47 protein-coding genes, 1 tRNA gene and 1 pseudogene (1 of these 49 only partly in view) are annotated in these 57,483 nt (G+C 70.2%); 26 read left to right on the plus strand and 23 right to left on the minus strand.

What is annotated here, in order from left to right:
• Positions 1–156: 156 nt before the first annotated feature.
• The 6 genes from ABZT04_RS01865 to ABZT04_RS01890 all read left to right on the plus strand — a co-directional run bounded on the left by ABZT04_RS01865 (position 157) and on the right by ABZT04_RS01890 (position 10,121).
• Positions 157–2,154 (plus strand): nitrate- and nitrite sensing domain-containing protein, encoded by a 1,998-nt coding sequence (locus ABZT04_RS01865; RefSeq protein ID WP_356051711.1) that lies wholly within the window; start codon positions 157–159, stop codon positions 2,152–2,154.
• Positions 2,155–2,364: 210 nt separating this feature from the next.
• On the plus strand, positions 2,365–3,411 hold the full coding sequence (locus ABZT04_RS01870) for a peptidoglycan recognition family protein (protein ID WP_356052122.1): 1,047 nt from the start codon (positions 2,365–2,367) through the stop codon (positions 3,409–3,411).
• A 306-nt stretch (positions 3,412–3,717) separates the two neighbouring features.
• Positions 3,718–5,520, plus strand: coding sequence for an ABC-F family ATP-binding cassette domain-containing protein (locus tag ABZT04_RS01875; protein ID WP_356051714.1), 1,803 nt, complete (start codon positions 3,718–3,720; stop codon positions 5,518–5,520).
• Positions 5,521–5,746: 226 nt separating this feature from the next.
• Positions 5,747–7,429 (plus strand): PQQ-binding-like beta-propeller repeat protein, encoded by a 1,683-nt coding sequence (locus ABZT04_RS01880; RefSeq protein ID WP_356051716.1) that lies wholly within the window; start codon positions 5,747–5,749, stop codon positions 7,427–7,429.
• Between the two features lie 45 nt (positions 7,430–7,474).
• The gene (locus ABZT04_RS01885) at positions 7,475–9,226 is read left to right on the plus strand and encodes a PQQ-binding-like beta-propeller repeat protein (RefSeq protein WP_356051718.1); all 1,752 of its coding nucleotides are present in this window, start codon (positions 7,475–7,477) and stop codon (positions 9,224–9,226) included.
• 202 nt (positions 9,227–9,428) lie between these two features.
• A complete protein-coding gene (locus ABZT04_RS01890) occupies positions 9,429–10,121 on the plus strand; it encodes a response regulator transcription factor (protein WP_356051720.1) in 693 nt (230 codons plus the stop codon).
• Positions 10,122–10,133: 12 nt separating this feature from the next.
• Here ABZT04_RS01890 and ABZT04_RS01895 read toward each other — a convergent pair whose 3' ends face one another.
• Genes ABZT04_RS01895 through ABZT04_RS01905 form a run of 3 tightly spaced genes read right to left on the minus strand, consistent with a single transcriptional unit; the run spans position 10,134 to position 11,946 of the window.
• Positions 10,134–10,796 carry a class I SAM-dependent methyltransferase gene (locus ABZT04_RS01895; RefSeq protein ID WP_356051722.1) on the minus strand — a complete coding sequence of 221 codons (663 nt, stop codon included), beginning with the start codon at positions 10,794–10,796 and terminating at the stop codon, positions 10,134–10,136.
• A gap of 17 nt (positions 10,797–10,813) precedes the next feature.
• Positions 10,814–11,086 (minus strand): DUF397 domain-containing protein, encoded by a 273-nt coding sequence (locus ABZT04_RS01900; RefSeq protein ID WP_356051724.1) that lies wholly within the window; start codon positions 11,084–11,086, stop codon positions 10,814–10,816.
• An 8-nt stretch (positions 11,087–11,094) separates the two neighbouring features.
• Complete coding sequence (locus ABZT04_RS01905; RefSeq protein ID WP_356051727.1) at positions 11,095–11,946, minus strand: helix-turn-helix transcriptional regulator; 852 nt, start codon at positions 11,944–11,946, stop codon at positions 11,095–11,097.
• 227 nt (positions 11,947–12,173) lie between these two features.
• Here ABZT04_RS01905 and ABZT04_RS01910 point away from each other — a divergent pair, with 227 nt between their 5' ends.
• Together ABZT04_RS01910 and ABZT04_RS01915 are read left to right on the plus strand one after the other, a co-directional pair.
• Positions 12,174–12,590 carry an ATP-binding protein gene (locus ABZT04_RS01910; RefSeq protein WP_356051729.1) on the plus strand — a complete coding sequence of 139 codons (417 nt, stop codon included), beginning with the start codon at positions 12,174–12,176 and terminating at the stop codon, positions 12,588–12,590.
• Between the two features lie 33 nt (positions 12,591–12,623).
• Complete coding sequence (locus ABZT04_RS01915) at positions 12,624–13,529, plus strand: hypothetical protein (RefSeq protein ID WP_356051731.1); 906 nt, start codon at positions 12,624–12,626, stop codon at positions 13,527–13,529.
• Between the two features lie 54 nt (positions 13,530–13,583).
• Here the strand turns inward: ABZT04_RS01915 and ABZT04_RS01920 are convergent, their stop codons facing one another.
• On the minus strand, positions 13,584–13,931 hold the full coding sequence (locus ABZT04_RS01920) for a hypothetical protein (RefSeq protein WP_356051733.1): 348 nt from the start codon (positions 13,929–13,931) through the stop codon (positions 13,584–13,586).
• A 21-nt stretch (positions 13,932–13,952) separates the two neighbouring features.
• On the minus strand, positions 13,953–15,641 hold the full coding sequence (locus ABZT04_RS01925; protein ID WP_356051736.1) for a sodium:solute symporter family protein: 1,689 nt from the start codon (positions 15,639–15,641) through the stop codon (positions 13,953–13,955).
• 140 nt (positions 15,642–15,781) lie between these two features.
• Here ABZT04_RS01925 and galT point away from each other — a divergent pair, with 140 nt between their 5' ends.
• From galT to galK, 3 genes are read left to right on the plus strand one after another with little or no spacing between them, the layout of a single operon-like run.
• Positions 15,782–16,840, plus strand: a complete 1,059-nt coding sequence (galT, locus tag ABZT04_RS01930; RefSeq protein ID WP_356051738.1) for a galactose-1-phosphate uridylyltransferase — start codon at positions 15,782–15,784, stop codon at positions 16,838–16,840.
• Positions 16,840–17,805: a UDP-glucose 4-epimerase GalE gene (gene galE, locus ABZT04_RS01935; RefSeq protein ID WP_355908257.1), complete on the plus strand. Its 966-nt coding sequence runs from the start codon at positions 16,840–16,842 to the stop codon at positions 17,803–17,805. Before galT ends, galE begins: the two co-directional genes overlap by 1 nt.
• 9 nt (positions 17,806–17,814) lie before the next feature.
• Entirely contained in the window at positions 17,815–18,957 is a 1,143-nt protein-coding gene (gene galK / locus ABZT04_RS01940) for a galactokinase (protein ID WP_356051741.1), read from the plus strand.
• Positions 18,958–19,083: 126 nt separating this feature from the next.
• Here galK and ABZT04_RS01945 read toward each other — a convergent pair whose 3' ends face one another.
• Positions 19,084–19,992, minus strand: coding sequence for a sulfotransferase (locus ABZT04_RS01945; protein ID WP_356051744.1), 909 nt, complete (start codon positions 19,990–19,992; stop codon positions 19,084–19,086).
• Positions 19,993–20,064: 72 nt separating this feature from the next.
• Positions 20,065–20,520, minus strand: coding sequence for a GNAT family N-acetyltransferase (locus ABZT04_RS01950; protein WP_356051746.1), 456 nt, complete (start codon positions 20,518–20,520; stop codon positions 20,065–20,067).
• Between the two features lie 261 nt (positions 20,521–20,781).
• Between ABZT04_RS01950 and ABZT04_RS01955 the strand changes: the two genes are divergently transcribed.
• Positions 20,782–21,549 (plus strand): response regulator transcription factor, encoded by a 768-nt coding sequence (locus tag ABZT04_RS01955; protein WP_043684893.1) that lies wholly within the window; start codon positions 20,782–20,784, stop codon positions 21,547–21,549.
• Here ABZT04_RS01955 and ABZT04_RS01960 read toward each other — a convergent pair.
• On the minus strand, positions 21,508–22,005 hold the full coding sequence (locus ABZT04_RS01960; protein WP_356051748.1) for a MarR family transcriptional regulator: 498 nt from the start codon (positions 22,003–22,005) through the stop codon (positions 21,508–21,510). The two genes, ABZT04_RS01955 and ABZT04_RS01960, sit on opposite strands and share 42 nt — an antisense overlap.
• A gap of 104 nt (positions 22,006–22,109) precedes the next feature.
• On the opposite strand from ABZT04_RS01960, the gene ABZT04_RS01965 reads away from it, so the two are divergent.
• The 3 genes from ABZT04_RS01965 (at position 22,110) to ABZT04_RS01975 (ending at position 23,549) form a co-directional block, all read left to right on the plus strand.
• Positions 22,110–22,925, plus strand: a complete 816-nt coding sequence (locus tag ABZT04_RS01965; RefSeq protein ID WP_356051751.1) for a trans-aconitate 2-methyltransferase — start codon at positions 22,110–22,112, stop codon at positions 22,923–22,925.
• A gap of 3 nt (positions 22,926–22,928) precedes the next feature.
• Positions 22,929–23,291 (plus strand): VOC family protein, encoded by a 363-nt coding sequence (locus tag ABZT04_RS01970; RefSeq protein WP_356051754.1) that lies wholly within the window; start codon positions 22,929–22,931, stop codon positions 23,289–23,291.
• An 84-nt stretch (positions 23,292–23,375) separates the two neighbouring features.
• A complete protein-coding gene (locus ABZT04_RS01975) occupies positions 23,376–23,549 on the plus strand; it encodes a CsbD family protein (RefSeq protein WP_355908280.1) in 174 nt (57 codons plus the stop codon).
• 78 nt (positions 23,550–23,627) lie between these two features.
• Here the strand turns inward: ABZT04_RS01975 and ABZT04_RS01980 are convergent, their stop codons facing one another.
• Positions 23,628–24,305 carry a TetR/AcrR family transcriptional regulator gene (locus ABZT04_RS01980; RefSeq protein WP_356051756.1) on the minus strand — a complete coding sequence of 226 codons (678 nt, stop codon included), beginning with the start codon at positions 24,303–24,305 and terminating at the stop codon, positions 23,628–23,630.
• Positions 24,302–25,318: a fatty acid desaturase gene (locus ABZT04_RS01985; protein WP_356051759.1), complete on the minus strand. Its 1,017-nt coding sequence runs from the start codon at positions 25,316–25,318 to the stop codon at positions 24,302–24,304. The genes ABZT04_RS01980 and ABZT04_RS01985 overlap by 4 nt, the downstream gene beginning before the upstream one ends.
• Positions 25,319–25,621: 303 nt before the next feature.
• Between ABZT04_RS01985 and ppc the strand changes: the two genes are divergently transcribed.
• Entirely contained in the window at positions 25,622–28,354 is a 2,733-nt protein-coding gene (gene ppc / locus ABZT04_RS01990; RefSeq protein ID WP_356051761.1) for a phosphoenolpyruvate carboxylase, read from the plus strand.
• 64 nt (positions 28,355–28,418) lie between these two features.
• Here ppc and ABZT04_RS01995 read toward each other — a convergent pair whose 3' ends face one another.
• The 6 genes from ABZT04_RS01995 to ABZT04_RS02020 form a co-directional block, all read right to left on the minus strand.
• Positions 28,419–28,865 carry a hypothetical protein gene (locus tag ABZT04_RS01995; RefSeq protein ID WP_356051764.1) on the minus strand — a complete coding sequence of 149 codons (447 nt, stop codon included), beginning with the start codon at positions 28,863–28,865 and terminating at the stop codon, positions 28,419–28,421.
• 63 nt (positions 28,866–28,928) lie between these two features.
• On the minus strand, positions 28,929–29,531 hold the full coding sequence (pth, locus tag ABZT04_RS02000; RefSeq protein WP_356051771.1) for an aminoacyl-tRNA hydrolase: 603 nt from the start codon (positions 29,529–29,531) through the stop codon (positions 28,929–28,931).
• 70 nt (positions 29,532–29,601) lie between these two features.
• On the minus strand, positions 29,602–30,186 hold the full coding sequence (locus tag ABZT04_RS02005) for a 50S ribosomal protein L25/general stress protein Ctc (protein ID WP_355908296.1): 585 nt from the start codon (positions 30,184–30,186) through the stop codon (positions 29,602–29,604).
• 181 nt (positions 30,187–30,367) lie between these two features.
• Positions 30,368–31,348 carry a ribose-phosphate diphosphokinase gene (locus tag ABZT04_RS02010; protein WP_356051773.1) on the minus strand — a complete coding sequence of 327 codons (981 nt, stop codon included), beginning with the start codon at positions 31,346–31,348 and terminating at the stop codon, positions 30,368–30,370.
• 77 nt (positions 31,349–31,425) lie between these two features.
• A complete protein-coding gene (gene glmU / locus ABZT04_RS02015; protein WP_356051775.1) occupies positions 31,426–32,874 on the minus strand; it encodes a bifunctional UDP-N-acetylglucosamine diphosphorylase/glucosamine-1-phosphate N-acetyltransferase GlmU in 1,449 nt (482 codons plus the stop codon).
• Positions 32,875–33,041: 167 nt separating this feature from the next.
• Positions 33,042–33,113 (minus strand) — tRNA-Gln (locus tag ABZT04_RS02020).
• A gap of 151 nt (positions 33,114–33,264) precedes the next feature.
• Between ABZT04_RS02020 and ABZT04_RS02025 the strand changes: the two genes are divergently transcribed.
• Entirely contained in the window at positions 33,265–34,581 is a 1,317-nt protein-coding gene (locus ABZT04_RS02025) for a histidine kinase (RefSeq protein WP_356051777.1), read from the plus strand.
• A gap of 165 nt (positions 34,582–34,746) precedes the next feature.
• Here ABZT04_RS02025 and ABZT04_RS02030 read toward each other — a convergent pair whose 3' ends face one another.
• Together ABZT04_RS02030 and ABZT04_RS02035 are read right to left on the minus strand one after the other, a co-directional pair.
• A complete protein-coding gene (locus tag ABZT04_RS02030; protein WP_356052124.1) occupies positions 34,747–35,241 on the minus strand; it encodes an SUKH-3 domain-containing protein in 495 nt (164 codons plus the stop codon).
• A 55-nt stretch (positions 35,242–35,296) separates the two neighbouring features.
• A complete protein-coding gene (locus ABZT04_RS02035) occupies positions 35,297–35,833 on the minus strand; it encodes a YwqJ-related putative deaminase (protein WP_356051779.1) in 537 nt (178 codons plus the stop codon).
• Positions 35,834–36,129: 296 nt separating this feature from the next.
• Here ABZT04_RS02035 and ABZT04_RS02040 point away from each other — a divergent pair, with 296 nt between their 5' ends.
• From ABZT04_RS02040 to ABZT04_RS02050, 3 genes are all read left to right on the plus strand, one after another.
• Complete coding sequence (locus ABZT04_RS02040) at positions 36,130–37,137, plus strand: SMI1/KNR4 family protein (protein ID WP_356051782.1); 1,008 nt, start codon at positions 36,130–36,132, stop codon at positions 37,135–37,137.
• 8 nt (positions 37,138–37,145) lie between these two features.
• Positions 37,146–40,256 (plus strand): SUKH-4 family immunity protein, encoded by a 3,111-nt coding sequence (locus ABZT04_RS02045; protein ID WP_356051784.1) that lies wholly within the window; start codon positions 37,146–37,148, stop codon positions 40,254–40,256.
• Positions 40,257–40,451: 195 nt separating this feature from the next.
• Positions 40,452–41,339 (plus strand): cellulose-binding protein, encoded by an 888-nt coding sequence (locus ABZT04_RS02050; RefSeq protein WP_356051786.1) that lies wholly within the window; start codon positions 40,452–40,454, stop codon positions 41,337–41,339.
• A 19-nt stretch (positions 41,340–41,358) separates the two neighbouring features.
• Here the strand turns inward: ABZT04_RS02050 and ABZT04_RS02055 are convergent, their stop codons facing one another.
• From ABZT04_RS02055 to ABZT04_RS02070, 4 genes and pseudogenes are all read right to left on the minus strand, one after another.
• Complete coding sequence (locus ABZT04_RS02055; RefSeq protein WP_356051788.1) at positions 41,359–41,946, minus strand: hypothetical protein; 588 nt, start codon at positions 41,944–41,946, stop codon at positions 41,359–41,361.
• A complete protein-coding gene (locus tag ABZT04_RS02060; RefSeq protein WP_356051790.1) occupies positions 41,943–43,652 on the minus strand; it encodes a PHP domain-containing protein in 1,710 nt (569 codons plus the stop codon). Before ABZT04_RS02060 ends, ABZT04_RS02055 begins: the two co-directional genes overlap by 4 nt.
• Before the next feature lie 149 nt (positions 43,653–43,801).
• Complete coding sequence (locus tag ABZT04_RS02065) at positions 43,802–45,406, minus strand: cation acetate symporter (RefSeq protein ID WP_356052126.1); 1,605 nt, start codon at positions 45,404–45,406, stop codon at positions 43,802–43,804.
• A gap of 17 nt (positions 45,407–45,423) precedes the next feature.
• A pseudogene (locus ABZT04_RS02070) lies at positions 45,424–45,859 on the minus strand (DUF485 domain-containing protein).
• 228 nt (positions 45,860–46,087) lie between these two features.
• Between ABZT04_RS02070 and ABZT04_RS02075 the strand changes: the two are divergent.
• The 3 genes from ABZT04_RS02075 to ABZT04_RS02085 are packed head-to-tail and all read left to right on the plus strand — an operon-like array spanning position 46,088 to position 48,598.
• Positions 46,088–46,366: a polyprenyl synthetase gene (locus tag ABZT04_RS02075; RefSeq protein ID WP_356051792.1), complete on the plus strand. Its 279-nt coding sequence runs from the start codon at positions 46,088–46,090 to the stop codon at positions 46,364–46,366.
• Positions 46,356–47,411 (plus strand): polyprenyl synthetase family protein, encoded by a 1,056-nt coding sequence (locus tag ABZT04_RS02080; RefSeq protein WP_356051794.1) that lies wholly within the window; start codon positions 46,356–46,358, stop codon positions 47,409–47,411. Before ABZT04_RS02075 ends, ABZT04_RS02080 begins: the two co-directional genes overlap by 11 nt.
• Positions 47,412–47,437: 26 nt before the next feature.
• Positions 47,438–48,598 carry an oxygenase MpaB family protein gene (locus ABZT04_RS02085; protein ID WP_356051796.1) on the plus strand — a complete coding sequence of 387 codons (1,161 nt, stop codon included), beginning with the start codon at positions 47,438–47,440 and terminating at the stop codon, positions 48,596–48,598.
• Positions 48,599–48,609: 11 nt separating this feature from the next.
• Here the strand turns inward: ABZT04_RS02085 and ABZT04_RS02090 are convergent, their stop codons facing one another.
• A complete protein-coding gene (locus ABZT04_RS02090) occupies positions 48,610–50,127 on the minus strand; it encodes an MFS transporter (RefSeq protein ID WP_356051800.1) in 1,518 nt (505 codons plus the stop codon).
• 315 nt (positions 50,128–50,442) lie between these two features.
• Here ABZT04_RS02090 and ABZT04_RS02095 point away from each other — a divergent pair, with 315 nt between their 5' ends.
• The 3 genes from ABZT04_RS02095 to mfd all read left to right on the plus strand — a co-directional run.
• Complete coding sequence (locus tag ABZT04_RS02095; RefSeq protein WP_043684955.1) at positions 50,443–51,231, plus strand: ABC transporter ATP-binding protein; 789 nt, start codon at positions 50,443–50,445, stop codon at positions 51,229–51,231.
• Positions 51,228–53,801 carry an FtsX-like permease family protein gene (locus tag ABZT04_RS02100; protein WP_356051803.1) on the plus strand — a complete coding sequence of 858 codons (2,574 nt, stop codon included), beginning with the start codon at positions 51,228–51,230 and terminating at the stop codon, positions 53,799–53,801. Before ABZT04_RS02095 ends, ABZT04_RS02100 begins: the two co-directional genes overlap by 4 nt.
• A gap of 250 nt (positions 53,802–54,051) precedes the next feature.
• Positions 54,052–57,483: the 5' portion of a transcription-repair coupling factor gene (gene mfd, locus ABZT04_RS02105; RefSeq protein ID WP_356051811.1), read on the plus strand. The gene runs 99 nt beyond the window's last position; only the first 3,432 of its 3,531 coding nucleotides appear in the window; its start codon is at positions 54,052–54,054; its stop codon lies beyond the right edge, outside the window.

The raw sequence follows: 57,483 nt of genomic DNA on the forward strand, positions 1-57,483 counted from the left end.
CCCGACTCTCCGGGCCGCAGGCCCCGAATCGCTGCGCGAGGTCGAACTCGCCACGGTCTGAGCCCACTTCGGCTCTCCTCACGGCCCCGGCCCGTCAACTCCCCCGGCGGCCACAGCCGTACGAACCACCCCGCACTTCCCTGAACGAGGTCTCCCATGCGTGTTCTCCGCACGTCGGCCCGACTGCGCCCCAGATCGGTCCGCGCGAAGATCGTCGCCCTGTTGATGCTGCCCATCGTGTCCCTGATGGCCCTTTGGGGCTTCGCCGCGGTGACGACCGCGTCGAGCATCGCCGACACCGAGACCGCCAAGGACGTCAACTCCGAACTCCTCACCCCCGTAGCCGAGTTCGTCACCGCGGTGCAGGGCGAGCGGACCGCCGCGCTGCGGTACGCGGACGCTCCGGGCGCCTTCAGGACCGCCACGAAGGCCACCGACAAGGCCGCCGCCGCGCTGCGCGCGGGCGTCGACGACTCCAGCTCGGACGCGGCGCTCATCGACTCCGCGCTGCCGGGCCGTATCGACAAGCTGGAGGCCGACGTCAGCTCTCTGGCGGCGCTGCGCTCGGGCGCCACCGCCAAGGGCGCCAAGTCGACGGACACGTACGGCGGTTACTCGGCGATCGTCGAGCACGGCTTCCTGGTCACCGGCGCGCTCACCGGTGACAAGACCGCCGCCGACGCCTCCGACGCCCGCGTGGTGCTCGAACTGTCCCGGGCCCGCGAGGCCCTCGCCCAGGAGCAGGCGCTGCTCGGTGCCGCCCGCACCGGGGGCGAGTTGACCAAGGAGCAGTACGCGCTGTTCGTCGGCGCCGTCGCCACCCGGCGCGAGCTGCTCGAACCCGCCGTCGCCGACCTCAAGGCCGAGCACCGGCGGGCGTACCGCACGGTCCTCGACGGCAGCGGCTACACCCGGCTCCAGGCGATCGAGAACCGGGTCCGCAGCGCGGGCCCTGGCACCTCGGCCGTCTCCACCGGCTTCCTCGGCGGCTGGGACTCCGCCGCGAGCGCCGTACTCACCGGGCTCGACGCGGCCGAGACCGAGGCCGGTACGGGAGCGACGGCCGCGGCCGACCCGTTCGGCTGGGACACCCTCGGCGCCTCCGGGATCGCCGTCGTGCTCGGCCTGGTCGGCGTGCTGCTGTCGCTGCTCGTCTCCGTGCTCGTCGGCCGCGGCCTCATCGTCGAACTCCTCGACCTGCGCAACTCCGCCCTCGAAGTGGCCGGCCGCCGCCTCCCGCAGGCGATGCGCAGGCTGCACGCGGGCCAGGGCGTCGACATCGACGCCGAGGCCCCGCTGCGCCGCCTCGCCGGTGACGAACTGGCCCAGGTCGGCACCGCGTTGACCGCCGTCCAGCGCGCCGCCCTCAAGGCCGCCTCCGAACGCGCCGAACTCCTCAGCGGGATCTCCGGGGTCTACGTCAGCCTCGCCCGCCGGAGCCAGGTCCTGCTCCACCGCCAACTCGACCTCCTCGACGCGATGGTGCGCAGGCAGCGGGACCCGGCCGAGCTCCAGGAGCTGTACCGCGTCGACTACCTGGCCACCCGGATGCGCCGGCACTCCGAGAGCCTGCTGATCCTGTCCGGGATCGCGCCCGGCCGCGGTTGGCGGGACCCGATCCCGCTGACCGACGTGCTGCGCGCGGCCGTCGCCGAGATCGAGAACTCGGCGCGGGTGCGGCTCTGGGCCGTACCGAAGGTGTCGCTGACCGGCGGTTCGGTCGCCGACGTGATCCATCTGCTCGCCGAACTCGTCGAGAACGCCACGGCGTTCTCACCGCCCAGCACCCAGGTGCAGTTGCGTGCCGCGCGGATGCGCGAGGGCGTTCTCATCGAGGTCGAGGACAGCGGTTTCGGCATGAACGAGGACGCGCTGGCCGACGCCAACCGCAAGATCCAGTCGGAGAAGGTCGACCTCCTGGACGCCAAGCAGATCGGTCTGTTCGTGGTCAACCGGCTGCGCGAACGGCAGGGCCTGCGCGTGGAGATCCGGCACTCGCCGAGCGGCGGGGTCACGGCCGCGGTGCTCATCCCCGAGGGCCTGATGCGCGACGACATGCCGGTGGGCGAACAGCAACAGACCTCGGGCGGGCGGGGGTTGGCGCCGGCGTCCGCCCTGATCCAGCGGCCGGGGCTGGGCGGGGCGGGTGCCTGAGGCACCCTTCGCGCCATCTCCACACAGATGTACCGCAATCGTGGTACGGGTGGGGCGGGTGGGACGGATAGGGTCGTTTGATCTTCAAGCGCGCGCTGGGGCGCGCGCCCCGTCAAACGCACTGCTGGAAGGGTCACTTCCGTGTCCGAATCCCCCACATCGTCCCACCCGTCCCACCGTAGAAAGCGGTCCCTGTCGCGTCGCGGCGCGATAGGCGCCGCCGGAGCCGTAGCCGCCGGGGCCGCGCTGACCCCCGTGGTCTTCGCGGCCACCGACTCCGGCTCCGGTTCCACCACCGATACCGCCGCCCCCTCGGGCACGAAGCCGGAGACCTTCCCGGCCACCCGCACCGCCGCCGCCACCGGCACCGCACCGGCCACCACGGCCTTCGCTGCGTCCTACGTCGGCCTGCGCTGGAGCGGGGACGACACCGGCGCCGGGATCCGTTTCGCGGACGGCGACTGGCAGCAGACCGGCACCGGCTGCGCGACCGTGGACGGTGGCGGTACGGCGTTCGTCGCGGCCGACGAGGCCACCGCCTACGAGGTGAAGGCACCGGCGGGGGCGACGGACGTACGCTCGCTCGCGATCGACTGCACCCGCGGCCCCGACCGCACCTTCCACGTGCCGTCGGAGGCGACCCGGGTGCGCGGCGTCCGCTACCTCTCGCGCCCCGCGTGGGGCGCCGACGAGTCGAAGCGGTACAAGGACGGCAAGGTCAACACGCCTGAGGCGTACTACCCGTTGCAGTCGATCACGGTCCACCACACGGACACCCCGAACGCCGACCCGGACCCGGCCGCGACCGTCCGCGGGATCTACGAGTACCACGCGGTCACCCTCGACTGGGGCGACATCGGCTACCACTTCCTCATCGACGAGGCGGGCGTCATCTACGAGGGCCGCTACTCCGGCGAGGACCCGATCCCGGCCTTCGACCCGGACGGCAACCTCGTCACCGCCTTCCACACCGCCGGCTTCAACTCGGGCAACCTCGGCATCGCCCTGATCGGCAACCTGGTGGCCCAGGCCCCGACCGACGCGGCCAAGTCCTCCCTGATCCGCCTCATCAAGGTCATCGCCCGCTTCAAGGGCCTCGACCCCCAGGCGAAGATCACCTACACCAACCCGGTCAACGGCGTGAAGAAGGACAACGAAACCATCAGCGGCCACCGAGACTGGCTCCAGACGGACTGCCCCGGCCAGACGATGTACGACCTCCTGAGCGAGGTACGGGCAGCGGCGGCGGCTCGCTGACCTGACGAATCGGGGGGCGCGGGGCTGTGTCGGACTTGCGGCTCCGCTGCGGGATGCGACAGGCCCCGGCTCCCGCCGATATGCCGTGGCGGCAGCCCCCCGTCCTGTCGGGTGGCGGAGGCAGCGTCTCAAAGGGTCGCCGGGCTGCATCGGACTCGCGGCTCCGCCGCAGGGCGCGATCCGCCCCGGCGTCGCCGCGGACTCCCGCCGATATATGGCGGCAGCCCCCCGCTGACCTGCGCGGATCGTCACCCTCCCCGCGCCCATTACGCTGGGAGGCTGACCGTCCCCCCTGTCAGGAGAGAAATGGCCGTCAACCTGGTCAATGTCGAGAACGTCAGCAAGGTGTACGGCACCCGTGCCCTGCTCGACGGTGTCTCGCTCGGTGTCTCCGAAGGGGACCGGATCGGGGTCGTGGGCCGTAACGGTGACGGCAAGACCACGCTGATCCGGATGCTCGCCAAGCTGGAGGAGTCCGACACCGGCCGCGTGACCCACTCCGGTGGACTGCGCCTCGGTGTCCTCACCCAGCACGACTCCCTCGACCCGGAGGCGACCGTCCGTCACGAGGTCATCCGGGACATGGCCGACCACGAGTGGGCCGGCAACGCCAAGATCCGGGATGTTCTGACGGGGCTCTTCGGCGGGCTGGACCTGCCGGGCTTTCCGCAGGGGCTCGACACCGTGATCGGTCCGCTCTCCGGTGGCGAGCGGCGCCGTATCGCACTCGCGAAGCTGCTCATCGAGGACCAGGACCTCGTCGTACTCGACGAGCCGACCAACCACCTCGACGTCGAGGGCATCGCCTGGCTCGCCCAGCACCTGCGCGAGCGCCGCTCCGCGCTCGTCTGCGTGACCCACGACCGCTGGTTCCTGGACCAGGTCTGCACCCGCATGTGGGACGTACAGAAGGGCGACGTCTACGAGTACGAGGGCGGCTATTCCGACTACGTCTTCGCCCGCGCCGAGCGCGAGCGCATCGCCGCCACCGAGGAGACCAAGCGGCAGAACCTGGTCCGCAAGGAGCTGGCCTGGCTGCGCCGCGGCGCCCCCGCCCGTACGTCCAAGCCCCGCTTCCGCGTCGAGGCCGCCAACGAACTCATCGCGGACGTGCCGCCCCCGCGCGACACCAGCGAGCTGATGAAGTTCGCCTCCTCCCGCCTCGGCCGGACCGTGTTCGACCTGGAGGACGTGACCGTCCAGGCCGGCCCGAAGGTGCTCCTCAAGCACATCACCTGGCACCTCGGCCCCGGCGACCGCGTCGGCCTGGTCGGCGTCAACGGCGCGGGGAAGACCTCCTTGCTGCGGGCCCTGGCGGACGCCGCCCGCAGCGACGGCGAGACACAGCCCGTGGCCGGCAAGGTCGTCGTGGGAAAGACGGTGAAGCTCGCCTACCTCTCCCAGGAGGTGGCCGAACTCAAGCCCACCCTGCGGGTGTTGGAGGCCGTGCAGCAGGTGCGCGAGCGCGTCGATCTCGGCAAGGGGCGGGAGATGACCGCCGGGCAGCTGTGCGAGACGTTCGGGTTCAACAAGGAGAAGCAGTGGACGCCGGTCGGAGACCTCTCCGGTGGTGAGCGGCGGCGGCTCCAGCTCCTCCGCCTCCTCATGGACGAGCCGAACGTCCTCTTCCTCGACGAACCCACCAACGACCTCGACATCGAGACCCTGACCCAGTTGGAGGACGTCCTCGACGGCTGGCCCGGTTCGATGATCGTGATCTCGCACGACCGGTTCTTCGTCGAGCGCACCACCGACAAGGTGTACGCCCTCCTCGGCGACGCCACGCTGCGGATGCTGCCGCGCGGCATCGACGAGTACCTGGAGCGGCGCCACCGTATGGAGGAGGTGGCCGCCGCCGCGGCCCCCGTCGTGGAGAAGGCCGCGCCCGCCGTGAGCGCCGCCGACCAGCGCGCCGCGAAGAAGGAACTCCAGAAGATCGAGCGGCAGTTGGACAAGGTCTCCGAGAAGGAGGCCAAACTGCACACCCAGATCGCCGACAACGCCACGGACTTCGCGAAGGTGGCCGAACTGGACGCCCAGCTACGCGACTTGGGCGCCGAGCGGGATGAGCTGGAGATGCGGTGGCTGGAACTCGCCGAGGACGCGTGAAGGGTGAGTGCTGTGCTTTTCTGGGGGGGGATACCCCCCCAGACCCCCCACGCATAACGGCGGCATCACGGGCCGGTCCTCCCTTGGGAACAGGGGAGAACCGGCCCGCTGTTCATGGACAGCTCAGTGATAGAAAGAGCCGTCTGAGAACCGTCTGAATACGCCTCCGGGTCCTTCGCGAACCTCGGGGCGTGGCTAAAAATCAGTGAACGAGGGGGAGCCGCTGATGACTCAGCCGCCCGACCAGCCGCCGTCCGGTGGTTACGGAGCGCCGCCGAACCAGCCGCCACAGCCACCATCGGGCGGCTTCGGACCGCCGGTCCCCCCGACGCCGGGTTACGGCTACCCGCAGCAGCAGCCGGGACCGTACGGCCAACAGCCCGGCCCCTACGGCCAGCAGCCGCAGCCTCCCTACGGCGGCTACGGCTACCCGCCGCCCGCGCCCCCGCAGTTCACCCCGGCCCCGCCCTCGGGCAAGGGCCCCTTCAAGGGCAAGCCCTCACTCCTGATCGCGGCCGCGGTCGCGGGTCTGCTGGCCGTGGGCGGCACGGTGTGGGCGGTCACGAGCGGCGGCGACGACAAGAAGCCGGTGGCGGAGCAGAGCGACAGCCCCACCCCCTCCGGCGGCAGCGCCACCGACGACCCCGCCAACCCCGGTGACGGCAGCGGCGACGGCGCCCAGGGCTCCGAGGACCTCAACGAGGGCCGCAAGTCCGGCGAGGCGAAGGTGCTCTGGTACAAGGAGGCGCCGGACGCGCCCGGTTCCGGCGCCGACGCCCCCGGCATGTGGATCACCGACAAGGCGGCGGTGAAGGCCGCGTACAAGGAACTCGTCGCCTACAACGTCGCTGACGGCAAACCGACTTGGGCCACGATCACCTTCCCGCAGAAGATCTGCGCGGTCACCCCGCAGAAGTCGGCCGACGACAGGATCGTCGTGGCGTACGAGAGCGGTGTCAGCGACAACGCCAAGTGCAACCAGCTCCAGCAGATCGACCTGAATACCGGCGCGAAGGGCTGGAGCGGGACCGTCCCGGACGGCGCCCTGTTCGACAGCGTGATCTCCGTGGGGCTGTCCATCACCGGCAAGACGCTGATGGTGGGCCGTTCCGAGTCCGGGATCGCCTACGACCTCGACAGCGGCAAGAAGCTCTACGAGAAGAAGAAGTACGGCTCGGCCTGCTTCCCGTCCGCGTTCGCGGGCGGCACCAAGCTGATCGCGGTCGCCTCCTGCGGGGCGAGCACGTCCAACGAGCACGACGAGGTGCAGGAGTTGGACCCGGCGACCGGCAAGGCCAAGTGGACCAAGTCGATCCCCAAGGGCTGGTCGGTGTCGCACGCGTTCTCCGTCGATCCGGTCGTCCTCTATCTGACCGACGCGGACGACAAGCACTGGAACATCTCCACGCTGAAGGACGACGGCAGCGTGCGCTCGCAGGTCGACAGCAAGGCCGCCTTCGCGCCCGGTTGCGGCCTGAGCATCCTCGACCAGGACCTCCAGGGCTGCGAGAGCGTCGCGGTCGACGCGAGCACCCTGTACCTGCCGACCGAGGCGACGACCGGCGCCAATCAGATCGTCGCGATCGACCTGGCGACCGGCAAGGAGAAGTGGCGCGTCAAGTCCCCCGCGGACGAGTCGATGGTGCCGATCAGGGTCGAGGGCGGCAAGCTCCTCGCCTATGTCGGGGCCGGGTACGACTCGGGCGGCCAGATCGTGACCGTACCGACGGCAGGCTCCTCGCACCCCACGACGAAGCTGCTCCAGATGCCCGCCGGCACCGCGAAGATCGAGTCGAGCTTCTACTCCCGGGACATCGACTACGTCGACGGCCGCTTCTACATCTCGTCGACCCGGCTGAGCGGCAATGACGACACAAAGGAGAAGTTGATGCTCGCCTACGGCAACTGAGACCGACTTCTCCCCGTCCCCACCGCTCCCTTCGAGGTACTCGTCATGAACCAGCCGCCCCCGCCCCCACCGAACCAGCCACCGAACCAACCCCCGCAGCAGCCCGGCTTCGGCCCGCCCCAGGACCAGCCGCCGCAGCAGCCGCCGCCCCCGCCGGGCTACGGCTACCCGCAGGCACCGCCCCCGCCTCCGCCCCAGCAGCCGGGCTACGGCTACCCGGGCCAGCAGCCCAACCCGTACGCCCAACAGCCGCCTGTCTACGGCTATCCGCAGCAGCCCGGCTATGGCTATCCGGGCCAGCCGACCGTGCCCCTGCACCCGCAGCCGGGCCAACCGGGGGGCGGCGGACGCAAGTTCGGGGCGTCCGCGGTGATCATCACCGCCGCAGTGGTGGCGATCGCGCTGATCGTGGGCGGCGGCATCTGGTACTCGACTTCGTCCGGCAAGGACGGCAAGAACGACGACAAGAAGAACACCGCCGACTCCACCCCCACGGACAGCAAGGGCGGGACAGGCGGCACCACCTCCGGCGGCAAGGAGAAGGTGCCCGCCGACACCGCCTCCAAGGTCCTCTTCCAGGTCCCGATGCCCAAGGTCAGCGACACGATGGTGACCTCGGGTTCCTGGCTCACCGACAAGGTGTACGCCAAGAGCGGCAGCGCCGAGATCGACGGCTACGACCGCGACAAGGGCACCAAGCTGTGGACCATCAAGCTCCCCGGCCCGGTGTGCCAGGCCACGAAGAACACCACCACGGACGGCAAGACGGCGATCCTCTACGAGCCCGCCATGCCGACCAAGGAAAAGCCCTCGCACGGTTGCAGCCAGATCGCCGCGATCGACCTGAACGCGGGCACCAAGCTGTGGACGAAGACCGCCAACTCCGGTGACCAGGCGATCAGTTTCGAGAACGTCACGGTCAGCGCGAACACGGTCGCCGTGGGCAGCACCGACGGCGGCGCCGCCTTCGACATCGCCACCGGCAAGGTCCTGTGGAGTCCGAAGACCGGCGACTGCTACGACGCCGGCTACGGCGGCGGCGCCAAGCTGGTCGCGGTGCGCCGCTGCGGGACGTACGACTCGCCCACGCTCCACATCCAGACCATCGACCCGGTCTCCGGGAAGGTGATCTCGGACTACAAGATGGCCCAGGGCATCGAGTACGCGAGCATCGTGTCGACCGACCCGCTGGTCGTCGCGGCGGACGTCGGCGACAGCGCGGGCGACGGCTCCGGCATCTCCGACTTCTTCTCCATCGACAACAAGACGGGCTCGCTGCGCGCCCACATCTCGGCGCCGGGCAAGCAGTACGCGGCCCGCTGCGACGGCATCACCCGCGTCGAGTACTGCACCGAACTCGCCGTAGGGAACGACCGGTTGTACGTCCCGACCGAGGAACACGACGGTTCAGGCGACTCCTACAGCCGGACCAACGAGATCGTCGCCTTCGACCTCGCCACGGGCAAGCAGACCGGCCAGCGGGCCGACGCGGGCGACGGCTACACGATCACTCCCTTGCGCATGGACGGCGACAACCTGATCGCCTACAAGTCCCCGCCCTACGACAAGGGCGGCCAGATCGTCAGCATCGACGGCAACTCCTTCAAGGCGACCACCCTGTTGGAGAACCCGAGCACGGAGACGGTACGGGACGTGGAGACCAGCTTCCTGCCGGACTACGCGGAGATCCTCTACGCGCAGGGCCACCTGTACATGTCGGCGGTCTACGCGGACAAGCCCTCGTCGTCCTCCACCGACGACAAGGACCTGGCGATCGCGTTCGGCACCTCCGGCTGAACCACTCCCAACACCCTCGAAAGCGAGGAATGCGAAAAAGTCCGTCGATCCGGGGCACTTCTCACCGGTAGGGGCAGCGCAACGTCGAACAAGCGTGTAGCTTCCGGGGGCATGAAGGACGGGGGTGCTGGGGGCCCTCTGTTCTCGGGGACCGGTGGGCACCCATAGTGGGCATCCATTGGGGGGACTGGGGGGTTGCTCGATGGGAGTGCGGCTGATGGTGGTCGACGACCACCGCCTGCTGGCCGAGGCCTTGGCCTCGGCGCTGAAGTTGCGGGGACACCGGGTGCTCGCGGCGGCGGCGCCGGCCGCGGGCGCGGCGGAGCTGGTGATCACCCGCGCACCGGAGGTGTGCCTGCTCGGCACGGCGACACCGGCCGAACCGGGCATTTTCGACCCGGTGGTGAAGATCAAGCGCGAGCGCCCGCAGGTGGCGGTCCTGGTCCTGGGCCCGGTCCCCAGCCCCCGAGGCATCGCGGCCGCCTTCGCCGCGGGCGCCTCGGGCTACGTCCGCCACGACGAGCGCATCGAGGGTGTGGAACGAGCGATCATGAAGGCGAGGGCGGGCGAGGCGGCGGTAGCGCCACAGTTGCTCCAAGGAGCCTTCAGCGAGCTCCTGAACCCGGCCGCCCAGCCCGACGACGAGGGCCAACGCCTCTTGCAGATGCTCACCCCGCGCGAGGTCGAGGTCCTGGTCCGGGTGGCCGACGGCGAGGACACCCGGCTGATCGCGGCGGGCATGGGCATAGCCCCGTCCACGGCACGCACCCATGTCCAGCGGGTGCTGATGAAGCTGGGGGTGGGATCGAGGCTGGAGGCGGCGGCGCTGGCGGCGCGGACGGGGCTGCTGGATCGGGCGGGGCCGGTGAACAATTCAGCGGGGTTGGACGCGTAGAAGCGCGGGGCGCTACGGGGCTACGGCGCGCACGATCAGGGTTCCGATGTGACCGGGCTCGGGAGCTTCATGCACGCGGGATACGGCTTCCTGGAAGCCCGCTGAGAGGAGATGCTCGCTCCACATCTCCGGTGTGTAGCTGTAGCGGTAGGTGTACGTCGCCGGTCCGGCGAAGCCGCCCTTGTACATGCCCTGCGGACCGTACGCCCCGGGGATGGCCGGCGGCTGCGAGAAGACGAACACGCCGCCGGGGTTCAGCCGTTGGCGGACCAGGGGGAAGAGCTTCGTGGGGTCACTGAACCAGGCGGCACCGAAGATCGAGTACACGGCGTCGTAACTGTGGGCATCCCGCGCCAGGAAGTCGAGCACTTCCCCGCAGACGAACTCGACCCCGAGCGGCTCCCATCGCGCGGACGCCTTCTCCACCATCACCTGGGACATGTCGAGCCCACGGACCTTGACGCCTGCCTGAGCGAGGGAAGCGAGTGCGCGGCCGGTCCCGCATCCGATCTCCAGAGCGGACTCTGGTTCGCCGAGGAGTTCGGGGCCTGGGCCGTGGTCCTTGTATTGGGTCCAGCGGAGCACGGGCTCTTCGTCGCCGAGGTTTTTCCATGCTGACTCCGCGTAGGTGTCCCATACGGCGCGCTCGATTTCGAAGTTGTGCTCGGCGGTCAACTGGATGTCCCTCAAGGTCAGTTGGGCGAGTGGGCGGCCAGCTTTCCGGAGCGTATGCCTTGGAGGAGGGCGGCGAGGGCTGCGGGGGTGGTGGTGAGGGTGGTGGTGGGGGTTTCGCTTTCGCGGAGGTGGAGGGTGGTGGGGGGAGTTGTGGCTAGTTCGAGGCAGGCGTTGCCGTCGCCGCTGCCGGAGAAGGACGACTTCTGCCAGGTGGAGGCGAGTTCGATGCAGTTGTTCCCGTCGCCGCTGCCGGAGAAGGACGACTTCTGCCAGTTGTCGGGGATGGTCACGGTGCGCCTCACAGTTCCTTCGCCAGCCTCTGGATGACGTCACGCGACTGCTCGGGGTCGAGTGACACAGCCTCCACTTTACGGAAGAGCGTTCGAAACGCGCCGAGTTGGGCGTCGGAGTCGATGAAGGCGGCGCCGTGGGGTGCGTCGCGTACTGCGGTGTCCAGCTTCGGCACTGTGCCGCCCGCGTACATCATGGCGTTGGTGGCGCCGGCGAAGTCGTCCAGGTCGAAGGGGATGACGCGCACGGTGATGTGTTCCGCTTCGGACAGTTCGAGGATGCGGGTGAGCTGGGCTCGCGAGCAGGCGCGGCCCCCGACCTTGATGCGGAGCGCCGCCTCGTGGATCACCGCTTCGTACGGGACGGGAGCGGTGCCTTCGATGATCACTTTGCGATCCATGCGGTGGCGTACGCGCAGTTCGAGGTCGTCGTCGGGGAGTTCGGGGACTCGGTAGGAGAAGACAGCGCGGGCGTAGTCCTCCGTCTGGAACAGCCCGGGAACGTGCAGGAACTCCACGTCGAGCCGGTAGGTGGAGTGGTACTCCAATTCGGCTAGATCCAGGAACGACGTCGGCAGCAAGCCCCGGTACTCCTCCCACCAGCCACGGGTCCGATCGGTCGCCATTGCGACCAGCGCTGTGATCAACTCGTCGTCCGTGCAGTCGTAGTGCGCGGCTAGCCGCCGTACGCGTGCCTCGCTCACGCCGGCGATCCCGAACTCGATCTGGCTCATCTGCACGGAATCCGCCCCGAGCAGGATGGCAGCCTCGCGCCCTTTCAGCCCTGCGGCTTCACGCAGTTTCCGCAGTTCCACGCCTAGACGTATCTGCCGTGCGGTGGGCTGCTTGCGGCGCGGCATGGCTTCCTCCTCGCTCCCCAACTGCTGGGAGACGGCGACACGTTCGGGGGTCAGATTACGGCAACGACTTGCGAAGTCCTAAATTAAGGTCCTACCGTCAGTGATGCGACGCACACCCTGCGGAACACCGGGCCCCCGGAAGCGCACCGCCCCGTCCTGCCATGACGGCCGCGGCACTGCCACCGCGGAAGCCCAACTCCCCACGCTCCCTTGAACGGAGTTCACGCATGCCCGAATCCGAAACCACCCCCTGGGAATACATGCTCTACGTCCCCCAGGACCTCCGCGCCGTCACGGTCTGTCGCCGAACCCTCCGCCTCATCCTGACGATGCACGGCCTCATCGGTGTGGTCGACACCGCTGAACTCCTGGCCACCGAGCTGATCTCCAACGCGTTGCGCCACACCAAGGGACCCACGGCCCTCCGCGTCCACTGGACCGACGGAGTCCTCCGGCTCGGTGCGTGGGACGCGAACCCCGAACCCCCGGACCCGCCACGGCGGTTGGAGCACATCGCCGAAGACCTGGAGGAGGGCCGGGGCCTTGCGCTCGTCAAGGCCTGCGCCGACCTCTGGGGTTGGCAGCCGCTGGCCAGGAATGGCCATCGGGGCAAGTACGTGTGGTGTGACCTGGACGCCGCCTAGCTCGTTGATCATGTCGTACTGGAAGGAGAGCTGATGGTCGGCTCAACGCATGAGGCGCTGCACCGGGTCTTTCAGAAGGATCCGGCGTTGCTGACTCGTGCTCTGCAGGACGTGTTACGCATCCCGTTTCCGGAGCCGCGTGAGTTCGCGGCGATGAATGTGGATCTCACGGAGATCGAGCCGGTCGAGCGGCGGGTGGACACGTTGCTGCGGGCGGAGACGGACGAGGGGGTGTATCTCCTGGTCGTGGAGTCGCAGGGCAAGCCCGACGAGAGGAAGCAGGGCAGTTGGCCGTACTACCTCAGTTATCTGCATGAGAAGTACCGCTGTGAGCCGGTGCTGATCGTCATCACGCAGAGTCAGGCGACGGCTCGTTGGGCGGCGGAGCCCATTCATCTGGGGGTGCGTGGGTGTCCTTCGTTGACGGTGCGGCCGTTTGTGCTGGGGCCGGAGAATGTGCCGGTGATCGCGGATGAGCGGGAGGCTGAGCGGGACGTGCCGCTTGCGGTGCTTTCGGCGATGACGCATGGGCGGGGGCCGCGGGCCGCCGTCATACTGGAATCGCTGGCGGCCGCTCTGCGGACGATCGACCCGGACAGTGCCGCGGTCTTCGTGCAGTTCGTCGATTCATGCCTGGCTGACCCTCAGGCGCAGCAGATGTGGAGGGACCTGATGACGCAGATGCAGTACTTCTGGCGGCACCCGTTGGCGGAGCAGGTGCGGGAGGAGGGCCGGGAGGAAGGCCGGGAGGAGGGGCGTGCCCAGGATCGGGCCGAGATGACCCTCCGCATTCTCGAATGGCGCGGCATCCCGGTCTCTGACGCCGTGCGCGAGCGAGTGCGTGCCTGCACCGACCTGGAGCAGCTCGAAACGTGGGCGAAGCGGGCCGTCCATGCCGGCGATGCCGATGAACTGTTTTCGGGCCCGGAGTCCGAATAGCCGTACGGGGCCGAAGCGAACTCCGGCCCCACACAAGGAAGTTGAGCAAGCGAGTTACTCAGCCGTCGGCTCATCCTCCGGCTCGGCGACCGGCAGCGGCGGTGTCGGCCGCAGCTTCACCCACCCCAGGAAGAAGACCCCCAGGATCAGCATCGCGATCCCGGTCCACAGGTTGATGTTCACGCCCTCGGACTTGTCGAGCGAGGAGTCCGACGGGCTGATGCCGGCGATCGTGACGATGATGCCGTAGACGACGAACAGGCCGCCGATGATCAGGCGGAGGTCGAACAGGCGGGACGCGGTCGTGGACTTTCCCTCCAGTTCGCTGACTTCGCGCTGGACGTCGCGCCCTGAGTGTTCGGGGCGTCCGGGGTGTTCGGGGTGTCCGGGGTTTTCAGACATGGTCTCTCAATCCTCCCGCGATCAGAACGAGAACGGGATGTAGCAGGCGGCCGCCAGGATCACCGCGCCCCAGCCGAGGAGGGCCGGGCGGCGGTACCACGCGTCGTCGCCCTCGGCGGGGGCCTCGGTCATGCCGGGGGAGGTGGTGCCGTAGACCAGGCCCTCGAGTTCCTCGGTCGGCTTGGGCCGGGTGAACAGGGAGACGGCGAACATGACGACCGCTCCGGCGACGAAGCCGGCGATCGCGGAGACGAAGTTGGCGCCCTGGTCGGAGGGGATGTCGATGATGCCCTGCTTGTAGATCCAGAAGTAGTTCACCATCGCGGTGACCGTGCCCGCGAGCAGGCCCCAGAAGCCGGACTTCGGGGTGGCCCTCTTCCAGAACATGCCGACGATGAAGACGACGAACATCGGGACGTTGAAGAAGGAGAACAGCGTCTGGAGGTAGCTCATGATGTTCGAGAAGGAGGAAGCCAGGAAGGCCGTGCCTACCGACGCCGCCACGCCGATGACCGTGATCAGGCGGCCGAAGCGGACGTAGTACTCGTCCTCGCGGCCCCTGACGACGTACGTCCCCCAGATGTCGTTGGTGAACACCGTGTTGAAGGACGAGACGTTGGCCGCCATGCCCGCCATGAAGGCGGCGAGCAGGCCCGTCACCGCGATGCCCAGGACGCCGTTGGGCAGCAGCTCCTGCATCAGGTACGGGATCGCGTCGTTGTACTGCAGGTCCGAGCCGCTGGTGCCGATCTTCGGGACCAGGGCGGCGGCCACCAGGCCCGGGATCATCACCAGGAAGACGATGAAGACCTTCGGGTACGCGGCGATCAGCGGGGTGCGCTGGGCGGCCGAGAGGTTCTTCGCGGAGAGGGCGCGCTGCACCTCGGCGAAGTTCGTCGTCCAGTAGCCGAAGGAGAGGACGAAGCCGAGGCCCAGCACGATGGTCAGCCAGTTCGCGCCGAGCGGGTTGACGCTGCCGATGCCGGTGCCGCCCCACGCGGTGGTGAAGTTGTGGCCGTGGGCCGCGTCCAGCTTGTGGGTCAGGCCGTCCCAGCCGCCGACCTTCTTCAGGCCGAGGTAGGAGATCGGGATGAGGGCCGCCAGGATCACGAAGAACTGGAGCACTTCGTTGTAGATGGCGGAGGAGAGGCCGCCGAGCGTGATGTAGGCGAGCACGAAGGCGCCGGCGACCACGATCGCCACCCACTGCGGCCAGCCCAGCAGCGCCTCGACCACGATCGCGAGGGCGTACAGGTTGACACCGGCGATCAGGATCGCGGCGAAGGCGAACAGGATCGAACTCAGCAGATGTGCCCACTTGTCGAAGCGCAGCAGCAGGAACTCGGGGACCGAGCGCACCTTCGAGCCGTAGTAGAACGGCATCATCACCAGGCCGAGGAAGACCATGGCCGGGATGGCGCCGATCCAGTACCAGTGCACGGTGTAGGCGCCGTACTGCGCGCTGTTGGCGGCCATGCCCAGGATCTCGGTGGCGGCCAGGTTGGCGGAGATGAAGGCGAGGCCGGTGATCCAGGCGGGCAGTGAGCGCCCGGAGAGGAAGAAGTCGAGGCTGGTCTTCACCGATCTGCGGGCGGCGAAGCCGATGCCCAGGACGACGGCGAAGTAGATCGCCAGGATCGTGTAGTCGAGCCCGTTGGTGGGGAGCCGGAGCTCGGCGGCGAGGTAGGTGGGGGTCTGCAGGGTCTGCATCAAGCGCTCACCTTGTTCGGATGTTCTCTGTTTGATGTTGTTTTTTGTTCGTTCTTGATGGTGACGACTGGGGGGAATTGTGGTTTGATGTGTTTGGTTCTGTGTGAAGCGAGGATGTACGTACGGATGGAGAGCCCGGCGTGAAGAAGACCTCGACCCGGTTGGCCGACGGTCGTGAGCTCATCTACTACGACCTGCGGGACGACGCCGTGCGCGACGCGGTGGACCGTCGCCCGCTGGAGCGCACGGTCACCACTTCGGAGGTACGGCGGGACGTGCTGCTCGGCGACTCGGTGGCGATCGCCTCGCACCGCCAGGGCCGCACCTACCACCCGCCGGCCGACCAGTGCCCCCTGTGCCCGACGCAGGGCGACCGGCTGAGCGAGATCCCGGACTCGTCGTACGACGTCGCCGTGTTCGAGAACCGTTTCCCCTCGCTGGCCGGCGACTCCGGACGCTGTGAGGTGGTCTGCTTCACCTCCGACCACGACGCGTCCTTCGCCGCGCTGACCGAGGAGCAGGCGGCCCTCGTCCTCGAAGCGTGGACCGACCGGACGTCGGAACTGTCGCATCTACCCTCCGTCGAGCAGGTCTTCTGTTTCGAGAACCGCGGCGAAGAGATCGGTGTGACCCTCGGTCATCCCCACGGCCAGATCTACGCCTACCCCTTCACCACCCCGCGCACCGCCCTGATGTTGCGTTCTCTCGCAACTCACAAGGAGGCGACCGGTGGTGAGAACCTCTTCGACTCCGTCCTGGAGCGTGAACTCGCCTGCGAGCGGGTCGTCCTTGAGGGTGAACACTGGGTCGCCTTCGTGCCGTACTCCGCGCACTGGCCCTACGAGGTCCACCTGTACCCGAAGCGCCGGGTGCCCGATCTGCTCGGTCTGGACGAAGCCGCCCGCACAGAGTTCCCCAAGGTCTATCTGGAACTCTTGAGGCGCTTCGACCGGATCTTCGGTGAGGGTGAGCCTCCGACGCCGTACATCTCCGCCTGGCACCAGGCGCCGTTCGGCACGCTGGAGGAGTTCGAGGGCGTGAGCCGCGACGACTTCGCGCTCCACCTTGAGCTTTTCACCATCCGCCGCACTTCCGGCAAGCTGAAGTTCCTCGCGGGTTCCGAGTCCGGCATGAGTGTGTTCATCAACGACGTGCCGCCGGAGCGCGCGGCCGAGCGACTGCGAGAGGTAGCGAGTTGATGAGCGGTAAGTACCTGGTGACGGGCGGGGCGGGTTACGTCGGCAGCGTGGTCGCCCAGCATCTGCTGGAGGCGGGCCACGAGGTCGTCGTACTCGACAACCTCTCCACCGGCTTCCGGGAGGGCGTCCCGGCCGGTGCCACCTTCATCGAGGGCGACATCCGCGACGCCGCCAAGTGGCTCGACTCCTCGTACGACGCCGTGCTCCACTTCGCCGCGTTCTCGCAGGTCGGCGAGTCGGTCGTGAAGCCCGAGAAGTACTGGGAGAACAACGTCGGCGGCTCGATGGCCCTGCTTGCCGCGATGCGCGAGGCCGGCGTCCGCAAGCTCGTCTTCTCCTCCACGGCCGCCACGTACGGCGAGCCGGAGGAGGTCCCGATCGTCGAGACCGCGCGCACCTCCCCGACCAACCCCTACGGCGCCTCGAAGCTGTCCGTCGACTTCATGATCACGAGCGAGGCGCAGGCCCACGGACTGGGAGCGGTCTCGCTCCGCTACTTCAACGTCGCGGGCGCGTACGGCAGTTGCGGCGAGCGGCACGACCCCGAGTCGCACCTCATCCCGCTCGTCCTCCAGGTCGCGCAGGGCAGGCGGGACGCGATCTCCGTCTACGGCGACGACTACCCGACGCCGGACGGCACCTGCGTCCGTGACTACATCCACGTCGCGGACCTGGCCGACGCGCACCTGCTGGCGCTGAAGGCGGCCACCCCGGGTGAGCACCTGATCTGCAACCTCGGCAACGGAGAGGGCTTCTCCGTCCGCCAGGTCATCGAGACGGTCCGCCAGGTCACCGGGCACCCGATCCCCGAGGTCGTCGCCCCGCGCCGCGGCGGCGACCCGGCGAGCCTGGTCGCCTCGGCGGACCTGGCCAAGGAGCGCCTCGGCTGGAACCCGTCCCGCGCGGATCTCGCGGGCATCGTCGCGGACGCGTGGGCGTTCGCGCAGAACGTATCGAAGGGCTAGGGATCGCACGTGGGTGTACGTGAGGGCTTCGAGGAGCTGTACGGGACGGCTCCCGAGGGCGTCTGGGCCGCGCCGGGCCGGGTCAACCTGATCGGCGAGTACACCGACTTCAACGAGGGCTTCGTGATGCCGCTCGCCCTGCCGCACACTGCGGTGGCGGCGGTGTCCCGCCGGGACGACGGAATCCTCCGGCTCCACTCGGCGGACATCGAGGGTCCGGTCGTGGAACTGCGGGTGGCTGACCTGGCCCCGCGCACGAACACGAGCTGGGCCGCTTACCCGGCGGGCGTGGTGTGGGTACTGCGCGAGGCGGGCCACGAGGTGACAGGCGCGGACATCCACCTCTCCTCCACGGTCCCGACGGGCGCGGGTCTGTCGTCCTCGGCGGCCCTTGAGGTGGTCACCGCCTTCGCCCTGAACGACCTCTTCCAACTGGGCCTCGCAGCACCGGAGTTGGCGAGGTTCTCGCAGCGCGCGGAGAACGACTTCGTCGGCGTCCCCTGCGGCATCATGGACCAGACGGCCTCGGCCTGCGCCGAGGAGGGCCACGCCCTGCACCTGGACTGCCGCGACCTGTCGATCCGTCAGATCCCGTTCGACCTGGAGTCGGAGGGCCTCTCCCTCCTGGTGGTCGACTCCCGCGTCAAGCACGCGCTGGGCGACGGCGAGTACGCGGAACGCCGAGAGGGCTGCGAGGAGGGCGCGCGCCAACTGGGCGTCCCCTTCCTGCGGGACGTGGCCTACGAGGACCTTGCCGCCTCCCTGTCCCGCCTGTCGGACGAACGCATCCAGCGCTACGTCCGCCACGTCGTCTCCGACGACCACCGCGTCGACCAGGTCATCGCCCTGCTGGACGCGGGCGAGGTCCGCGCGATCGGCCCGATCCTGACCGAGGGCCACACCTCCCTCCGCGACGATCTGCGCATCTCCTGCCCGGAGTTGGACCTCGTGGTCGACACAGCGGTAGCCGCGGGCGCGCTCGGCGCCCGTATGACGGGCGGAGGCTTCGGCGGCTCGGCGATCGTCCTGGTCGAGGCCACGGACACGGACACGGTCACGAAGGCGATCGAGGAGGCCTTCGCGGCGGCTGGCTACACCGCGCCACGGGTGTTTTTGGGGGTGCCTTCGGCGGGGGCGCGGCGGGTGGTCTGAGGGGCTCGGTGGTACGACATCCCGGGTGACCGGGGTGTCGTGGTACCGCTCAAAAAGATTTCGCGGCAGCCCCCCGCTCCCGGCCAGGAAGCCGCGACCGGCGGGCTCCCCGGTGCTGGCGTGCGCTCAGAGGTACCCCCACGCCCGACACATCGGCCGCAGCACCTCCGGGATCTCCTCCAGCGCCGGTGCCGGCCGGTCCGGCTGGACCCGGCCGGAGCGGATCTTGTCGTTCCAGTCGCCGAAGCCGCCGCCCAGGACGGCGCCCTCCAGACTGCTGCCGTAGTCCAGCATTCCGGGTTCGTAGGGCAGGCCCAAGTAGTCGCAGATGCCGCCGAGTTCGGTGGCGGGGTCGGCCGTGAGGTCCTCGTAGCGCAGGATGTGGCCGCCGACCTCGGCACGGGCCTCCTCCATGGACTCCATGTACTTGAGGACCCGCTCCGCCGCCTCCTCGCGGGTGCGGTCCGGTACGGCCTCGTGCCAGGAGCGGGCCACCGCCCCCGGGTGTCTGCGCAGGAACACGAACCGGGCGTCGGGCCAGGTCTCGGCGATGCGCTGCCACTGGAAGGCGTTGCCGGGGGTCTTCTCCACGATGAACTGCTTGCCGGACTTGACCAGTTCACGGTGCAGGGCCCGGTCCCAGAGCAGGCCCTCCAGTTCTTCGTGGCCCAGGCCCAACGCCTGCAGGGATCGTTCCGTGGGGGTGCCCGACCTGAAGTAGACCTCGATACCGGTCAGATGGAGTTCATGCGCGGCGTGCAGCCGGGAGTGCGCCCCCAGCATCATGCGCAGCAGCGTCGACCCGGAACGCACCGAGGTCAGGATGAACACCGGTCGGTCCAGCAGCCGGTCGACGGCCGGGTCCACCGTCGTCGGCTCGGGTACGGCGTCGGGGCGCGCGGGGCGCGAACCGCGCGGGGAGGGCACGGCCCCCAGGGAGCCCACCGTCGTGGCCGTGGGCGGCGTCGGCACCCGGCGTATCTGGTAGCCGGTCGTCTCGGCGAGCTTGGAGTTCAGCTTCCGCAGCATGCTCATGGCGGGCACGGTAAGGGGAGAGTATGAGACTGGGCTGAGCGTATTTTTCACCCCTCCGATGTCGCCGTTCGTTCACCCCAGGTTCTTGGTCAGGGTGTACTCGGTGAGCCCCGGCGGATAGTCCGCGATCACGCACACCACGTCGTAGCCCTGCTTCTTGTAGAACTCCGGCGCCTGGAAGTCCCAGGTCTCCAACCGGGCCGCCACACAGGCGCGCTCCTCGCGGGCGACGCGCTCGGCGGTGGCCAGCAGCCGGCTCCCGAGGCCCGTCCCCCGGTGCCGGCCGTCCACCCAGAGGTATGTCACATGGAGCCAGTCCGCCCAGGTGTGGCAGACCGCTCCGCCCGCGAGCTCGCCGGCGGCGTCCAACGCCCAGACGTGAAGCGGAACTTCACGTTCGCGAGGGGTTCCGCGCAGCGCGCGAAGGACCGGCGACGCGGCCGTGTTGGTTTCCAGCAGCCGCGCGCGGAGCAGATCGCGTCGCTCTTTGTCGACTTCCGTCTCAATACGAAACATGCGGCTCACCATAAACGGGCCGGACAGTCAGTTCTGCAAATTAGCTTCCGCTGCCGCGCCCCGGCCGTACGCTGTGAACAGCACCGGTGGGGGCCGGTGCTGATCAGGGGGCGAGACAAGTCGGGTACGACGCCCGATGTGGGGGTAGCAGTGTCTGCATGGCGGCGGCCGTGCGGCGCAGGCCGCTCCCGGGCGTCGTACCCGCAATCATCGCTTCGTCTCCCGACGATGAGGTATCCCCTGCTCCATCAGGAGCCTGGGGAAGGGGGTTTCGTGGTTCGCATCCGAGTCCTGGTCGTCGACGACCATCGCATCTTCGCCGAGTCGCTCGCCGCGGCACTGGCGGCCGAGCCCGATGTCGACGTCTCCGCCGCCGGCAGTGGTCCCGCCGCGCTGCGCTGCATGGAGCGCGCGTCCGCCGAGGGCCGCAGATTCGACGTCCTGCTCGTGGACGCCGACCTGGGCGGCAATGTGCCGGGCGTCCGGCCCGCCGTGCCGGTGCAGGCGGGCAACGAGGACGGGCTGGTGGACGGGATCTCCCTGGTCGCCGGGGTCCGCTCCGCCCAGCCGAGCGTACGGATGGTCGTACTCGCGGAGAAGGACGATCCGCGCCGGGCCGCGCTGGCCCTCCAGGCCGGAGCGTCCGGCTGGGTCGCCAAGGACTGCTCGCTGTCCAGGCTTTTAACCGTCATCCGAGGGGTGCTGCGAGACGAGACGCATCTGCCACCCGCCCTGTTGACCGGAGTCCTGCGTGAGTTGACGGCCGCCCGCAAGCACCGCACCGAGAGCGAGCGCCTGGTGGAGTCGCTGACTCCGAGGGAGCGGGAAGTGCTGCGCTGCATGGTGGCCGGTCTGGGGCGGAAGGCGGTCGCCGAGCGGCTGTTCCTCTCCCCGCACACGGTCCGGACACATATGCAGAACGTGCTCGGCAAGCTGGGCGTCCACTCCACCCTGGCGGCGGTGGCTCTGGCCCGGCGCGCGGGGGTCGGGCCCGTCGACCTAGCCGGGGATGTTGTCGAACGGGGCGGTCAACTGGCGTAGCAGTCCCGCCAGTTCGCCCCGCTGGGTGCGGGAGAGCTCCGCGAGGATCGCGCGCTCCTGGGCCAGCAGGCCGGCCAGGGCCTGGTCCGCGCGGTCCTGGCCCTCCTCGGTGAGCCGGACCAGCACGCCCCGGCGGTCGCTGGGGTCGGGGAGCCGCTCGACCAGGCCCTTCTTCGCCAGCCGGTCGATACGGTTCGTCATCGTGCCGGAGGTGACCAGGGTCTGCGTCAGCAACTGGCCGGGGGAGAGCTGATAGGGGCTGCCCGCGCGCCTGAGCGCCGTCAGCACGTCGAACTCCCAGGGCTCCAGGCTGTGCTCGGCGAACGCCAGCCGACGGGCCCGGTCCAGATGGCGGGCCAGCCTGCTCACCCGGCTGAGCACCTCAAGTGGCTCCACGTCGAGGTCCGGGCGCTCCCGGCGCCACGCTGCGACAAGCCGATCGACCTCGTCCTCCATGACGATCAGTGTAGTGGTTGTGTCGACATGAAGTCTCTTGATATCAACTAGCTCGATAGCAAGTCTCTTGACATCGAGAGAGTTGGGGCGGGAAGGTGTATGCCATGACTTCCGCCTCGCCCGTGTGGGACCCCGCCCAGTACCTCCGCCACGCCGACCACCGCGCCCGCCCCTTCGCCGACCTGCTGGCCCGGGTCCCCGCGCTGCCCGCGGAGCGCCCCCGCATCGCCGACCTCGGCTGCGGCCCCGGCAACATGACCGCCGTCCTCGCCGACCGCTGGCCCACCGCGCACATCACCGGCTACGACAACTCACCCGAGATGCTCGGCAGGACCGAGCCCTACGCGGGCCCCACGGCCGGTGGCGGCCGGCTCGACTTCGCCGCCGCGGACGCCACGACCTGGACGCCGACCGAGACGTACGACCTGATCGTGTCGAACGCGGTGCTGCAATGGGTGCCGGGACACCTGGAGCGGTTCGGTGACTGGCTCGCCGCGCTGGCCCCCGGCGGCACCTTCGCCTTCCAGGTGCCGGACAACATCGACGCGCCCCTGCACGCCCTGATGCGCGAACTCGCCGCCACCGCCCGCTGGAAGGGCCGACTCGGTGAGGTGCTGCGCCGCGAGGACTCGGTGCACGCGCCCGGCGTCTACCTCGACCGCCTGGCCCGGTTGGGCTGCGACACCGACGTCTGGCAGACGACGTACCAGCACATCCTGCCCGGCCAGGACCCCGTCCTCGACTGGGTCAAGGGCACCGGCCTCCGCCCGGCCCTCACCGCGCTCGCGGACGACCCGGAGGCGCGGGACGCCTTCGTCGCCGAGTACCGCGACCTGCTCCGCGAGGCCTATCCGACGGCGCAGTACGGCACGGTGCTCCCCTTCCGACGGCTGTTCGCGGTGGCCCGCAAGGAGGCGTGAGGGATGCTCGTGGCCGTGGACCATGTGCAGTTGGCGGCTCCGGCGGGGGCGGAGGACGCGCTGCGGAGGTACTACGTCGACACCCTCGGCATGACCGAGATCCCCAAGCCGACGGTGCTCGCGGCGCGGGGCGGGTGCTGGTTCGGGGCGGGGGCGGTCCAGCTCCACCTGGGTGTCGAGGCCGACTTCAGGCCTGCGCGGAAGGCGCACCCGGGGCTGCGGGTCACCGGCATCGAGGCGTACGCGGCCCGGCTGAAGGCCCATGGGGCCGAGGTCGTCTGGGACGGGGACCTGCCGGGCCACCGGCGCTTCTACTCCGAGGACCCGGTCGGCAACCGCCTCGAGTTCCTCGAACCGGAAGCCTGACCCGTGTTTGCCCGCCGCGATCACGGCTACCCGCAGAGTGAAGCCAAGGTCCGATTCCGACCGTTCGACCGGGAGTGATGCGCGGTGGCGAAAGACCAGAAGGCCAAGGCCAAGAAGGAACAGGCCAAGGGCAAGGCCAAGGAGACCCTGGGCCGTGCCGTGGGCAACGAGAGCATGGCGGCCAAGGGCAGGGCCGAGAAGACCAAGGGTGACGCCCGCCAGGCCAAGGAGAAGGCGAAGGACGCCTTCAAGCGCTGACCGACGCCGGGGAGGAAACGGTGGCGGGCCCCTGCTGGAGAGCAGGGGCCCGCCACCGTCTGCTCTGCGACCGGGAGTTCAGCTTTTCCGGTGACCTATCAGGCGGGGCTTCGCCTCCAGCCCGTCCAGGCCGTGCCAGGCCAGGTTCACCAGATGCGCCGCCACCTCCGCCTTCTTCGGGCGGCGGACGTCCAGCCACCACTGGCCGGTCAGCGCGACCATGCCGACCAGGGCCTGGGCGTACAGCGGGGCGAGCTTCGCGTCGAAGCCGCGGCTCTTGAACTCGCGGCCCAGGATGTCCTCGACCTGTGTCGCGATGTCCGAGATCAGGGAAGCGAAGGAACCCGTGGACTGCGGGATGGGGGAGTCGCGGACCAGGATGCGGAAGCCGTCCGTGTACTCCTCGATGTAGTCGAGGAGGGCGAAGGCCGCCTGTTCGCAGAGCTCGCGGGGGTGGCCGGCCGTCAGGGAGCTGGTCACCATGTCCAGGAGGCGGCGCATCTCGCGGTCCACGACCACCGCGTACAGGCCCTCCTTGCCGCCGAAGTGCTCGTACACCACCGGCTTGGACACCCCGGCCTTCGCCGCGATCTCCTCCACCGACGTGGCCTCGAAGCCCTTCGTCGCGAAGAGCGTGCGACCGACCTCGAGCAGTTGGGCCCGGCGTTCGGCTCCCGTCATCCGGGTGCGGCGCGCGCGCCGGGGCTTCTCACTGCTCGGGGTACTGCTGGGATCGGTCGCCACGGCGTCAATCATGCCGCCTCCGCCGACTCCTTCCGGGGCTCGGAGCCGTCCGTACCGGAGATACGGCGCGAATCGATACGCGAGCGTGACGGCCAGCGCACGTCATAGGCCCAGCCGAGCTGCTCGCACCAGCGGATGATCCGCGCCGAGGAGTCGAGCTGGCCGCGCATCACACCGTGCCGCGCGGACGTCGGGTCGGCGTGGTGCAGGTTGTGCCAGGACTCGCCGCAGGACAGGATCGCCAGCCACCACACGTTGCCCGAGCGGTCCCGCGACTTGAAGGGGCGCTTGCCGACCGCGTGGCAGATCGAGTTGATCGACCACGTGACATGGTGCAGCAGCGCCACCCGGACGAGCGAACCCCAGAAGAAGCCGGTGAACGCGCCCCACCACGACATCGTCACCAGCCCGCCGATCAGCGCCGGCAGCGCCAGCGACAGCATCGTCCAGAAGATGAACTGGCGGGAGATCGCCCGGATCGTACGGTCCTTGATCAGATCCGGGGCGTACTTCTCCTGCGGGGTGCGCTCCTCGTCGAACATCCAGGCGATGTGCGCCCACCACAGACCCTTGATCAGCGCCGGCACCGTCTCGCCGTAGCGCCACGGCGAATGCGGGTCGCCCTCGGCGTCGGAGAACTTGTGGTGCTTGCGGTGGTCGGCCACCCAGCGCACCAGCGGCCCCTCGACCGCCATCGACCCGGCGATGGCCACGGCGATCCGCAGCGGCCGCTTCGCCTTGAAGGAGCCGTGGGTGAAGTACCGGTGGTAGCCGATCGTCACGCCGTGGCAGCCGAGGTAGTAGAAGAACACCAGCAGGCCGAGATCCAGCCAGCTCACCCCGCCCCAGCCCCAGGCCAGCGGCACCGCCGCGACCAGCGCCAGGAACGGGACGGTGATGAAGAGGAGGAGGGTGAGCTGTTCCAGCGACCCCTTCTTCTCGCCGCCGAGGGTGGCGGCGGGGAGCGGAGTGCCGTCGCCGTTCGCCCGCGGGGCGTCGTCGATCACTTCGGAGCTCGTGGTCATGGGCGTCCCCTGTGGGGTTCGGAGGTGGAGGCGGAGCGTCGGACTGCGGGAGTCGAGAACGAGTTCACCATGGACTTCCCTACGGTTCCGTAACCTACGGCGACGTAAGTATGGCAGCGCGTCGACCGGTGGACGAAGCCCGTGAGACCGCGCGTCAGAGTGGAGACCTATCCTTGTGCTGGTCGGACAGCGCGGTCCGTTCTGATTTCTTCCCGGATGTCCGTTCGCCAATCGGCAGCCGCCGTGGGACCGCCGTCCGGGTTCCCTCCAGACGAGCTTCAAACACTGCAAGGAGCCGCACCTGTGAGCAGTGCCGACGACCAGACCACCACAACCAGCAGTGAGCTGCGCGCCGACATCCGGCGACTGGGCGACCTCCTCGGCGAGACCCTCGTCCGGCAGGAGGGCCCCGAGCTGCTCGACCTGGTCGAGAAGGTCCGCCGCCTCACCCGGGAGGACGGCGAGGCCGCCGCCGAGCTGCTGCGCGGCACCGAGCTGGAGACCGCCGCCAAGCTGGTCCGCGCCTTCTCCACCTACTTCCACCTGGCCAACGTCACCGAGCAGGTGCACCGCGGCCGCGAGCTGCGCGCCAAGCGCGCCGCCGAGGGCGGGCTCCTCGCCCGTACGGCCGACCGCCTCAAGGACGCCGACCCCGAGCACCTGCGCGAGACGGTGAAGAACCTCAACGTCCGCCCGGTCTTCACCGCGCACCCCACCGAGGCCGCGCGCCGGTCGGTCCTCAACAAGCTCCGGCGCATCGCCACGCTCCTGGAGACCCCGGTCATCGAGTCCGACCGCCGCCGCCACGACACCCGGCTGGCCGAGAACATCGACCTGGTCTGGCAGACGGACGAGCTGAGGGTCGTACGGCCGGAGCCCGCCGACGAGGCCCGTAACGCCATCTACTACCTGGACGAGCTGCACGCGGGCGCCGTCGGAGACGTCCTCGAAGACCTCACCGCCGAGCTGGAGCGCGTCGGCGTCAAGCTGCCCGACGACACCCGCCCGCTCACCTTCGGCACCTGGATCGGCGGCGACCGCGACGGCAACCCGAACGTGACCCCGCAGGTCACCTGGGACGTCCTGATCCTGCAGCACGAGCACGGCATCAACGACGCGCTGGAGACGATCGACGAGCTGCGCGGCTTCCTCTCCAACTCCATCCGCTACACGGGTGCCACGGAGGAGCTGCTGGAGTCCCTCCAGGCCGACCTGGAGCGGCTGCCCGAGATCAGCCCCCGCTACAAGCGGCTCAACGCCGAGGAGCCCTACCGGCTCAAGGCCACCTGCATCCGGCAGAAGCTGGAGAACACCAAGAGCCGCCTGGCCACGGGCACCCCGCACGAGGCCGGCCGCGACTACCTCGGCACCGCCGAGCTGCTGCACGACCTCACCCTGATCCAGACCTCGCTGCGCGCCCACCGCGGCGGCCTCTTCGCCGACGGCCGCATGGACCGTACGATCCGCACGCTCGGCGCGTTCGGCCTCCAGCTCGCCACCATGGACGTACGCGAGCACGCGGACGCCCACCACCACGCGCTCGGCCAGCTCTTCGACCGGCTCGGCGAGGAGTCCTGGCGGTACGCCGACATGCCCCGCGAGTACCGCGCGAAGCTGCTCGCCAAGGAGCTGCGGTCCCGCCGTCCGCTCGCGCCCACCCCGGCGCCCGTCGACGCGGCCGGTGAGAAGACCCTCGGCGTGTTCGAGACGGTCAAGAAGGCCCTCGCCGTGTTCGGGCCCGAGGTCATCGAGTCGTACATCATCTCGATGTGCCAGGGTGCCGACGACGTGTTCGCCGCCGCCGTCCTCGCCCGCGAGGCCGGCCTGATCGACCTGCACGCCGGCTGGGCGAAGGTCGGCATCGTGCCGCTCCTGGAGACCACGGACGAGCTGAAGGCCGCCGACACCATCCTGGAGGACATGCTCTCCGACCCGTCCTACCGGCGCCTCGTCGCGCTGCGGGGCGATGTCCAGGAGGTCATGCTCGGCTACTCGGACTCCTCCAAGTTCGGTGGCATCACGACCTCGCAGTGGGAGATCCACCGCGCCCAGCGGCGCCTGCGCGACGTCGCCCACCGCTACGGCGTACGCCTGCGTCTCTTCCACGGCCGGGGCGGCACGGTCGGCCGCGGTGGTGGTCCCTCGCACGACGCGATCCTCGCCCAGCCCTGGGGCACCCTGGAGGGCGAGATCAAGGTGACCGAGCAGGGCGAGGTCATCTCCGACAAGTACCTGGTGCCGTCGCTGGCGCGGGAGAACCTGGAGCTGACGGTCGCCGCCACCCTCCAGGCCTCCGCCCTGCACACCGCACCCCGTCAGTCCGACGAGGCGCTGGCCCGCTGGGACGCGGCGATGGACGTGGTGTCGGACGCCGCGCACGCCGCGTACCGCAGGCTCGTCGAGGACCCGGACCTGCCGACGTACTTCCTCGCGTCGACGCCGGTGGACCAGCTCGCCGACCTGCACCTCGGCTCACGGCCCTCCCGCCGCCCCGGCTCGGGCGTCTCCCTCGACGGACTGCGCGCCATCCCGTGGGTGTTCGGCTGGACCCAGTCCCGGCAGATCGTGCCCGGCTGGTTCGGCGTGGGCTCGGGTCTGAAGGCGCTGCGCGAGGCGGGCCTCGACACCGTGCTCGACGAGATGCACGAACAGTGGCACTTCTTCCGCAACTTCATCTCCAACGTGGAGATGACCCTCGCGAAGACGGACCTGCGGATCGCCCAGCACTACGTCGACACCCTTGTCCCGGACGAGTTGAAGCACGTGTTCGACACCATCAGGGCCGAGCACGAACTGACCGTCGCCGAGGTGCTCCGCGTCACCGGCGAGGCCGAACTCCTCGACGCCACCCCGGTGTTGAAGCAGACGTTCACCATCCGCGACGCCTACCTCGACCCGATCTCGTATCTCCAGGTCACCCTCCTCAAGCGCCAGCGCGACGAGGCGGCGGCCGGCGCCGAACCCGACCCGCTGCTGAGCCGGGCCCTGCTCCTCACCGTCAACGGTGTGGCGGCGGGCCTGCGCAACACCGGCTGAGGAACAGCGAAAAGGGTGCCCCCGAGCTGTCGTAGAAGCTTGGGGGCACTCGTCTTTCAAGCGATCAGAGCGCGACGAACGCCGCCGTCAGCAGGGCGATGCCCGACCCGGCCAGTACCCACGCGGCCCGGGTCAGCCGCAGGCCTCCGGCGACGACCACCGAGGCGAGCAGGAGGGCGCCGCCGAGGGGGACCCAGGCGTAGAGAACGCCGGCGGGGCCGGAGCGCATGACCTCGTTGGTGCCCGGCTTCACGATCACCGAGTACGTCCGGCCCTTCTTCACCGCGACCGTGTGCTCGATGACGACCTTGTCGCGGGCCCTCGATCCGGTCGACTCCGGTATGTAGGGGCCGGTGCAGGTGTCGTCGCCGCACGAGGTCACCTCGATCGAGCCGCTCTCGCGTCCCTTGGTCAGCATCACGTTGTGCGCGGTGGGCCAGGAGCCCCAGACCCCGGCGATCAGGATCAGCGCGGCTACCGTGCCCATCGCCGCGAGCCGTCCGAAGTTCATGGCGGGGATCATTGGCCATACCCGCACACGCGGTCAACTCCGGTGACCGACAAGTCGGTCCCGTCAGGAGTTGTACGCGCTCTGCGCCCGCTCCAGGCCCTCGCTCACCAGACACTCCACCGCGTCCGTCGCCCGGTCCACCATGAAGTCGAGTTCCTTGCGCTCCGCCGAGGAGAAGTCCTTCAGCACGAAGTCCGCCACCTGCATCCGGCCCGGCGGACGCCCGATCCCGAACCGCACCCGGTGGTAGTCCGCGCCCATCGCCTTCGTCATCGACTTCAGCCCGTTGTGGCCGTTGTCCCCGCCGCCCAGCTTGAGCCGTAGGGTGCCGTAGTCGATGTCCAGCTCGTCGTGCACGGCGACGATGTTCGCCACCGGCACCTTGTAGAAGTCGCGCAGCGCGTTGACCGGACCGCCCGACAGGTTCATGTACGACATCGGCTTCACCAGCACGATCCGGCGGCTCGCCGGACCCGGCGCCCCGATCCGGCCCTCGAGGACCTGCGCCTGCGCCTTCCCGGCCCGCTTGAACTTCCCGCCGATCCGCTCGGCCAGCAGATCGGCCACCATGAAGCCCACGTTGTGCCGGTTGTTCGCGTACTCGGGGCCGGGATTCCCGAGCCCCACGATCAGCCAGGGGGCGTTGGCGTCGGTCGTCACGTCCATGTCTCCTCGATACGCGCCAGCCGCTGCTCCCGGTGGGAACAGCGGCTGACACAGCGGTGAAGGGTGAGGATCAGGCCTCGGTGGTCTCGGCCTCTTCCTCGGCGGGAGCCTCTTCCGCCTGGGCGGCCAGCACCTGGAGGACGACCGCGTCCTCGTCGATGGCCAGCGTGGTGCCCTTGGGCAGCGGGATGTCCTTGGCGGCGATGGAGGCACCGGCCTCCAGGCCCGCGATGGACACGGTGACCGACTCGGGGATGTGCGTGGCCTCGGCCTCGACGGTGATCGTGCTCAGCACGTGCTCCAGCAGGAAGGAGCCCGGGGCCAGCTCGCCCTCGGTGTGCACGTAGACCTCGACGGTGACCTTCTCGCCGCTCTTCACGGTGAGCAGGTCGACGTGCTCCAGGAAGCCCTTGATGGCGTCACGCTGGACGGCCTTCGGGATCGCGAGCTGGGTCTTGCCCTCGATGTCCAGGGTGAGCAGAACGTTCGGGGTACGCAGGGCGAGCTGCAGCTCGTGGCCGGGCAGCGTGACGTGCAGCGGGTCCACACCGTGGCCGTAGACCACGGCGGGAACCTTCTTGTCACGGCGGATACGGCGGGCGGCACCCTTGCCGAACTCGGTGCGGGTCTCGGCGGTGAGCTTGACGTCGGCCATGGTCACTCCTCGTAGAACAGTTGGGGAAGGTGGTCACCCGGCCGAACATCGGCCTGCTACGAAGAGCGCGTCGATAACGGACAGCCACACCTGAGAACAGGTACGGCCTCCCTCGCCGAGCAACTCGGACAGAGTACTCGGCGGGAAGGCCGTACCAGAAATCGATCTACGACCGCGGGGGTCAGTGCTCGTCGAAGAGGCTCGTCACCGAGCCGTCCTCGAAGACCTCGCGGACCGCGCTCGCGATGGTCGGGGCGATCGACAGGACCGTGATCTTGTCGAGGTCGGCGCCCACCTCGCCCGGCGTCGGCAGGGTGTCGGTGAGGACGAACTCGCTGACCCGGGAGTTCTTCAGGCGGTCCGCGGCGGGGCCGGAGAGCACACCGTGCGTGGCCGTCACGATGACGTCCTCCGCGCCGTGCGCGAACAGGGCGTCGGCGGCGGCGCAGATGGTGCCACCGGTGTCGATCATGTCGTCGACCAGGACACAGACACGGCCCTTGACCTCACCCACGACCTCGTGGACGGTCACCTGGTTCGCCACGTCCTTGTCGCGCCGCTTGTGCACGATCGCGAGGGGCGCGCCCAGGCGGTCGCACCAGCGGTCGGCGACCCGGACGCGGCCGGCGTCGGGGGAGACGACGGTCAGCTTGGAGCGGTCGACCTTGCCGCCCACGTAGTCCGCCAGGAGCGGGAGGGCGAAGAGATGGTCCACGGGGCCGTCGAAGAAGCCCTGGATCTGGTCGGTGTGCAGGTCGACGGTGAGGATGCGGTGCGCACCCGCCGTCTTCATCAGGTCCGCGACCAGCCGGGCCGAGATCGGCTCACGGCCGCGGTGCTTCTTGTCCTGCCGCGCGTAGCCGTAGAACGGCACGATCACCGTGATGGAGCGGGCCGACGCGCGCTTGAGGGCGTCGATCATGATGAGCTGCTCCATGACCCACTGGTTGATCGGAGCCGTGTGGCTCTGGATCACGAAACAGTCCGCGCCGCGCACCGACTCCTCGAAGCGGACGTAGATCTCGCCGTTCGCGAAGTCGAAGGCCTTGGTCGGGACGACCCCGACACCCAGCTGGTGGGCGACCTCCTTGGCAAGCTCGGGGTGGGCGCGGCCGGAGAAGAACATCATCTTCTTCTCGCCGGTCGTCTTGATCCCGGTCACAGCACTGTCTCCTCAGAGGTCATTCAACTGGGTGTGCGTTTATCACGGTACGCCGTCCTCAACGCACCCGTTTCCAGTCAGTCTTCGGTCTCGCCCTGGCGGGAAGCCGTTTCCGCGGCCTTCGCCGCCGCGCTCCCCGGACGCTTGCGGGCCACCCAGCCCTCGATATTCCGCTGCTGGCCACGGGCCACGGCCAGCGAACCGGGCGGTACGTCCTTGGTGATCACGGAGCCGGCGGCGGTGTACGCGCCGTCCCCGACCGTGACAGGTGCCACAAACATATTGTCCGAACCCGTACGGCAATGCGATCCGACGGTGGTGTGGTGTTTGTCCTGTCCGTCGTAGTTCACGAAGACGCTGGCGGCACCGATGTTGGTGTACTCGCCGATCGTCGCGTCACCGACGTAGGAGAGGTGCGGGACCTTGGTGCCCTCGCCGATCGTCGCGTTCTTCGTCTCGACGTACGTCCCGATCTTGCCCTTCGCGCCCAGCCGGGTGCCGGGGCGGAGATAGGCGAACGGCCCGACGGTCGCCCCCGGTCCGACGTGCGCGCCGTCGGCGACCGTGTTGTCGACGCGGGCGCCGGCCTCGACGGTGGTGTCCTTCAGCCGGCTGTTGGGGCCGACCTCGGCGCCCTCGCCGATGTGGGTGGCGCCGTGCAACTGGGTGCCGGGGTGGACGATCGCGTCCTGGCCGAAGGTGACGGTGACGTCGATCCAGGTCGTCGCCGGGTCGATGACGGTGACCCCGCCGAGCATGGCGCCGGTCAGCAGCCGGTCGTTGAGGATGCGGCGGGCCTCGGAGAGCTGCACGCGGTTGTTGATGCCGGCGATCTCGCGGTGGTCGTCCGCGACGGAGGCGCCGACCCGGTGCCCGGCCTCGCGCAGGATGCCGAGGACGTCGGTGAGGTACTCCTCGCCCTGGCTGTTGTCGGTGCGCACCTTGCCGAGCGCGTCCGCGAGCAACTGCCCGTCGAAGGCGAAGACCCCGGAGTTGATCTCGCGGATCGCGCGCTGCGAGTCGGTGGCGTCCTTGTGCTCGACGATCGCGGTGACGGCACCGGAGGCCCCGTCGCGGACGATCCGGCCGTAGCCGGTGGCGTCCGGGACCTCGGCGGTGAGCACGGTCACCGCGTTGCCGTCGGCGGTGTGGTTGGCGGCGAGGGCGCGCAGGGTCTCGCCGCGGAGGAGGGGGGTGTCACCGCAGACGACAACGACGGTCCCGTCGACGCTTCCGCCCATCTCCTCCAGCGCCATGCGGACGGCGTGCCCGGTGCCGTTCTGCTCGGCCTGGATCGCGGTGCGCACGCCGGGGTCGGTCTCGCCGAGGTGGGCGGTCACCTTCTCGCGGGCGTGGCCCACGACGACCACCAGGTTCTCCGGCTCCAACTCGCGGGCGGCGGCCAGCACATGACCGACCAGGGTCCGGCCACAGATCTCGTGCAGGACCTTGGGTGTGGCCGACTTCATACGGGTGCCCTCACCCGCTGCGAGTACGACGACGGCTGCCGGGCGAATGGCGCTCACGGGTTTGCCCTTCGGCTTCGGAATGCTGGGGGGTGGACATTCGCAGGATACCGGGGCGTTTCATGGGGGACATGAGAGTGGGCCCTGACAGTGCTGTCAGGGCCTGGGCAAGGGTGTTCGGAAGGGCACTTGAGGGGGTGCCGCGGAGGTGCCGCAGAAGGAAGGTGCTCCCCCGCCAGGACTCGAACCCGGACAAATGGCACCAAAAGCCACGGTGCTGCCAATTACACCACGGGGGATCAAACTCGTTTTAACCGGACATTTAGTCTGGTCGCCGAGTGGGCACGCAACACTATGCCGTACCCGACGCCCTCCGTGCGAGACGGTACTTGCCGGAGGCGGGTCGAAACTCACCGGAAAAGCGCGCCCCGGCGCCCGTAGGCTGGAGGCATGACCACGACGGGGGAAGACCATGCCGCGGCCCGGGGAGGGCCGTGGTGGTGGACCAGGTGGCGCAGTGCGGTGCTGGACGCGGTGCTGGCGGCGGTCTCCGCCGCGGAGTGCGGGGCGGAGGGGATCCGGTTCGCGCGGGACGCGGGGGTTCCGGCCGCGGTGGGCGTGCTCTTCGGGGTGCTGGCCGGCTCGGCGCTGATCGTCCGGCGGAAGTGGCCGATCGCCGTCGTGCTCGTGTCCATCGCCATCACCCCGGCCCAGATGGGCTATCTGATGGGCATCGTGGGTCTCTACACCCTGGCCGCGTCCGAGCTGCCGCGCCGGATCATCGGGTCGCTGGCCGGGATGTCCTTCGTCGGAATGCTCATCGTCATGTTCGTGCGGGTACGGCAGGACATGCAGCGGGGGACGTGGGAACTGGGGGACTGGTTCGTCCCGTTCGCCTCGATCACCACCGCGGTCGGGATGACCGCGCCGCCCGTACTGCTCGGGCTGTACGTGGGCGCGCGGCGCCGGCTGATGGAGAGCCTCAGGGAGCGCGCGGACAGCCTGGAGCGCGAGTTGCAGCTCCTCGCGGAGCGGGCCGAGGAGCGGGCCGAGTGGGCGCGGGGCGAGGAGCGGACCCGGATCGCGCGGGAGATGCACGATGTCGTCGCGCACCGGGTGAGCCTGATGGTCGTGCACGCGGCGGCCTTGCAGGCCGTGGCCCGCAAGGACCCGGAGAAGGCGGTCAAGAACGCCGCGCTCGTGGGCGACATGGGCCGCCAAGCCCTCACCGAACTGCGCGAGATGCTCGGCGTACTGCGGAGCGGCGACGGCCGGGGCGCGCGCGAACGAACGGCCGTACCCCTGGTCGCGGTGGGCGTGGCAGCGGCGGCGGCCGCTTCCCGCGCCGTCGACGACGAGAGCACGGCGGACGGCCCCTGCCTGTCCGACGTCGACGAGTTGCTCGGCCAGTCCGCGGCGGCCGGCATGGCCGTCGACCTGTCGGTGGAAGGCGACATCCGCCTGTACACGGCGGAGATCGAACAGACCGCGTACCGGGTCGTTCAGGAGGCGTTGACCAACGTCCACAAGCACGCGGCCGGCGCGAAGACCCACGTACGCCTCGCGCACCGGGTGTCGGAGATCGCGATGCAGGTAGAGAACGAACCGCCCCCCGAGCCGGCGTCCGCGTCGGCGGCCCGGTTGCCGTCCGGGGGCAACGGGTTGGTGGGGATGCGGGAGCGGGTGCTTGCGTTGGGCGGGGTGTTTGTGTCCGGGCCCACGGATGCGGGGGGTTTTCGGGTGTCGGCGGTTATTCCGGCCGCTTAGGCGGGGTGACGCGGCTGGTCGGGGTGGGTTGTGTGGGGGTGGTCGGCCGAGCCTGAGCCAGGGCCCGCGTCCGCGTCGGCGCTTGAGGCCGGCGCGGTGGGCGGCCGGGCCGGACCCGTTGGACCACCGTGCGCTCGCCCCGGACGCTGACGTGTCCCAACCCGTTCAGGCCGCCGTCAGGCGCACCGGCTCCGTGCCCGAGATCAGGGTGGTGAGGGCCTGGTCGATGGTGGGGCCGAGGTACCAGTCGCCGGTGTGGTCGAGGGCGTAGACGCGGCCCTCGGTGTCGATGGCCAGGAGGGACTGGGTGTCGGGTTCCTCGCCGAGGGGGCTGACGTCGGTGTCGAGGGCGCGGCCCAGGTCGCCGAGGGTGCGGGCCATGTGGAGGCCGTGGAGCGGGTCCAGGTGGAGTGCCACCGGGGAGATCTGGCGACCGGGGCCGGAGGGGGTGATGTGCAGGCCGCCGAACTCGGCCCAGACCTCCACCGCCGCCGGGAAGACGGCGTGCTGGTGGCCGGCCGGCGAGGTGTGTTCGCGCAGGGTGTCCGCCCAGATCTCGGCCTGCTTTATGTCCCAGCGGCCGGGCTGCCAGCCCGCGGCGCGCAGGGCGGCGTCGACGGGTACGGAGAAGCGCGTGGAGGAGTGGCGGTCGGCGTGCATCTGCCCTTCGATCGTCGGTGGCATGGGAGTAATGAGGTGGAGACAGGGGGTGGGGTCAGCCCGTTTCCGTCGCGGGGTCCACGACTCGGACGCCGAAATGGTCGCTCAGGGCTGTGCAGGCCCGGCAGGGCGCGGCGAAGCTGCCGTGCAGCGGGTCGCCGTCCTCGCGGATGCGGCGGGCGGTGAGCTTGGCCTGCTTGAGGGTCTTGCGGGCCTCGCCGTTGGTCATCGGCTTGCGCGCGGCGCGCTTGCTGCGGTCGGCGTCCGCGGCGGCGATGTGGCGGGAGATGAGGATCGCCTCGGCGCAGCGGCCGGTGAACCGGTCGCGCTGGTCGCTGGTGAGGGTGTCGAGGAAGTCCTGCACGAGCGGATGCAGCGCGGGCGCCTGGTCGCCGCGCGCGGCGGTGCCGGTGAGGGTGGCGCCGCGCACGGAGAGGGCCGCGGCGACGGTCGGAAGTATGCCGTCACGGCGGTGGTTGAGGGCCGGCGTGTGCGGCGCCTCACTGGCGCTCCAGCCGACCCTGGGGTCACCGGACGGCCCGCTGTGCGCCCCGGTGTGCGGTCCCGTCTGTGTCGCGTTCATGATCGTCATCCCCTCCCGAGCATCCCCCGGAAGGACACAGAGTGCCAAATGCCGTGGCTGGTGGGGAAGCTGGGGCGCTGCGACACGCCCGGGCTTCGGCGGGCTGTCACGGCAGGGTGACGGCAGGTCACGGAAGCGGGCGCCCGGCGGACCGCTGCCGGTGACCCCTGTCGCCGTACCGCATAGGCTGTCCGCACCGCGATCCACGCGGTCGACGCGTGGAGACAGTCGATACGGGGCACAGCAGGTCAAGCTGGATGTTTGGCCGTTGTGGGTCGTACTGAATGCCGCAGGGGGCAACCGCCATGACGACAGGTCGGCTCGGGCAACAAGCCGCGCCACCGAACGCGGCCTACGCCGGGCAGGTCGTGCACTTCCCGGACCCGGTCCGGGCGGCCCGTCACCCAAGAGGGGTACGGATGGACGAGCACGGCTACCCCGAGTTCTCGCCGTACGCCCGCGCGGCCGCGGAGATCGCCGAGCCGCCGGAGGGCTTCGGCGTCGACGAACTGCGCCTGACGGACTACGTGTCGGCGAACGCGGCCCTCGCCGCGACCGGTCACGAACTGTGGGACACGGTGCCCGCGGTGGCCACCCCCCACAACTGGACCTGGCACCACGTGGTCGGCACCCGGCGCCTCGAACTCGTCCCCGTCGAGGTGAAGGCGCTGCTGCGTCACCACGGCGGGATCGCCACGGCGGTCGTCGACCACGACAAGCGCGGCACCCGCCCGCTCCAGGAGACCCGCCCCGCGCACTTCGGACTCCAGAAGTCCTCGGTGGCGGTCACCGAGACGCAGGTGCAGGGCGTCGAGGAGGACCTCGGCTACCGACTCCCGGGCGCCTACCGGTCGTTCCTCAAGGCGGCCGGCGGCTGCGCCCCCATCGGCACCGCGCTGGACGCCGAGTTGGGGCTCCTGATCGACCAGCCGTTCTTCACGGTGCGCGACGAGGCGGCCGTCAACGACCTCGTCTACGTCAACAAATGCCTGCGCGACCATCTCACCAAGGACTACCTGGGCGTCGGCTTCGTCCAGGGTGGCCTGCTCGCCGTGAAGGTGAAGGGCCAGGCGATCGGTTCGGTCTGGTTCTGCGCCTACGACGACGCCCGCGATGTCGACCCGTCCTGGGCACCGGCCGCCCGCGTGGAGCGGCTGCTGCTGCCCGCCGGGGACGACTTCGACCAGTTCCTGGGCCGACTCGCGGGAAATCCGCCGGAGTTGGAGACGGTGGCGAATCTGATGGTGGACGGCGGGTTCGCGCGATCGGTGCCGGTGCCCGCGGCGGCCTCGGCAGCCTCGGTGGGGGAGTGAGCAGGACCATGGTGACCTTCGCGCAGGCGCAGGAGCGCGCCGAGGAGTGGATCAACGGCGATGTGCCGTCCTACCAGCATCGCGAGGTGCGGGTGCGGGAGTTCGACCTCGGCTTCGTGGTCTGGGCCGAGGACCGCGCCGACGGACCGCGTTCGGACGGCGGCGCGCAGCGGCTGGTGCTCGCCCGGGACAGCGGCGAGGCCACGCTGTGGCCCGCGCTGCCGGTGGGCGAGGTCATCCGCCGCTACGAGGAGGAGTACGGCCGCCCCGACGAGGTCGCCGACGCGGTACCGGCGGCCCCCGCGCGGGTGGACCTCAACCAGACCTCGTTCCTGCTGAGTCCGCCGGAGTGGTTGCAGGAGGCGGCGGACAAACTGGGGATCCCGGACCGGCGGTCGGAGCCCGCGACACCCGCGCCCTCGGCCGCGCTGCCGGAGACACAGGCCGGGGCGCCGACTGCCTCGGCGTGGCCGGACGCCGGGGGCTCCGGTGCGCCCGCCGGCGCCACTCCCTGGGCCGGGACCGACACCAACGCGGATGCCGGCGAGGACCGTTCGGTACCGCTGCCCGCGACCGTGTTCGCCCCGCCCCTGAACGACAACCGCGACGACACCCCGCCCGATGCCAAGACCGCCCTGATGTCGGGCGGCAGCCAACTCCCGCACACAGCCGTGACCCCGTCGATGGACGAGCCCAACTCGGGCCGTAGGGCGGGGAGTTCACAGCAGGGAGCGAGCGAACGCGGCGGTACGCCCGGCGCACCGCAGGGCAACACGCCACCTCCGTACGGCTATCCGCAGGGCCAGGGGCCGGGGGCGCAGGCCGGCAGCGCGCCGCCGCCGCCCGCGCCGGCGTCGTACGGGTATCCGCAGGCGCCGGGTGCTCCGGGTACTCCGCCGCCGCCTCCGGGTGGTCCGCAGGGTGGGTCTTCGTCCGGTCCGTCGTCGCAGGGCTATCCGCAAGGGCCGGGGGCTCCCGGTACTCCTCAGCCGCCTCCGGGCGCGCCGCAGGGTGCATCCTCGTCCGGTCCGGCGTCGTACGGGTATCCGCAAGGGCCAGGTGGTCCGGGTACTCCGCCGCCGCCTCCGGGTGGCCCGCAGGGTGGGTCTTCGTCCGGTCCGGCGGCGCAGGGCTATCCGCAGGGGCCGGGTGCTCCGGGTACTCCGCCGCCGCCTCCGGGTGGCCCGCAGGGTGCACCTTCGTCCGGTCCGGCGGGGCAGGGCTATCCGCAGGCGCCGGGTGGTCCAGGTACTCCGCCACCCCCGGGCGGTCCGCAGAGTGCGTCGTCGCCCGCCTATCCGCAAGGGCCGGGGGCACCCGGTACTCCTCCGCCGCCCCCGGGCGCCCCGCAGGGTCCGCCCTCGCCGGGTCCGTCCGCCTACGGGTATCCGCAGGGGCCGGACGGTGCCGGCAATGTGCCGCCTCCTCCCGCCGGTCCCGGTGCGCCGGGGCTCGCGCCCAACGCCGGGGACATCGCCGACGCCGCCACCAGCAAGGCGGCTCCTCCGCCGCGCCGGGCTCGGGGTGGGGGTGCGACCACGCCTCCTCCGCCGGGTGCGCCGGGGACGCCGGGTGCGCGGCAGGGTGGCGCGCCCGCCTCGCCCCCGCCGCCTCCGGCCGGTGGGTATGTGCCGACCCAGATGGTCTCGTCGCTCGGCCCGGAGGGACCTGGTGCGCCCGGCGCGCCGAACACTCCCGGTGGTCCGCCCCCGGGCGGGGGCGGGGTGCACCACGCCGCGACGATGCTCGCCGACCCGGGCCAGGGCGGCGGCCCCGCCGGGCCGGGCGCTCCGCAGCCGCCCGGCGCCCCCGGTGTCCCTGGCCCACCGCCCGCGCCCGGTACTCCCGGCAGTCCTGGCGCTCCCGGCACGCCCCCACCGCCGAACACCCCCGGTGCCGTCCACCACGCCCAGACCGTGCTCGCCGGACCCCCGCCGGGCGGCCCCGGTGCGCCTCCGCCGCCGCAATTCCCGGGCGCGCCCGGTGCGTTGGGCGCCCCCGGTATGCCTCCGGGCGCCCCGCCGCAGCCGGTGCCACCCGGGGCCGTACCGCCCGGTGCCATGCCGCCGCCTCCGGGACAGCAGCTGCCCGGGCAGCCCTTCCCCGGTCAGCAGCAGCCTGCCTACGGCTATCCGCAGCAGGGGCAGCCGACCGTCGGACCGGGCTATCAGGCCGTGTTGCGCTACCGCGCGCCGGACGGCTCCGAGCAGCAGCTGATCCGGCGTTCCGCGCCGGGGACCCCGCACCCGGAGTGGCAGATCTTCCACGAGCTGCGGGGCATGAACATCCCGCCGGACCAAGTGTTGGAACTGCACACGGAGTTGGAGTCCTGCGAGCTGCCGGGCGCGTACTGCGCGCGGATGATCCGCGAACAGTGGCCGCAGGCACGGATCGCGAGCATCGCGCCGTACGGCACGGATCACGCGAGCCGGCAGCAGGGGATGCGTGAACTCCTCGCTCACCAGGGCGAGTTGCACCAGGTGGCCGACGGACCGGCTCGACTCGCGCCGGTGCGGGCGCCGTTGCCGCCGGTGCAGCCGACGCCGCCGATCCCGCCGGAGGCGATCGCGCAGGAACTCGCGGGCGCGTTCGGTCCCGGTGTGTTCCGGTTCGAGCAGGCCGCGGTGTCCCGGCAGGGCGTGCCGCCGGTCGTGGCGCACACCCTGGTGGCGGCGGGGCTGCCGATGGACATGGGCCCGTTCTTCTGGGCACAGGCCCAACCGGGCCGCCCGGTACCGACGTTGGCCGAACTCGCGCAGGAGCGCGGGGTGCGGCCGTCCGCCGACGCGGGCTCCTACCTCGTCATGGGCAGCGACTTCGGCCGGGCGATCTGCGTCCAGTACGGCACGGCGAACATCGTCGCGGTGCCCGTGGAGGCGGGGCCGGGCGGTGCTCCCGTACCGCCGCAGTTCGTGAACACGGGGCTGCCCGAGTTCGCGCGCTGTCTGGCGCTGCTGGGCCGCATGTGGCGACTGCGGTACGGGCTCAACCAGGAACAGGCCGGCCGCTGGACCGTCGACTTCCAGGCGCAGCTCGCCTCGCTGGACCCGGCGGCCCTCGGTTCGCCGGAGAGCTGGTGGTCGGTGCTGCTGGAGCAGATGTGGGACGGGCTGTTGTAGCCATCGGATTCTGAGCTGAGCGGAAAGGGCCGGGCCCGGTCGTGTGATCGGGTCCGGCCCTTTTGCGTGCCCCCACGTTCGGGCGATGCCCGTGACCTGGCTGCGGAGTGTCGCGTTATGAACACTTACGTCCGATCCATCAAGATATGCGCGAAATCATCATTTCGTGTCCGTCGGGTGGAGAGGGGTTCCAGGATGAGCAGCGCATCGGCGCAGCCACGTGGCTTCGTGGCAGTACGGGGGCGCGGCTACCGCCCCGACCAGGTGGACGCGTACGGCGAGGCGCTCTCCCGGCACCGGGACGCCGCCTGGGAGCGGGCGGCGCGGCTGACCGTGCTGGCCAAGGACATGGAGGCGGATGCCCAGCGGCTGCGGGAGGCCGTCGCCGGGCTCGCCCCGCAGACGTACGAGGCGCTCGGCGAGGGTGCCCAGCGGCTCTTCCAGCTCGGCGAGGAGGAGGCCGCGGCGGTACGGGAGTCCGCGCGGTGTGCGGCGCGGGACGAGATCGCGCAGGCCGAGGCGCACGCCGAGGACGTGCTCCAGGCGGCGCGCGACCACGCGGACGCGGTCCGCGCGGAGGCCGAGGAGCGGGCCCGGCAGCGGCTCCTCGTGGCCCGCGCCGAGGCGGACGGCATCCGCATCGGCGCCCGGCGCGAGGTGAAGGAGAGGCGCACCGAGGTGCTCTCCGCGCTCCGCGAGGTGCGGCAGCGCACCGCCGCGATGCTCGGCGAGCAGGCCAAGGAGCACGCGGAGCGCTGGGCCGCGGCGGAGCGCATCGCGAAGGAGCAGGTGGCCGCGATGGACGCGCACTACGCGGAGCGGGTGGCTCGCGCGGAGGCCGCGTTGGCCGAGGCGGAACAGGCTTGCGCCGACGCCGAGTTGTCGGATCGGCGGTTGCAGGAAGAGGCCGCGGAACGGGCCGCCGAGGTGCTTGCGGAGGCCCGGGTGCGGGAGGAGCGGATCGCCCGGGACACGGAGCGGGTGCTGCGCGAGCACGGGGAGACATGGGACGACGTGCGGGCGCACATGGACAATGTGCAGAGCAGCCTGGCCGCGCTCACGGGGCGGGCTGCCGCTGAGTGAGCGTGGTGTGAGCGTTGGCTCAGCCGTGATCCGCGCAGCAGGGTGTCGGGTTGGGGACCTCGAAGGGGGCCAGGGTGTTGCCCACCGCCGGGACCAGCGCCAGGACCAACTCGCCCTCGCGCCATTCGGGTCGTACATGATCCTGCGTCTGTACGGGTGTTGCGGGGTCCGGGGTCTCCCCCGAGGTGGCGCCCACCACGAACACCCGGTCGATGGCGGTCAGTTGGAGCAGGTCGGACAGGGGGATCGTCCCGGTGAGGTGTTCCGCGCCGGGGAACAGGACCGCCCGGCCCGAGCGGCGTGCGGTGTGTTCGGCGGCGGCCTGGGCGGCGGCTTCGCGGTCGCCGGGGGCCGAACTCAACTCCGGTTCCTTGAGCAGCCGTTGCCAGGTTTCCCGCGCCGTTTCGGTGTCCGCAAGGGCGAGCGAGATCGCCGTGCCCCGGCGGGTGTCCGTGCGGATCAGGTGGGTGCAGGCGACCGTGGTCGCGGGGAGCGCGAGCGTGGTGGTGAGCTCGCGGATCAGGTGGTCGGCCTCGCGGAGGGTCGCCGTGCCGGCGTCCACCCCGATGACGGGGTGGACGCCGGACGGGTCGTAGGACGTGCTCATGCGGGCAGGACCCACATCGGGTTGGAGTAGAACCAGAGGTCCTTCCACGGGTCGGCGTCGCCGAGGACGTCCATCGCGGGGCCCGCGGGGTCGATCGCCGCGCCGCCCGCGCCCACGGCGGAGCGGTTGCCGTCGGTGCCGCGCAGGCGGACGTAGACCGGCTTGTCGAGGCGGCCGAGGGAGTACGTGAGGCGGACGGTGCCGCCGGCCTTGTCGACCTCGAAGGACTTGACGACCTTCGTGCTCGGGGTCGCGAAGGTGTCCCGGTCCGCCACCGGGCCTGTGACATCGCCCTGGATGACGTCGACGCGCGCCAACGAGGGCTGGAACTGCGCCCAGTTGGGGCCGTTGGCGAGGATGATCCGGATGACCAGGTCGACCTGGGCGCCGCGCCGGACGTGCAGCGCGCCGCCGAGGGTGACCTCGCGGCCGCCCGCCGACAGCCGGGCGTCGAGGCCGCTGATCAGGCCGCCGTGGTCGACCCAGACGCGGCCGGCGCGGATGCCGTCCATGACCGCCTTGTACGCGAAGGAGGTCGCGCCGACGTGCGTGCGGGAGTACTGGCCGGGCCAGAAGTCGGTGTCGGTGAGGCTGATGCCGGTGCCGTAGACCGGGTCCTCGTAGCGGCCGTTGGCGTTGAAGTCGCCGCCCGGGCCGCGTACGGCGGTGTCCGCGTAGACGTTGTGGGAGTCGGAGTTGGCGGTGATCCACCAGGGCTTGCCCTCGGCGAGGAGGCTGTCCCACAGGCCGCCGACGGTGGCCGTCATCCAGTCGAAGCCGCCCCAGGTGCGGTAGCTCTCCAGCGGGTAGGCGGCGAAGGAGTCCGCGCTGGGGCTGTTGTCGTAGATGCCGCGCCCGCTGCCCGGGCCGTTCGGCTTGGGGATGCCGCCCGCCTGGTGGCCGGGGGCGCCCTCCATGCCGACGGCGATGGTGGGCTGCGCGTCGCGCCAGCCGCGGATCTCGTGCGGGGAGTCGATGCCCTTGCGCGCCGGGTGGTTGGCGAGGAAGAGCGCGTCCTTGACCTTGCGGCGGCGGACCTGGTCGGCGAGGAAGTTGACACCCGCGATGGCGAGGGCCTCGTTGGCGGGCGAGTTGCCGCTCGCGTCCTTCACGCTGCCGTCGAAGGAGTTCTCGAACTCCTTGAGTACGGCGACCTCGTTGGAGCCCGGGTGCACGAAGACCGTGCCGTGCTCGGCGCCCGGGATGTTCCACTCCAGGCCCTGGAAGACGAGGGTGTCGTCGGTCTGGTCACGGGCGGCCACGATGTCCGGATTGACCTTCTCCACACCGATCTTGGCGTGTGCGACGCTGCCGTGGTCGGTGATGACCATCCAGTCCAGACCGTGCGCGTTGGCCTGCCGTACGTGGTCGATGACCCGGTACTTGGCGTCGCTGCTGTACTGCGTGTGGATGTGGTGGTCACCGGCCAGCCACAGGTAACCGCCGTTGCCCTTGGACGACTTGGCCGGTTGCTCCCGCACCGAGGCGGCCGCCTCCCCCGCGCCGGCGAGCACGCTGCCCGCGGCGAGTCCCGCGCCGAGCAGTCCGGTACGGCGCAGCATGCCCCGTCGGGAGAGCTGACTGGGCGTCAACTCCTCGTCGGGGACGGAGGTGTCGAGGGCGGGCGGCAGCGAGGAGGTGTCCCCGTCCCCGTGGTGGTGGTGATGGTGGTGACCGTGGTCGTCGTGTCTGTGGCCGTGGCTCATGCTCAACTCCCGCTGACATGCAGGGACCTTCACGCTCGGACGTGCAGAGTCTGAAAAGGAGCGGTGAACAGCGGGAGTCGAGGTGGTGGTGTGGCAAAGAACGAGTCATGCACGGCTATGACGCCGGTCATGCGAGGCTTTTCCCTCGGTTACGCGAGGCTTTTCCTTCGGTCGTCCGGCTCCCTGCGGACCGCCCCGGCCAGGATCCAGCCCTCCATCGCCTCGTAGCGCCGGCGCTGTTCCTCCTCCTTGCGGCGGCCCGAGGCGATGGTGCCGAGCCAGCCGAAGGCGAAGCCGAGCGGGATCGTGACGAGCCCGGTGGTGGTGAACGGGAACCAGTTGAAGTCGGCACGCGGGAAGGCGGCGGTGGCCGAACCGGAGACCAGGTTCGTGCCCGGCATCAGGACCAGGACGGCGAGGGTGCCGCCGATCAGGGTGCTGAGCAGGCCCGTTCGGGTGTAGCGGCGCCAGAAGAGGCCGTAGACGAGGGCGGGCGCAATGGCCGAGGCGCCCAGACAGAAGGACAGGGTCACCAGGGGTTGCAGGCTCCGGTGCTGGACCAGGGTGGCGAGCACGATCGCCGGGACGCCCACCGCCAGTGCCGAGTAGCGGGCCAGGGTCATCTCGCGGCGGACTGGCATCTCCTGGACGCGGGTCGCGAAGACGTCGTGGGCAAGGGAGTTGGCGCAGGCGAGGATCATTCCGGCGACCGAGGCGAGCAGGGTCAGGAAGACGGCCGTGGTGACGGTGGTGAGAAGGAGGGTCTCCGTCGGCGACAGGTCCGCCCCGAACACCGCCCGAGAGCCCAGCAGATACGCCGTGTTGCCCTGCGGGTCCGCCCGCGCGATCGCCGCCCGCCCGACCAGCGCGGTGGCACCGAACCCGACGACCGTCACGATCACCACGAACAGCGCCACGCTCGACACCGCCCACGACATCGACCGCCGCACCTGCCGGGCGCTGGACGCGGTGTACATCCGCATTGTGATGTGCGGCAGACAGGCACCGCCGAGGACGACCGTGAGCTGCGAACTGATCATGTCCAGCCGGGGACTCGGTCCACCCGCGAACTCGAGTCCCGAGTGCAGGAAGGCAGGCCCGACCCCGCTCCGCCGCGCCGCCGTGTCGAAGAAGGCGCCCAGGTCCCAGTGGAACCGGTTCAGCAGGAGAACGGCGATCACGGCTCCCGAACCGAGCAGCATCACGATCTTCAGGATCTGGATGAGGGCGGTGCCCTTCATGCCGCCGATCGCCGCGTAGCTGATCATCAGCGCGCCCAGGCCGATGATGCAGCCGGTCTGCAGCGACTCCCCGGAGAAGCCGAGGATGAACGCCAACAACTGCCCCGCGCCCGCGAGTTGGACCAGCATCAGCGGCAGCAGCGCGATGATGGTCACCGCGCACGCGACGACACGGACCGACCGTCCGGGCATCCGGCGGGCGAGCGCGTCGCCCATCGTGAAGCGGCCCGCGTTGCGCAGCGGTTCGGCCAGCAGGAACATCAGCAGCATCAGCGACAGGGCCGTGCTCAGCGCGAGCACCACCCCGTCGTAACCGCACAGCGCGATCACCCCGCCGGTGCCCAGCACACTCGCCGCGGAGATGTAATCACCGGCGATGGCAAGGCCGTTGCGCAACGGGGAGAGGGAGCCGTACCCCGTGTAGAACTCGTCGAGGTCGTCGCGGTCCGGCCCCGTCATCACACACAGCAGCAGCGTGATCGTGGCGACGGACGTGAAGGCCACCAGCGACATCGTCTGCGAGGAGTCGTTCAACGCGCCGCCTCCCGCCTGGCGTCCAGCTCCGCCTGCTTGCGGATACGGTCCGCGAGCGGGTCCACGCGCCGCCGGGCCGAGTGCTCGTAGAGCGCTATCGCCAGCCAGGTGACGGGCAGTTGGACCAGCGCGAGCAGCAGCCCGATGGGCACACCGCCGGCGGCCGTGCTCGACATCAGCGACGGGGCGAACGCGGAGAGCGCGAGGAAGAGGCTGAAGTAGCCGAGCGCGGTGAGGCTCGCCACGCGCCGCTGACGGCGATACGCGCCGCGCAGCACCCGCAGATCACGATGGTTGCCGAGGGCGGGACGGCGCGGTGTGCGGCGGCGTTCGGGCGGCGGCGGGGGGCGGTTGCCAGGGGTAGGTGAGTCGGGACGGGGGCGGGTCGTGCGGGGCGTACGAATCTTGCGGAGGGTACGGGTCGTAGGACATCCCGTGCTCCTTGCGTGGCTCGGGTCCGTGGCGGCGGACCGCAGGGAGTTGGGCGGTGCGGGCGACGCACGTTACTCGCCAGTTGGGGTATGTGGGCGCTTTTCACCAGGAACGCCGTCCGCACGGTCGAGCGAAGTGATCACTCGATCGTGAGTTTCTCCTCCGTCGCGCCCGATGTGTCGCGATCCTGACAGAACGGTGGGTGATCGGCTGGGGACGGAGAGTGGAATGTCGCGAGCGGCGGAACGACCTGAAGGTCTGGACGAGCGGGCGGTCCTGCTGGTGGCCGGGCTGGCCGAACTGGCGGTGAGTACGGCGAGTTCGGCACTGGGAACGGTACGGGGACTTCTGCGCCGCTCGGACGCGGCGGAGCTGGCGGCGGACGCCGAGCACGAACTGGCCGCGCGTGGACGCCTGTTGCTGGACCGGTACCACTCACCGCCCCCGGCCCACCTGGAGACACTCGCCCGGCACGCTCTCGCCCGACGGGCCGTCGATGACGTCTGAGCGGTGGGAGCCGGCCGCCTTCAAGGACCGCGTCGACCGGGTACTACGACGGTTCGTGGCCGAGGAGGCCGAGCGGTTCGCGGAGATCGACCCGGCGCTGAGCCCGGTCGCCGGGGAGCTGGAGAACGCGGTCGCGGACGGCAAACGGCTGCGGGCGGCGTTCTGTTACTGGGGCTGGCGCGCGGCGGGGCAGCCCGACAGCGACGCGCTGGTGAGGGCGGCGGCCTCGATGGAACTGGTGCACGCCGCCGCCGTCGTGCACGACGACCTCATCGACGACAGTCCGCTACGGCACGGCCGTCCCACCGCGCACATCGCGCTGCGCGCCGCCGTACGCCGTCGCCCGCGCGCGGTGGCCGCCGCCAGGTCGCTGGCGATGCTGGTGGGGGATCTACTCATGGGAATGGCCGGGCAGTTGTTCACCACCAGCGGCCTGCCCGCCGCGTATCTCGCCCGGGCCCGCCCGCTGTGGTCGGTGCTGGCCCGGGAGCTGATCGCGGGGGAGTGCCTGGAGATCCTGCGCACCGGAGTCGAGCCGGACACCGCCGCGTCCCTGAAGGTGATCCGGTACAAGACCGCCAAGTACACCGTCGAACAGCCCCTGTTGATCGGCGGCGCGCTGGCCGGCGCGGGCGGAAAGCTGAGGGAGGGCTACTCCGCGTACGGGCTGCCGCTGGGCGAGGCGTTCCAGTTGCGGGACGACGTACTCGGCCTGTTCGGACAGCCGGAGCACACCGGCAAGGCCAACGCCGACGACGTACGCGGTCACCGCCCCACGGCCCTGCTGGCGGAGACCTGGCGCAACGCCGGAGCCGAGCAACGGGACCAACTCCGCGCCCTGTTGGGCCGGCCCGATCCGGACGGGGAGGGGCTGCGCGCGGTGCGCGAGCTGATGCTCCGGCTGAAGGCGCCCGACCGCGTCGAGGCCATGATCACCGCCCGGGTCGAGGAGGCGCTCGACGCCCTCCAGGAGCTGAACGCCCCGGCACCCGCGGAGGCCGCACTGACCGCCCTGGCGCATTCGGCGTCGGAGCGACTGTCCTGATCCCCGTGTGCGACAAGGAGTCCCCTGTGATCTACACCGAGACATCGATGGACGGTCTGCGCGCGGCCGGTGACGAACTCGCCGACGCGACCGTCGCCGCCCTGTTCGACCGCGGGGAGGTGGGCAAGTTCAACACGCTCATGCGGTACGTGTCCGTCGCGGGCGCCCCGCTCCCGGACGGCCTGCCGGAAGTGGCGAGGGAGTACCTCAACGCGACCAGCGCGCCGCCGAGTTGGGTCGACTGGGGTGAGATGGAGAAGGCCCGGCTGTTCTTCATCGACAACAACGTGCACATCTCGACCGCCCTGTCCTTCGCCTCCATGCCCGCCTGCTACGTCGTCCCGACCGTGGCGAAACTCCTGTCGGCCACCCACGGGCTGAAGTACCCGTCCAAACGGATGGCGGAGACCGGCCAGTTCACGGTCCTGCTCATGCGGCCCGACGCGTTCGAAGCGGGCAGCCGCTTCATCCCCGCCGCCCAGAAGGTCCGGCTGCTGCACGCCTCCATCCGTCACCACCTCGTCCGCGAAAACCGCTGGGACACCGGCGAGTCGGGGACGCCGATCTGTCAGGAGGACATGATCGGCGGACAGATGTTCTTCTCCCTGCTCGTGCTGGACAGCCTGCACCGCCTCGGCATCCACATGTCGGAGGAGGGCGCGGAGGCCTACTACTACGCCTGGCGCGTGGTCGGAGCCATGCTCGGCGTCGACCAGGACGCCGTACCCAAGTCCCTCGACGAGGCACGTCAGTTCCTCGACCTCTACATGATCCGGCACATGGGTCCGTCCGAGGAGGGCGCGCACCTGACCCGCCAACTCATCGACCTCTACGAGGAGGTCGTCCCCGGCACCTTCTTCGACCCGGTCGTCTCCGCGCTGATCCGCTTCCTCGTCGGCGACACCTGCGCCGACTGGCTCCAGGTGCCGCGCACCGCCTGGGACACCCTCGTCAAGGCCGCCCCGCACCTCCTCGGCGTCCTGGAGACCATCGAGGACAACTCCCCGCTCGGCGCCTGGGCGTTGGACCGCCTCGGCCATCTCACCACCGTGCTGGAACTGTCCTCCCTCACCCGAGGACGCGTCATGCACTACGCCATCCCCGAACAGCTCAAGAAGGAGTACGGCATCCCCAACACGGTGCCGCGCACCCGCCGTTGGACCCCGCCGACCGCCACGGTGTCGTAACCGCCTGACGGTCACTGCTCCTTGAGGACCGGGAACCTGCGCGGTGCCAGGAACAGCAGCACCAGGAAGGCCACGGCCGCCGCGCAGCCCGCGCCGATGTACACGGCGTGCACCGCGTCCGCGATCGCCCGCCGGGTCGCCTCCGGCACGGTGCCCGCGTCGAGGCCGCGCGTCACCGAGTCCAGGTCGCTCGCACCGCCCAACCGGGACGCGAGGACGCCGTTGGCGACCGCGCCGAAGACGGACGCGCCGATCGTCTGGCCGGTCTGCCGGCAGAACAGGACGGACGCGGTCGTCACCCCCCGCTCCTCCCACTCGACCGTCGACTGCACCCCTACGATCAGCGGGAGTTGGAAGAGTCCGAGGGCCGCGCCGAGCAGCAGCATCAGCGCCATCGGCTGCCAGGCCGACCCCGGATACGGCAGGAACGGGAACGCGAACAGGAGGAGCGTCGCCGTCCCGATCCCGAGCATCGCCGTGTTGCGGAAACCGATCCGCCGGTACACGTGCTGGCTCAGCGCGGCCGCCACCGGCCAGGTCAACGTCCATACGGAGAGCACGAATCCGGCGGCCACCGGCGCCAGGCCCAGCACCGACTGCGCGTACGTCGGCAGGAACACGCTCGGCGCCACCATCAGCAACCCCAGTGCCCCGAGCGCCAGATTGACGGCCGCGATCGTACGGCGCCGCCACACCCACCCCGGGATGATCGGCTCCGCCGCCCGGCGTTCGATCGCCACGACCACCCCCGCCAGCGCAAATCCCGTACCGAACAAGGCGATTGAGGGTGCCGACAGCCAGTCCCACGCCACCCCGCCCTGCACCAGCGCGGTGATCAGCACGCCCCCGCAGGCGAACACGGCCAGCGCGCCCGCCCAGTCGACGCGGGGGCGGGAGGCGCGGGGGCGCTCCGGTTCGTGCAGGTAACGGACGATCAGCCACAACGCCACCGCTCCGACCGGCAGGTTGACCAGGAAGATCCACCGCCAGCCCGCGTAGGCGGCGAGCAGTCCGCCGATCCCCGGGCCCGCGACCGCCGACACCGCCCACACCGTCGACAGCTTGGACTGGATCTTCGGCCGCTCCTTCAGCGGATACAGATCGGCGGCCAGCGTCTGCACCGTGCCCTGCAACGCCCCACCGCCCAGGCCCTGCACGACACGGAACGCGATCAGCGCGCCCATGTTCCAGGCCACCGCGCACAGCAGCGAACCGACGAGGAACACCGCCGCGCCCGTGATCAGCACCGGCTTGCGGCCGAAGGTGTCGGAGAGCTTGCCGTAGACGGGCAGGGTGACCGTCACCGCGAGCAGATAGCCGGAGAACAGCCAGGAGAAGACGGAGAAGCCGCCGAGGTCGCCGACGATCTGCGGTACGGCGGTCGACACGATGGTGGCGTCGAGCGCGGCCAGCGCCATGGCGAGCATCAGAGCGGCCACGACGGCACCGCGCCGGCCGGGTGCGGGGCGCTGCGCGGCCTCACGTATCGCGGGTTCCGTGTCGCTCACGCGGATTCCTTCCCCCTGCATCTATCTGCCTTACGACACTCTCCCACGGTGGAGCGGACCCCGAGATCGGCTCCACCCGGAGGTGGACATCCCTTAGGGGTGCCTCCTCACTGCGGCCCGGGTTCGGCTCGTGCTGCCGGAGGACGAGATGGGTGCGGGGCGTCCTTAACCTGGCTTTATGCCGCTGGGGGGCGGCATACCGAACCGGCGGGGGTGGGGTTTTCCCCAGCAAAAGACTGCGCCGAGCACCAGCGCGCAGGACCACCTCCCGCCGCCAGACTCATCGACGTAAGAACTTCCTACGTTTCATCCGCTGAGCGACTTAGGAGACATACCGTGACATCGGCTGTAACCATTCCCAGGCACGGGGGCACTGGAGGGCGTACGGCCGTTGCCGCGCGAGCGCGGCAGGTCGTCAAGGCCTACGGGGCCGGGGAGACCCGCGTCGTCGCCCTCGACCATGTCGACGTGGACATCGCCCGCGGCCAGTTCACCGCGATCATGGGCCCCTCGGGGTCCGGCAAGTCCACCCTCATGCACTGCCTCGCCGGGCTCGACACCGTGACCTCGGGGCAGATCTACCTCGACGAGACCGAGATCACCGGCCTCAAGGACAAGAGGCTCACCCAACTGCGCCGGGACCGGATCGGCTTCATCTTCCAGGCGTACAACCTGCTGCCGACGCTGAACGCGCTGGAGAACATCACCCTCCCCATGGACATAGCCGGCCGCAAGCCCGACAAGGGCTGGCTGGCGCAGGTCGTGGAGACGGTCGGGCTGTCCAGCCGGCTCAAGCACCGGCCCAACCAGCTCTCCGGCGGCCAGCAGCAACGCGTCGCCGTGGCAAGGGCGTTGGCGGCCCGCCCCGAGATCATCTTCGGGGACGAGCCGACCGGCAACCTCGACTCCCGTGCCGGAGCTGAGGTGTTGGGCTTCCTGCGGCGCTCCGTGGACGAGCTGGGCCAGACCATCGTGATGGTCACCCACGACCCGGTGGCCGCCTCGTACGCGGACCGTGTGCTGTATCTCGCGGACGGCCGGATCGTCGACGAGATGTTCAAGCCGACCGCCGACGCCGTCCTCGACCGTATGAAGGACTTCGACGCGCGGGGGCGTACGTCATGACCGTCCTCAAGACCTCGAGGCGCAACTTCTTCGCGCACAAAGGGCGGATGGCGCTGTCGGCGATAGCCGTGCTGCTGTCGGTGGCGTTCGTGTGCGGGACGCTGGTGTTCACCGACACGATGAACACGACCTTCGACAAGCTCTTCGCGGCCACCGCCTCCGACGTCACGGTCCTGCCGAAGGCCGCCAAGGCCGACGGCAGCACCCCGCAGAACGGACTGCCCGAGTCGCTGCCGGCCTCCGTGCTGGCGCAGGCGAAGAAGGCCCAGGGCGTCAAGTCCGTGGAGGGCGGCGTCAGTTCGATGAACGTGACGGTCGTCAACAGCGCCAACAAGAACATGGGCTCGTCGACCGGCGCGCCCACCATCGCGGGCAACTGGACGAAGAGCGACCTGCGTTCGATGGAGATCACCTCCGGACACGCGCCGCGCGGCCCGACCGAGACGATGGTCGACGCCGACACCGCCGACAAGCACCACCTGAAGATGGGCGACTCGCTGCGCACCATCTCGCAGACCGGTGACTTCACCGCCAAGATCGTCGGCATCGCCACCTTCAAGGTGACCAACCCCGGTGCGGCCGTCGTCTACTTCGACACCGCCACCGCCCAGCGCGAACTCCTCGGCGCCACCGGCCGGTTCACCCAGCTCGGCATCACCGCCGCGAGCGGTGTCTCCGACACCCAACTCAAGCAGAACGTGGCGCAGACCCTCGCCGCATCGGGGTCGTACAAGATCCAGACGGCCAAGGAGAACGCCGACGAGAACCGTCAGGGCGTCGGCCAGTTCATGAACGTCATCAAGTACGCCATGCTCGGCTTCGCCGGGATCGCGTTCCTGGTGGGCATCTTCCTGATCATCAACACCTTCTCGATGCTGGTCGCCCAGCGCACCCGCGAGATCGGCCTGATGCGGGCGATCGGCTCCTCCCGCACGCAGGTCAACGGCTCGGTGCTGGTCGAGGCGACCCTGCTCGGGATCGTCGGATCCGTCCTCGGTGTCGGCGCCGGTGTCGGGATCGCCGTAGGCCTGATGAAGCTGATGAGCGCGGCGGGCATGGACCTGTCGACACGGGACCTGACCGTGAAGTGGACCACTCCGGTGCTCGGCCTGCTCCTCGGCGTGATCGTCACGGTCTTCGCCGCCTACCTCCCGGCCCGCCGCGCCGGCAAGATCTCCCCGATGGCCGCGCTGCGCGACGCCGGTACCCCGGCCGACGGCCGGGCCGGCTGGGTGCGCGGCCTGATCGGTCTCGTCCTGACGGGCGCCGGTATCGCCGCCCTGTTCGCGGCGGCCTCCGCCAAGAAGGCGACGGACGGTTCGCTGGTCCTGGGCGCGGGCGTCGTCCTCTCCCTGATCGGCTTCGTCATCATCGGCCCGCTGCTCGCCAACGGTGTGGTCAGGGTGATCAGCGTCGTACTCCTGCGGGCCTTCGGACCGGTGGGACGCCTGGCCGAACGCAACGCGCTCCGCAACCCCCGCCGTACGGGTGCCACGGGTGCGGCCCTGATGATCGGTCTCGCGCTGGTGGCCTGTCTCTCGGTGGTCGGCTCCTCGATGGTCGCCTCGGCGACCAGCGAACTCGACAAGTCCGTGGGCGCCGACTTCATCGTCCAGGGCAACCAGCGGATCGTGCCGCAGGCGGAGAAGGCGATGGAACAGTCGCCGGACCTCGTCCACGTCACCCGCTACAAGGACATCGACGCCACGCTCACCTCGCCCGACGGCCAGAAGGACACCGACGGCCTCACCGCCGCCGACCCGTCCTACGCCCAGGACCTGCGCCGCGCCACCACGGCCGGCGACCTGTCCGCCGCCTACGGCACCAACGCGATGTCGGTGGGCTCCAAGTACGCCAAGAAGCACGGCGTCCACGTCGGCGACACGATCAGCGTCGCCTTCAAGGGCGGCTCGACGGCCAAGCTCAAGGTCGCGGCCATCACGGACGACGACGTCGCCATCGACCAGGGCGCCCGCTACACCAGCATCGCGACCATGCAGAAGTACCTCCCGGCCAACAAGGTCCCGCCGAACGAGATCATGTTCGCCAAGGCCAAGGACGGCCAGGAGAAGCAGGCGTACGCCGCCCTGAAGAAGGCCATGGACCCGTACCCGCAGTACCAGGTGCGCGACCAGACCGACTACAAGCAGGAACTGAAGGACCAGATCGGCCAGCTCCTGAACATGGTCTACGGCCTGCTCGCCCTCGCGATCATCGTCGCGGTCCTGGGTGTCGTGAACACCCTGGCCCTCTCGGTGGTCGAACGCACCCGCGAGATCGGCCTCATGCGAGCGATCGGCATGTCCCGCCGCCAGCTCCGCCGGATGATCCGCATGGAGTCGGTCGTCATCGCCCTCTTCGGAGCGCTGCTCGGCCTGGGGCTGGGGATGGGCTGGGGCGCGACGGCCCAGCAGCTCCTCGCGCTGGAGGGCCTGAAGGTCCTGGAGATCCCGTGGGGCACGATCATCGCGGTCTTCATCGGGTCCGCGTTCGTGGGACTGTTCGCCGCTCTGATCCCCGCGTTCCGGGCGGGCCGGATGAACGTCCTGAACGCGATCGCGACCGAATAGCCATCGCCTACGGGGGACCGGCCCCGGCGCCGAGAAGTCACGGGGGACTTCTCGGCGCCGGGGTTTTTGGTGTCGACAAACGGGCGGGCGGGTGGGAAAGGTATTTTTCCGCGGCTCAGGGCGCCGGGTGAGCGGGGTTATCCACAGCCCCCCGCACCAGCGACCGCGCCGACGTACGCTGGATACCCCCCGGCCGCCACCCGCGTCGGGCCCTTCGTGTTGCCCACCCCCCGGACGGAAGCGCCCCTCCATGAGCCTGCACGGTCTGCTCGACGCCGTAGTCAAGGACCCCGCCCTCGCGGAAGCGACCAAGGCGGCGACCGACGGCAACCGCATGCACGTCGATCTGGTCGGGCCCCCGGCGACCCGCCCCTTCGCCGTCGCCGCGCTGGCCCGCGAGACCGGCCGTACCGTCCTCGCGGTGACCGCGACCGGCCGCGAGGCGGAGGACCTGGCCGCCGCCCTGCGCTCGCTGCTCCCGCCGGACGGCGTGGTGGAGTACCCCTCCTGGGAGACGCTTCCGCACGAGCGCCTGAGCCCGCGCAGCGACACCGTGGGCCGTCGCCTCGCCGTGCTGCGCCGCCTGGCCCACCCCACCGCCGACGACCCGGAGACGGGCCCGGTCTCCGTCGTCGTAGCGCCCGTGCGGTCCGTGCTGCAACCGCAGGTCAAGGGACTTGGAGAGCTGGAACCGGTCGCCCTGAAGACCGGCACGACCGCCGACCTGAACGCGGTCGTGGACGCCCTCGGGGCCGCCGCCTACGCGCGCGTGGAGCTGGTCGAGAGACGCGGCGAGTTCGCCGTGCGCGGCGGCATCCTGGACGTGTTCCCGCCCACCGAGGAACACCCGCTGCGCGTCGAGTTCTGGGGCGACGACGTCGAGGAGATCCGCTACTTCAAGGTCGCCGACCAGCGCTCCCTGGAGGTCGCCGAACACGGCCTGTGGGCACCCCCCTGCCGTGAACTCCTGTTGACGGAAGACGTCCGCACGCGTGCGCGTGCCCTCGCCGAAGCACACCCCGAGCTGGGCGAGCTGCTCGGCAAGATCGCCGAGGGCATCGCCGTGGAGGGCATGGAGTCCCTGGCCCCGGTGCTCGTCGACGACATGGAGCTGCTGCTCGACATCCTGCCCAAGGGCGCGATGGCCGTCGTATGCGATCCGGAGCGGGTACGCACGCGTGCCGCCGATCTCGTAGCGACGTCCCAGGAGTTCCTCCAGGCCTCCTGGGCGGCCACCGCGGGCGGCGGCGAGGCGCCCATCGACGTCGACGCGGCCTCCCTGTGGTCCATCGCGGACGTCCGGGAGCGGGCCCGCGAGCTGGACATGATGTGGTGGTCGGTGTCGCCGTTCGCCGCCGACGAGGAGTTGTCCGCCGACACCCTCAAGCTGGGCATGCACGCCCCGGAGACCTACCGCGGCGACACCGCCAAGGCCCTCGCGGACACCAAGGGCTGGCTCGCGGACGGCTGGCGCACGGTCTTCGTGACCGAGGCCCACGGCCCCGCCGCGCGCACGGTCGAGGTCCTCGGTACGGAGGGCGTGGCGGCCCGCCTGGAGACGGACCTCGGCGAGATCGCCCCCTCCGTGGTGCACGTGGCGACCGGCTCGATCGACTACGGCTTCGTCGATACGGCGCTGAAGCTCGCCGTCCTCACGGAGACCGACCTCTCCGGGCAGAAGGCCGCAGGCAAGGACGGCGCCCGGATGCCGGCCCGCCGCCGCAAGACCATCGACCCGCTCACCCTGGAGGCGGGCGACTACATCGTCCACGAGCAGCACGGCGTGGGCCGCTACATCGAGATGGTGCAGCGCACGGTGCAGGGCGCCACCCGCGAGTACCTGGTCGTCGAGTACGCCCCCGCCAAGCGCGGCCAGCCCGGCGACCGCCTGTACATCCCGACCGACCAACTGGAGCAGATCACCAAGTACGTCGGTGGCGAGGCCCCCACCCTGCACCGCCTGGGCGGCGCCGACTGGACGAAGACCAAGGCGCGCGCCAAGAAGGCCGTCAAGGAGATCGCGGCCGACCTCATCAAGCTGTACTCGGCCCGGATGGCGGCCCCGGGGCACGCGTTCGGCTCGGACACGCCCTGGCAGCGCGAGCTGGAGGACGCGTTCCCGTACGCGGAGACGCCCGACCAGTTGACCACGATCGCCGAGGTCAAGGACGACATGGAGAAGTCGGTCCCGATGGACCGGCTGGTCTGCGGCGACGTCGGCTACGGCAAGACCGAGATCGCGGTCCGGGCCGCCTTCAAGGCGGTCCAGGACGGCAAGCAGGTCGCGGTCCTGGTCCCGACGACCCTGCTCGTGCAGCAGCACTTCGGGACGTTCTCCGAGCGGTACTCGCAATTCCCGGTCAACGTAAGGGCGTTGAGCCGCTTCCAGACCGACACGGAGGCGAAGGCGACCCTGGAGGGCCTGCGGGAGGGCGCGGTCGACGTCGTCATCGGCACCCACCGCCTCTTCTCCTCCGAGACCAAGTTCAAGGACCTCGGCCTGGTCATCGTCGACGAGGAGCAGCGCTTCGGTGTCGAGCACAAGGAGCAGCTCAAGAAGCTGCGCGCCAACGTCGACGTGCTGACGATGTCCGCCACCCCCATCCCGCGCACCCTGGAGATGGCGGTCACCGGCATCCGCGAGATGTCCACGATCACGACGCCCCCCGAGGAGCGTCACCCGGTGCTGACGTTCGTCGGCCCCTACGAGGAGAAGCAGATCGGCGCCGCGATCCGCCGCGAACTGCTGCGCGAGGGCCAGGTCTTCTACATCCACAACCGGGTCGAGTCGATCGACCGCGCGGCGGCCCGACTGCGCGAGATCGTCCCGGAGGCGCGCATCGCCACGGCCCACGGCCAGATGTCGGAGCAATCGCTGGAACAGGTGGTCGTCGACTTCTGGGAGAAGAAGTTCGACGTCCTGGTGTCGACGACGATCGTCGAGTCCGGCATCGACATCTCCAACGCGAACACGCTGATCGTCGAACGAGGCGACAACTTCGGCCTGTCCCAGCTCCACCAGCTCCGCGGCCGGGTGGGCCGAGGCCGCGAACGCGGCTACGCGTACTTCCTCTACCCCCCGGAGAAGCCCCTCACGGAGACGGCCCACGAGCGGCTCGCCACCATCGCCCAGCACACGGAGATGGGCGCGGGCATGTACGTGGCCATGAAGGACCTCGAAATCCGGGGCGCGGGCAACCTGTTGGGCGGCGAGCAGTCCGGCCACATCGCGGGCGTCGGCTTCGACCTGTACGTCCGCATGGTCGGCGAGGCGGTCGCCGACTACCGCGCCTCCCTGGAAGGCGGTGTCGAGGAGGAGCCGCCCCTGGAGGTCAAGATCGAGCTCCCGGTCGACGCCCACGTCCCGCACGACTACGCCCCCGGCGAGCGCCTGCGCCTGGCGGCCTACCGCTCCATCGCCTCCGCCAACACGGAGGAGGACATCAGGGCCGTACGCGAGGAACTCACCGACCGCTACGGCAAGTTGCCCGAACCGGTGGAGAACCTGCTGCTGGTGGCGGGCCTGCGCATGCTCGCCCGCGCCTGCGGCGTCGGCGACATCGTCCTCCAGGGCACCAACATCCGCTTCGCCCCGGTGGAGCTGCGCGAATCCCAGGAGCTCCGCCTCAAGCGCCTCTACCCCGGCACGGTCATCAAGCCGGCGGCCCACCAGGTGCTGGTA

The organism is Streptomyces sp. NPDC005492 (assembly GCF_040605995.1).
GTDB lineage: Bacteria > Actinomycetota > Actinomycetes > Streptomycetales > Streptomycetaceae > Streptomyces.

Bases quoted from the DNA above. Each gene is read 5' to 3' on its own strand.
- ABZT04_RS01865 (WP_356051711.1), top strand. From the start codon at position 157: ATGCGTGTTCTCCGCACGTCGGCCCGACTGCGCCCCAGATCGGTCCGC.
- ABZT04_RS01875 (WP_356051714.1), top strand. From the start codon at position 3,718: ATGGCCGTCAACCTGGTCAATGTCGAGAACGTCAGCAAGGTGTACGGC.
- ABZT04_RS01880 (WP_356051716.1), top strand. From the start codon at position 5,747: ATGACTCAGCCGCCCGACCAGCCGCCGTCCGGTGGTTACGGAGCGCCG.
- ABZT04_RS01885 (WP_356051718.1), top strand. From the start codon at position 7,475: ATGAACCAGCCGCCCCCGCCCCCACCGAACCAGCCACCGAACCAACCC.
- ABZT04_RS01890 (WP_356051720.1), top strand. From the start codon at position 9,429: ATGGGAGTGCGGCTGATGGTGGTCGACGACCACCGCCTGCTGGCCGAG.
- ABZT04_RS01905 (WP_356051727.1), bottom strand. From the start codon at position 11,946: ATGCCGCGCCGCAAGCAGCCCACCGCACGGCAGATACGTCTAGGCGTG.
- ABZT04_RS01910 (WP_356051729.1), top strand. From the start codon at position 12,174: ATGCCCGAATCCGAAACCACCCCCTGGGAATACATGCTCTACGTCCCC.
- ABZT04_RS01915 (WP_356051731.1), top strand. From the start codon at position 12,624: ATGGTCGGCTCAACGCATGAGGCGCTGCACCGGGTCTTTCAGAAGGAT.
- ABZT04_RS01920 (WP_356051733.1), bottom strand. From the start codon at position 13,931: ATGTCTGAAAACCCCGGACACCCCGAACACCCCGGACGCCCCGAACAC.
- ABZT04_RS01925 (WP_356051736.1), bottom strand. From the start codon at position 15,641: ATGCAGACCCTGCAGACCCCCACCTACCTCGCCGCCGAGCTCCGGCTC.
- galE (WP_355908257.1), top strand. From the start codon at position 16,840: ATGAGCGGTAAGTACCTGGTGACGGGCGGGGCGGGTTACGTCGGCAGC.
- ABZT04_RS01945 (WP_356051744.1), bottom strand. From the start codon at position 19,992: ATGAGCATGCTGCGGAAGCTGAACTCCAAGCTCGCCGAGACGACCGGC.
- ABZT04_RS01950 (WP_356051746.1), bottom strand. From the start codon at position 20,520: ATGGTGAGCCGCATGTTTCGTATTGAGACGGAAGTCGACAAAGAGCGA.
- ABZT04_RS01960 (WP_356051748.1), bottom strand. From the start codon at position 22,005: ATGGAGGACGAGGTCGATCGGCTTGTCGCAGCGTGGCGCCGGGAGCGC.
- ABZT04_RS01965 (WP_356051751.1), top strand. From the start codon at position 22,110: ATGACTTCCGCCTCGCCCGTGTGGGACCCCGCCCAGTACCTCCGCCAC.
- ABZT04_RS01970 (WP_356051754.1), top strand. From the start codon at position 22,929: ATGCTCGTGGCCGTGGACCATGTGCAGTTGGCGGCTCCGGCGGGGGCG.
- ABZT04_RS01980 (WP_356051756.1), bottom strand. From the start codon at position 24,305: ATGATTGACGCCGTGGCGACCGATCCCAGCAGTACCCCGAGCAGTGAG.
- ABZT04_RS01985 (WP_356051759.1), bottom strand. From the start codon at position 25,318: ATGACCACGAGCTCCGAAGTGATCGACGACGCCCCGCGGGCGAACGGC.
- ABZT04_RS01995 (WP_356051764.1), bottom strand. From the start codon at position 28,865: ATGAACTTCGGACGGCTCGCGGCGATGGGCACGGTAGCCGCGCTGATC.
- pth (WP_356051771.1), bottom strand. From the start codon at position 29,531: ATGGACGTGACGACCGACGCCAACGCCCCCTGGCTGATCGTGGGGCTC.
- ABZT04_RS02005 (WP_355908296.1), bottom strand. From the start codon at position 30,186: ATGGCCGACGTCAAGCTCACCGCCGAGACCCGCACCGAGTTCGGCAAG.
- ABZT04_RS02025 (WP_356051777.1), top strand. From the start codon at position 33,265: ATGACCACGACGGGGGAAGACCATGCCGCGGCCCGGGGAGGGCCGTGG.
- ABZT04_RS02030 (WP_356052124.1), bottom strand. From the start codon at position 35,241: ATGCACGCCGACCGCCACTCCTCCACGCGCTTCTCCGTACCCGTCGAC.
- ABZT04_RS02035 (WP_356051779.1), bottom strand. From the start codon at position 35,833: ATGACGATCATGAACGCGACACAGACGGGACCGCACACCGGGGCGCAC.
- ABZT04_RS02040 (WP_356051782.1), top strand. From the start codon at position 36,130: ATGACGACAGGTCGGCTCGGGCAACAAGCCGCGCCACCGAACGCGGCC.
- ABZT04_RS02045 (WP_356051784.1), top strand. From the start codon at position 37,146: ATGGTGACCTTCGCGCAGGCGCAGGAGCGCGCCGAGGAGTGGATCAAC.
- ABZT04_RS02050 (WP_356051786.1), top strand. From the start codon at position 40,452: ATGAGCAGCGCATCGGCGCAGCCACGTGGCTTCGTGGCAGTACGGGGG.
- ABZT04_RS02055 (WP_356051788.1), bottom strand. From the start codon at position 41,946: ATGAGCACGTCCTACGACCCGTCCGGCGTCCACCCCGTCATCGGGGTG.
- ABZT04_RS02060 (WP_356051790.1), bottom strand. From the start codon at position 43,652: ATGAGCCACGGCCACAGACACGACGACCACGGTCACCACCATCACCAC.
- ABZT04_RS02065 (WP_356052126.1), bottom strand. From the start codon at position 45,406: ATGTCGCTGGTGGCCTTCACGTCCGTCGCCACGATCACGCTGCTGCTG.
- ABZT04_RS02075 (WP_356051792.1), top strand. From the start codon at position 46,088: ATGTCGCGAGCGGCGGAACGACCTGAAGGTCTGGACGAGCGGGCGGTC.
- ABZT04_RS02080 (WP_356051794.1), top strand. From the start codon at position 46,356: ATGACGTCTGAGCGGTGGGAGCCGGCCGCCTTCAAGGACCGCGTCGAC.
- ABZT04_RS02090 (WP_356051800.1), bottom strand. From the start codon at position 50,127: ATGCAGGGGGAAGGAATCCGCGTGAGCGACACGGAACCCGCGATACGT.
- ABZT04_RS02100 (WP_356051803.1), top strand. From the start codon at position 51,228: ATGACCGTCCTCAAGACCTCGAGGCGCAACTTCTTCGCGCACAAAGGG.